Source organism: Clostridium sp. cel8 (assembly GCF_014050525.1).
GTDB lineage: Bacteria > Bacillota > Clostridia > Clostridiales > Clostridiaceae > Clostridium_B.
On record NZ_JACGAG010000005.1, the window covers coordinates 115,344 to 157,671 of the forward strand.

45 protein-coding genes, 1 tRNA gene and 1 riboswitch (1 of these 47 running past the window's edge) are annotated in these 42,328 nt (G+C 27.6%); of the genes, 34 read left to right on the plus strand and 12 right to left on the minus strand.

From position 1 onward, the window contains the following. The 3 genes from H2684_RS06655 to H2684_RS06665 all read left to right on the plus strand — a co-directional run. Positions 1–207 carry the end of a kinase gene (locus H2684_RS06655; protein WP_182088614.1) on the plus strand. 669 nt of this gene lie to the left of the window's left edge, so the window shows 207 of its 876 coding nt (coding positions 670–876); the start codon falls outside the window, past its left edge; its stop codon occupies positions 205–207. Further along, positions 194–715, plus strand: a complete 522-nt coding sequence (locus H2684_RS06660) for a cob(I)yrinic acid a,c-diamide adenosyltransferase (RefSeq protein ID WP_182088661.1) — start codon at positions 194–196, stop codon at positions 713–715. The genes H2684_RS06655 and H2684_RS06660 overlap by 14 nt, the downstream gene beginning before the upstream one ends. A gap of 478 nt (positions 716–1,193) precedes the next feature. Beyond that, entirely contained in the window at positions 1,194–2,060 is an 867-nt protein-coding gene (locus H2684_RS06665) for a YitT family protein (RefSeq protein ID WP_182088615.1), read from the plus strand. A gap of 54 nt (positions 2,061–2,114) precedes the next feature. Here the strand turns inward: H2684_RS06665 and H2684_RS06670 are convergent, their stop codons facing one another. Continuing rightward, positions 2,115–2,912 carry a metal ABC transporter permease gene (locus tag H2684_RS06670; RefSeq protein WP_182088616.1) on the minus strand — a complete coding sequence of 266 codons (798 nt, stop codon included), beginning with the start codon at positions 2,910–2,912 and terminating at the stop codon, positions 2,115–2,117. Continuing rightward, positions 2,905–3,567, minus strand: coding sequence for a metal ABC transporter ATP-binding protein (locus H2684_RS06675; protein ID WP_182088617.1), 663 nt, complete (start codon positions 3,565–3,567; stop codon positions 2,905–2,907). The genes H2684_RS06670 and H2684_RS06675 overlap by 8 nt, the downstream gene beginning before the upstream one ends. A 172-nt stretch (positions 3,568–3,739) precedes the next feature. Here H2684_RS06675 and H2684_RS06680 point away from each other — a divergent pair. Continuing rightward, positions 3,740–3,814, plus strand: a tRNA-Glu gene (locus tag H2684_RS06680). Positions 3,815–3,917: 103 nt separating this feature from the next. Here H2684_RS06680 and H2684_RS06685 read toward each other — a convergent pair. Beyond that, positions 3,918–4,100, minus strand: a complete 183-nt coding sequence (locus tag H2684_RS06685) for a tyrosine-type recombinase/integrase (RefSeq protein ID WP_347707532.1) — start codon at positions 4,098–4,100, stop codon at positions 3,918–3,920. 1,170 nt (positions 4,101–5,270) lie between these two features. Between H2684_RS06685 and H2684_RS06690 the strand changes: the two genes are divergently transcribed. From H2684_RS06690 to H2684_RS06715, 6 genes are all read left to right on the plus strand, one after another. After that, positions 5,271–5,831 carry a ferritin family protein gene (locus H2684_RS06690; protein WP_182088618.1) on the plus strand — a complete coding sequence of 187 codons (561 nt, stop codon included), beginning with the start codon at positions 5,271–5,273 and terminating at the stop codon, positions 5,829–5,831. A gap of 166 nt (positions 5,832–5,997) precedes the next feature. Next, positions 5,998–6,195 carry a helix-turn-helix transcriptional regulator gene (locus H2684_RS06695; RefSeq protein WP_182088619.1) on the plus strand — a complete coding sequence of 66 codons (198 nt, stop codon included), beginning with the start codon at positions 5,998–6,000 and terminating at the stop codon, positions 6,193–6,195. A gap of 5 nt (positions 6,196–6,200) precedes the next feature. After that, entirely contained in the window at positions 6,201–6,626 is a 426-nt protein-coding gene (locus H2684_RS06700; RefSeq protein WP_182088620.1) for a DUF2178 domain-containing protein, read from the plus strand. A gap of 192 nt (positions 6,627–6,818) precedes the next feature. Then, positions 6,819–7,349 carry a hypothetical protein gene (locus H2684_RS06705; protein WP_182088621.1) on the plus strand — a complete coding sequence of 177 codons (531 nt, stop codon included), beginning with the start codon at positions 6,819–6,821 and terminating at the stop codon, positions 7,347–7,349. A gap of 58 nt (positions 7,350–7,407) precedes the next feature. Continuing rightward, the gene (locus H2684_RS06710; protein WP_347707529.1) at positions 7,408–7,656 is read left to right on the plus strand and encodes a hypothetical protein; all 249 of its coding nucleotides are present in this window, start codon (positions 7,408–7,410) and stop codon (positions 7,654–7,656) included. Positions 7,657–7,733: 77 nt separating this feature from the next. Further along, positions 7,734–8,309 carry a GNAT family N-acetyltransferase gene (locus tag H2684_RS06715; protein WP_182088622.1) on the plus strand — a complete coding sequence of 192 codons (576 nt, stop codon included), beginning with the start codon at positions 7,734–7,736 and terminating at the stop codon, positions 8,307–8,309. Between the two features lie 26 nt (positions 8,310–8,335). On the opposite strand, the gene H2684_RS06720 is transcribed toward H2684_RS06715, so the two are convergent. After that, complete coding sequence (locus tag H2684_RS06720) at positions 8,336–8,950, minus strand: manganese efflux pump (RefSeq protein ID WP_182088623.1); 615 nt, start codon at positions 8,948–8,950, stop codon at positions 8,336–8,338. Positions 8,951–9,115: 165 nt separating this feature from the next. Between H2684_RS06720 and H2684_RS06725 the strand changes: the two genes are divergently transcribed. Then, the gene (locus H2684_RS06725; RefSeq protein WP_182088624.1) at positions 9,116–9,292 is read left to right on the plus strand and encodes a DUF6440 family protein; all 177 of its coding nucleotides are present in this window, start codon (positions 9,116–9,118) and stop codon (positions 9,290–9,292) included. A 77-nt stretch (positions 9,293–9,369) separates the two neighbouring features. Here the strand turns inward: H2684_RS06725 and H2684_RS06730 are convergent, their stop codons facing one another. Both H2684_RS06730 and bioB read right to left on the minus strand, forming a co-directional pair. Further along, positions 9,370–9,918: a biotin transporter BioY gene (locus H2684_RS06730; RefSeq protein ID WP_182088625.1), complete on the minus strand. Its 549-nt coding sequence runs from the start codon at positions 9,916–9,918 to the stop codon at positions 9,370–9,372. A gap of 33 nt (positions 9,919–9,951) precedes the next feature. After that, a complete protein-coding gene (gene bioB / locus H2684_RS06735; RefSeq protein ID WP_182088626.1) occupies positions 9,952–10,902 on the minus strand; it encodes a biotin synthase BioB in 951 nt (316 codons plus the stop codon). Between the two features lie 404 nt (positions 10,903–11,306). Between bioB and H2684_RS06740 the strand changes: the two genes are divergently transcribed. Both H2684_RS06740 and H2684_RS06745 read left to right on the plus strand, forming a co-directional pair. Beyond that, positions 11,307–12,923, plus strand: coding sequence for an HD domain-containing phosphohydrolase (locus H2684_RS06740; RefSeq protein WP_182088627.1), 1,617 nt, complete (start codon positions 11,307–11,309; stop codon positions 12,921–12,923). A gap of 174 nt (positions 12,924–13,097) precedes the next feature. Then, on the plus strand, positions 13,098–14,018 hold the full coding sequence (locus H2684_RS06745) for a metal ABC transporter substrate-binding protein (protein ID WP_182088628.1): 921 nt from the start codon (positions 13,098–13,100) through the stop codon (positions 14,016–14,018). A gap of 290 nt (positions 14,019–14,308) precedes the next feature. Here H2684_RS06745 and H2684_RS06750 read toward each other — a convergent pair whose 3' ends face one another. After that, positions 14,309–14,605 (minus strand): hypothetical protein, encoded by a 297-nt coding sequence (locus H2684_RS06750; RefSeq protein ID WP_182088629.1) that lies wholly within the window; start codon positions 14,603–14,605, stop codon positions 14,309–14,311. A 154-nt stretch (positions 14,606–14,759) separates the two neighbouring features. Here H2684_RS06750 and H2684_RS06755 point away from each other — a divergent pair, with 154 nt between their 5' ends. The 5 genes from H2684_RS06755 (at position 14,760) to trmB (ending at position 19,846) form a co-directional block, all read left to right on the plus strand. After that, complete coding sequence (locus tag H2684_RS06755; protein WP_182088630.1) at positions 14,760–16,136, plus strand: PhoH family protein; 1,377 nt, start codon at positions 14,760–14,762, stop codon at positions 16,134–16,136. 242 nt (positions 16,137–16,378) lie between these two features. After that, positions 16,379–17,389 carry a phosphodiester glycosidase family protein gene (locus H2684_RS06760; RefSeq protein WP_182088631.1) on the plus strand — a complete coding sequence of 337 codons (1,011 nt, stop codon included), beginning with the start codon at positions 16,379–16,381 and terminating at the stop codon, positions 17,387–17,389. Positions 17,390–17,418: 29 nt separating this feature from the next. After that, a complete protein-coding gene (locus H2684_RS06765) occupies positions 17,419–18,444 on the plus strand; it encodes a hypothetical protein (protein ID WP_182088632.1) in 1,026 nt (341 codons plus the stop codon). 60 nt (positions 18,445–18,504) lie between these two features. Next, positions 18,505–19,152 (plus strand): site-2 protease family protein, encoded by a 648-nt coding sequence (locus H2684_RS06770; protein ID WP_182088633.1) that lies wholly within the window; start codon positions 18,505–18,507, stop codon positions 19,150–19,152. 58 nt (positions 19,153–19,210) lie between these two features. Then, positions 19,211–19,846, plus strand: coding sequence for a tRNA (guanosine(46)-N7)-methyltransferase TrmB (gene trmB / locus H2684_RS06775; RefSeq protein WP_182088634.1), 636 nt, complete (start codon positions 19,211–19,213; stop codon positions 19,844–19,846). A 107-nt stretch (positions 19,847–19,953) separates the two neighbouring features. Here the strand turns inward: trmB and H2684_RS06780 are convergent, their stop codons facing one another. The 4 genes from H2684_RS06780 to tpx all read right to left on the minus strand — a co-directional run bounded on the left by H2684_RS06780 (position 19,954) and on the right by tpx (position 23,756). Next, positions 19,954–21,012 carry an HD-GYP domain-containing protein gene (locus H2684_RS06780; RefSeq protein ID WP_182088635.1) on the minus strand — a complete coding sequence of 353 codons (1,059 nt, stop codon included), beginning with the start codon at positions 21,010–21,012 and terminating at the stop codon, positions 19,954–19,956. Between the two features lie 221 nt (positions 21,013–21,233). Further along, positions 21,234–22,592, minus strand: coding sequence for a PFL family protein (locus H2684_RS06785; protein WP_182088636.1), 1,359 nt, complete (start codon positions 22,590–22,592; stop codon positions 21,234–21,236). A 37-nt stretch (positions 22,593–22,629) separates the two neighbouring features. Next, the gene (locus H2684_RS06790; RefSeq protein WP_182088637.1) at positions 22,630–22,899 is read right to left on the minus strand and encodes an ACT domain-containing protein; all 270 of its coding nucleotides are present in this window, start codon (positions 22,897–22,899) and stop codon (positions 22,630–22,632) included. Positions 22,900–23,023: 124 nt separating this feature from the next. Beyond that, positions 23,024–23,118, minus strand: a riboswitch (glycine riboswitch). A 143-nt stretch (positions 23,119–23,261) separates the two neighbouring features. Next, positions 23,262–23,756 (minus strand): thiol peroxidase, encoded by a 495-nt coding sequence (gene tpx / locus H2684_RS06795; RefSeq protein WP_182088638.1) that lies wholly within the window; start codon positions 23,754–23,756, stop codon positions 23,262–23,264. Between the two features lie 253 nt (positions 23,757–24,009). On the opposite strand from tpx, the gene H2684_RS06800 reads away from it, so the two are divergent. Beyond that, positions 24,010–24,753, plus strand: coding sequence for an SDR family oxidoreductase (locus tag H2684_RS06800; RefSeq protein ID WP_182088639.1), 744 nt, complete (start codon positions 24,010–24,012; stop codon positions 24,751–24,753). A gap of 114 nt (positions 24,754–24,867) precedes the next feature. Beyond that, entirely contained in the window at positions 24,868–25,701 is an 834-nt protein-coding gene (locus H2684_RS06805) for a response regulator (protein ID WP_182088640.1), read from the plus strand. 115 nt (positions 25,702–25,816) lie between these two features. On the opposite strand, the gene H2684_RS06810 is transcribed toward H2684_RS06805, so the two are convergent. Further along, positions 25,817–27,067 carry an SH3 domain-containing protein gene (locus H2684_RS06810; RefSeq protein WP_182088641.1) on the minus strand — a complete coding sequence of 417 codons (1,251 nt, stop codon included), beginning with the start codon at positions 27,065–27,067 and terminating at the stop codon, positions 25,817–25,819. A 278-nt stretch (positions 27,068–27,345) separates the two neighbouring features. Here H2684_RS06810 and H2684_RS06815 point away from each other — a divergent pair, with 278 nt between their 5' ends. The 14 genes from H2684_RS06815 to H2684_RS06880 all read left to right on the plus strand — a co-directional run bounded on the left by H2684_RS06815 (position 27,346) and on the right by H2684_RS06880 (position 42,246). Next, positions 27,346–29,763, plus strand: a complete 2,418-nt coding sequence (locus H2684_RS06815) for an ATP-dependent DNA helicase (RefSeq protein WP_182088642.1) — start codon at positions 27,346–27,348, stop codon at positions 29,761–29,763. 18 nt (positions 29,764–29,781) lie between these two features. Continuing rightward, positions 29,782–30,600, plus strand: a complete 819-nt coding sequence (aroE, locus tag H2684_RS06820) for a shikimate dehydrogenase (protein ID WP_182088643.1) — start codon at positions 29,782–29,784, stop codon at positions 30,598–30,600. Beyond that, a complete protein-coding gene (locus tag H2684_RS06825) occupies positions 30,600–31,124 on the plus strand; it encodes a shikimate kinase (RefSeq protein ID WP_182088644.1) in 525 nt (174 codons plus the stop codon). The genes aroE and H2684_RS06825 overlap by 1 nt, the downstream gene beginning before the upstream one ends. Next, a complete protein-coding gene (gene aroD, locus H2684_RS06830; protein WP_182088645.1) occupies positions 31,105–31,872 on the plus strand; it encodes a type I 3-dehydroquinate dehydratase in 768 nt (255 codons plus the stop codon). Before H2684_RS06825 ends, aroD begins: the two co-directional genes overlap by 20 nt. Before the next feature lie 111 nt (positions 31,873–31,983). Further along, on the plus strand, positions 31,984–32,412 hold the full coding sequence (locus H2684_RS06835) for a hypothetical protein (protein ID WP_182088646.1): 429 nt from the start codon (positions 31,984–31,986) through the stop codon (positions 32,410–32,412). A 20-nt stretch (positions 32,413–32,432) separates the two neighbouring features. Continuing rightward, entirely contained in the window at positions 32,433–33,080 is a 648-nt protein-coding gene (locus H2684_RS06840) for a L,D-transpeptidase family protein (RefSeq protein WP_182088647.1), read from the plus strand. 156 nt (positions 33,081–33,236) lie between these two features. After that, a complete protein-coding gene (locus H2684_RS06845) occupies positions 33,237–33,500 on the plus strand; it encodes a metal-sensing transcriptional repressor (RefSeq protein WP_182088664.1) in 264 nt (87 codons plus the stop codon). A 76-nt stretch (positions 33,501–33,576) separates the two neighbouring features. After that, on the plus strand, positions 33,577–35,787 hold the full coding sequence (locus H2684_RS06850) for a heavy metal translocating P-type ATPase (protein WP_182088663.1): 2,211 nt from the start codon (positions 33,577–33,579) through the stop codon (positions 35,785–35,787). A gap of 52 nt (positions 35,788–35,839) precedes the next feature. Then, on the plus strand, positions 35,840–36,067 hold the full coding sequence (locus tag H2684_RS06855; RefSeq protein WP_182088648.1) for a heavy metal-associated domain-containing protein: 228 nt from the start codon (positions 35,840–35,842) through the stop codon (positions 36,065–36,067). 177 nt (positions 36,068–36,244) lie between these two features. Next, complete coding sequence (locus H2684_RS06860; protein WP_347707530.1) at positions 36,245–38,410, plus strand: heavy metal translocating P-type ATPase; 2,166 nt, start codon at positions 36,245–36,247, stop codon at positions 38,408–38,410. A 376-nt stretch (positions 38,411–38,786) separates the two neighbouring features. Continuing rightward, the gene (locus H2684_RS06865; RefSeq protein WP_182088649.1) at positions 38,787–40,775 is read left to right on the plus strand and encodes a fructose-1,6-bisphosphatase; all 1,989 of its coding nucleotides are present in this window, start codon (positions 38,787–38,789) and stop codon (positions 40,773–40,775) included. 178 nt (positions 40,776–40,953) lie between these two features. After that, a complete protein-coding gene (locus H2684_RS06870; protein ID WP_182088650.1) occupies positions 40,954–41,349 on the plus strand; it encodes an HNH endonuclease in 396 nt (131 codons plus the stop codon). Between the two features lie 135 nt (positions 41,350–41,484). Beyond that, complete coding sequence (locus H2684_RS06875) at positions 41,485–41,664, plus strand: hypothetical protein (RefSeq protein ID WP_182088651.1); 180 nt, start codon at positions 41,485–41,487, stop codon at positions 41,662–41,664. A gap of 147 nt (positions 41,665–41,811) precedes the next feature. After that, positions 41,812–42,246 carry a CBS domain-containing protein gene (locus tag H2684_RS06880; protein WP_182088652.1) on the plus strand — a complete coding sequence of 145 codons (435 nt, stop codon included), beginning with the start codon at positions 41,812–41,814 and terminating at the stop codon, positions 42,244–42,246. Positions 42,247–42,328: the final 82 nt, after the last annotated feature.

Consider the following 42,328-nt stretch of genomic DNA (forward strand, 5'->3'; position numbering starts at 1 on the left):
ATAGTTATGAGAATATGTGAAAAATTTGGAGGCCTTGGAATAATAGGAGCTCATAGTGGAAATGTACTAGGTATCGTATTTGATGATAGTGAAAAGATTGATTTTTTGAGTAAGAGCATACATATTAATAAATTGAAAGTATATAATATGTGTGCATTAGATAAATTAAAAAAATACACATGTAAAGGTGGAGATACTTTTGAGTAAAGGATATATTCAAGTTTATACTGGAAATGGGAAGGGAAAGACTACAGCGGCTTTAGGGCTTAGCCTAAGAGCTATTTGTGCAGGAAAGAAAGTATATTTTGGACAATTTGCAAAGGGAATGGACTATAGCGAGTTGAAAGTACCAGAGATGTTACCTAATTTCACTATGGAGCAGTTTGGTAGAGATGCATTTATAAAAGGGAAACCTACAGATGAGGATAGGGAAAAAGCACATAAGGGGCTGAATAAAATTGAAAATATATTGACTTCAAATGAATATGACATAGTTGTTCTTGACGAACTCAATATAGCAACATACTACAAATTAATTTCAGTTGATGAAATATTGGAAATTTTACATAAGAGAAATCCGGAAATAGAAGTAATAATAACAGGAAGGTATGCAGATCCTAAAATAATAGAGATAGCTGACTTAGTAACTGAAATGAAGCTAGTAAAGCATTATTATAATAATGGAGTAAAAGCTAGAGTTGGTATTGAAAATTAATATTTAAAATTTCTAAAATTATTTTATATTTATTTTTTGTAAGATTTAATTTAATAATTTAAAGTTATGATTTATTTAAAATAAATATGTCATTATTTTAAATTGTGTTTTGATTGTATATTCATAGAAGTGGCATTAAATAAGGGTTTTAGTGCCACTTCTTTTAATTGTAAAAAATGAATAATGAATTTTTATAATTTAAGAATTAAATTTACTTAATGTACATAATTATTAGAATATTTAAAAATATGCTATGAGAGCATTCATGAGGTTAACAAAGCTAGCAAGATTATAATAGATGCTAACTTATAACTTTAACTAAAATGGTTAAAGACAGCTGTTAATTGGTAATTATGTCAATTGACCTGTCATGGTATATATTATAGAATTTATTTGCAAATAAGGGATTTGAAACAATCCTTGTAATAAGTAAAATCTTGTAATAAGTAAAATACAGATGGTTTTTAGGAGGTTTAATATGAAAAGTAAATGTGTAGACAATATTAAAAATAACTTAATAAAATTAATTATGGTTATAGCAGGTAGTATCATTTATGGAATTGGAGTCAATATATTTATTATACCTCATAGATTTTTAAGTGGTGGAGTAGCAGGAGTAGCAATTATATCTCAATACCTCACTAGTATACCATCTGGATATTTTATAATAGCTATAAATATACCGATTTTTATAATGGGTTTTAAATTTGTAGATAAGAGCTTTGGAATATATAGTTTTATTGGAATGATGGCTATGTCTTCTTCGTTAATATTAACTAGAGGTCTTTCAAATATGTACTATATTCAAGACCCTCTTATATCAGCACTTTGTAGTGGAATTCTAACAGGAATTGGTGCTGGGATTATATTTAAGTGTAGAGCATCACAGGGAGGAACGGATATAATAGCAGTACTTTTAAAGAAAAAGTATGGTGTTTCAATAGGGAGAATAAACTTTGCAATAAATGCTGTAATAGTATCTATTGGTATGATTATTGGAAGTTTAGAAATTGCAATGTACACTTTAATATCAATGTATATGTACTCTGTAGTAGTTGATAAAGCAATTGAAGGATTTGATAAGGAAAAGATATTGTTTATTGTAACAGGTGACAGTGATGCAGTTGAAGATATTATAGCTCACAAGCTTGGAAGAGGCGTTACTTATCTCTATGGAGAGGGAGCTTATACTGGACAACAGAAGAAAGTAATATATTCTATAATGAATTCAAGACAAGCTGCAGAAGCTAAAGAGTTTATATCAGATATAGATTCCCATGCTGTAATGTCAATAATGGATGCAAGTGAAGTTAGAGGAAAGGGATTTAAACCAGCAGTTTTTTAAAGTTTAGATAAAAAAGATGAGCCACTAGAGCTTATCTTTTTTTATCTAAAGAGTTCACTTAGTTATAAAGACATTTTTAAATATAATAACTAGAAGAAGTAGAGCTACAGAAGTTAATGAAATTGTTCCGCCTGGAGCACTATTTACATAATATGATAGAAGCAATCCCATCATAATGTCTATAAATCCAAATATTATGGAAAAGATCAAAGTTGTTTTAAATCCTTTTTTGAGTTGAAGGGCAGCAGCAGATGGCATTGCTATCATAGAGGAAATTACAAGTATACCAAGTATTCTAATAGATACAGATATAGTAGCACCTACAAGTAATGCAAATATGTAATTTATAAACTTTACATTTATGCCAGAAACTTTTGCACCAACTTCATCAAAAGTTATATATAGAAGTTTATTATAAAGTAATCCTAAAGTTATTATTGAAATTACACTTAATACAAATACAGTATAAATCTCAGTTTTTGAGATTGTAAGTATACTTCCAAAGAGATAGGAATTTACATTGGCATTTGCCATTCCTGTGCTTATAAGTACTATTGCAACTCCAGCAGAAAAGGTTAGCACTATTACAAGTATTAATTCGGCATACTTCTTATAATAATTTCTTAAAAATTCTATTATTAAACCTGCAATAGTAGTAAATATAAAAGCTGTTACTATAGGGTTGTAGCCAAATACAATTCCAAGAGCTACACCTGCAAAAGATGAATGGGATAAGGAGTCACCCATCATAGAATATCTTCTTAAAACAAGGAACATACCGACTGTTGGGCATAGTATAGATATAAATATGCCGGCAATTATAGCATTTTGCATAAATCCGTATTCAAGCATTTTTATCCTCCAATATCAATTGTTTATATTTATCAATGTCATATATTTTGCAGTTTCCATTTTTTAAAGTACATATATGGGTTGAGTTTTCAATAGCAGCATGTAGATTGTGTTCTACAGTAACTACTGTTATAGAATGAACTCTATTTAGATGTTTTATTAGGCCATATATTTCTTTTTGACTTTGAATATCTATTCCAGTGGAAGGTTCGTCTAGTATTAGTAATTTAGGAGAACCCATGAGAGCTCTTGCAATAAATATTTTCTGCATCTGACCTCCAGATAAATTTCCTATTAAACTTTTCTTATATTTAGCCATTCCAACAGAATCCAGGCATTCATTTATAATATTTGAATCTTTTATCTTTAAAACTTTCATATGACTTTTAAGTATTTCATATACTGTAATGGGAAATTGAGAGTTAAAGCTTTCAAGTCTTTGAGGAACGTATCCTATTTTGTTTGTATTTAATTCTATTTTTCCTTTTACAGGTGTTAAAAGCTTTAATATAAGTTTTATTAATGTAGTTTTTGCACTCCCATTCTCTCCTAGTATAGAGGTATAACTTCCGTCTTCTATGTTTAAATTCAAATTATTTATAAGATATGGTTTTGACCCATTATATGAAAAAGTTAAGTCTGTTATTTTGATCATATGAAATTTCCTCCATACATAATATTTTCTTGCATTCTTTATGAAGCACAGTAATATTATATATCTATATGCAAATCATTTGCAACAATAAATAAAAATTATATAAAATCAAAAAAAGTATTGACGAGCAGAGAAAGCCGATATATAATAATATATGTCATGTTTGACATGAGGTCCCTTGGTCAAGTGGTTAAGACGTCACCCTCTCACGGTGAAATCAGGAGTTCGATCCTCCTAGGGACTACCAAGTTAGTAATACGAGTGTTTTGAATTATTTCAATGCACTCGTATTTTTTAGTTTTCCACATTTTTCCCACACAAGTTTTAGATGGCTATAGAAAAATATATATTTATATAATACTATTTAATTTTTCAACGGCATCAATTTTTTGTTTTGACATTACATGAGTATAAATATCAGCTGTAGTTTTTATATTGCTGTGTCCTAATAAAGTTTGAACCGTTTTTAAAGGAGTTCCTGCTTCAAATAATTTTGTGACATAAGTGTGCCTTAAAGCATGAAATTTTTTTATTCATCATAAGATAGTAACTGCTATATTATCAATTATAATAATATTCGGAATAGCATCTGCATAAATAAAGCGTTTAGTTAAAATTTTTCCAGTTGTTTTAAAATTCTTCAAGTATTAAATTATAATCAGCTGAATCTATTGATTTTACAGGAGTTGAAGTGGATTTACATTTAAAAGAGATTGGAAAAGTTTAAATTTAGGCAGTAAAAAAAGTGACTTATCTAATAATTTTAAGGAAATTTTAATATTACACATGTAACATAATAAACATCCTAAGGAAATACCTTAGAAAAAATAAAAAAATAATAGTCCCCCTATTATTAATGTAAAAAATAAGTATCTGTTATTTAGGATACTTATTTTTTTGATTTTGCTTTAGAGAAAAGGTAGATATTAAATAAAACACCTAAAATACTAATAGATCCAGATATAATAAAAATCAAATCATGTGTCTTTTCCCATGCAATAATAGAAATTATTCCTATACATATTATTATAATTAATGAGATAAAAATAATTATATTAATAAGCTTGCTATTAAAATCTTTATTACTCATAAGAGTATCCTTTCATTTACTTAGGAGAAAATATACTTTAATTATCGAAACAAATATCTAAAGCTATAGTTGCAGCTATAAATAATTAATCTTGTCTAAGAATCCTAAATAACTGCTATCCATAACTTTTAAAATTGGTTCTTCATCAAAAAAGTCACTTATCTGCATTATATAATCCTAATTTTAAGGAAATTTTAATATTACACATGTAATATAATAAACATCCTAAGGAAATACCTTAGAAAAAATAAAAAAATAATAGTTCCCCCTATTATTAATGTAAAAAATAAGTATCTGTTATTTAGGATACTTATTTTTTTATGAAATACATAACAAGCGTAGATATTCCATTTTAATTACAATATGTAATAATATATTGTAATTAAACGATATAAGTGTATCTATATACTTTAATTAGAATTACATAATAAAGCATTTAACAAGATATATCCTTTTTTAAAAATACTTTTTACTGGATTATTATTTATAATTATGTTTGTTTATATATATATAGTTTTCAAAGTAATTAATCCAGGATTTTCATTTATAATTAAAGTCTAATATAATTATAGTATACTAAAGCTAAAAAGTTATTTAGAAGGGAATGTTTACTATGGTCAAAATAGTTTGTACTGTTTGTGGTATGCAAATAAATGAAAAAAATTATAATTTTAATAAAGAAGCATTTATAAATTCAAATAGTAAAGAAAAAATCATGTACTGTCCATTTTGTGGAGCTCCAATTGAATACTTAATAGAAGATGGACAAGAGATAAAATATAATAGAAATAAATTAGATGAGAATAGCTCTAAAATAATAGATCATGCAGTGAAATTGGAAATTTTCAATGGAGATTTTTATAAGAAAGCTTGGAACATGGCAAAAGATGAAAATGTAAAAAGTATGTTTAAGGCCTTATCAAACATAGAATATATGCATGCTAGAATTCATAAAAAAATAGCTGGTATTAAAGAGATGCCAGTACTTAAAGAGTTGGATTATTCAAAATATAACACGGATAAAGCGTTACTTGATTTAGCTTGCAAAAGAGAAAAACATGCTGTAAATTTTTATAAAAAATATGGAAAAGAAATTAATGAAGAAAATGTTGCAAATATATTTAATATACTTTCTCAAGTTGAAAAAGAACATGTAGAACTTACAGAGAAATAATACAGTCTAGCACCTGTTATTTAGGTGCTTATTTTTGTATAAAGTATATTAACTTAGCTAAATATAAAAATATTTTTATGTTATGTAAAGTTAACTTGACATAACACGTTTATAATAATATTATATATGTAAAGTAAACTTTCCATAAAGAAAGGAGTTATAACTTTTGAAAAATAGATTAGAGGAAATACGAAATCAGAGAGGTATTAAGCAAGAAGAACTTGCTTCTGCGTTAAAAGTTTCAAGGCAAACTATAAGCTCTCTTGAAAATGGAAGATATAATCCATCAATAATATTAGCATTTAAAATAGCTAGATATTTTAATATGTCAATTGAAGAAATTTTTATTTATGAGGAGGAATAAATAAAATGAAACAAAAAAGATTCTTATTTTTACTTTTATCAATATCAGGAATAATATTATTGCTTTTAGCAAATTTTGTATTCACATCAGATAAATTAAAGGTATTTAATGGTTTGAGTAATGGTTTTGGATCTGCAATGCTAGTACTAGGAATTGGAAATTTAATTAACTCTTTTATAGTACCAAAATTAGAAAATGAAAAATTGAAACAATTAAAATCAATTGAGGTAAAGGATGAACGTAATATAAGAATCAAAGAAAAATCAAGCTATATGACAATGAAAGTAATGAACTATATAATTTTTGTTTTAACATTTGTATTAATATTTATGAAGGTAGATAAAATATTTTTATTTATTTGGATTTTGTTGCTATTAACAGAGTTTATATTGATTATATTATTTTCAAATTATTATTCAAAAAAGATGTAAAAAGAAAAATGTTCTTCTTATGTTTAAATATGTTACAGAATTTTAAATGAAATATATATAGTTTTTAAGGAAATTTTAATGATAGGTAGATAACATAATAGATGTAGTAAGTTATTCACTAAAATATAGTCAAAATGTAATATTAAATGATATGTAAATTACTGTATCAGTACATAAGGAGGATGTATTAAAATGAAAAAACACAAATTTTTAGGGAAAATAATAACATGTGTAATTGCAATGAGTCTATCTATGATGGTATTGGCTGGATGTGGAAATAGTAGTACAAGTACTGATGAAACCACTAGTGAAACGACAACTGAGTCTAGTAGTACTACTGAAAATAGTAGTGATTCAAATACTACTGATGCAAGTACTACTGATGAAAATACTAGTGAAGTATCTGAAAGTGAAAGGAAGGAAAAAATAGAAGAAGGTATTCAAGAGTTGGTAGATGATGGAACTATAACAGAAGAACAAGGCAAAAAGATTATTATAGCATATTCATCAGGTAATAAACCTAATCCTAAGAATAATCCTGAAAACGGCGAAGATAGTCAGTCAGGAGATGCACAGCCCAAAGATGGTGAAGGAAAAAATGGTGGAGCAAAAGGTGGTGCAAATAAAAATCCTTTAAGTAAATTAGTAGAAGATGGAACTATAACACAAGATCAAGCAGATGCAGTTATGGAAAAATTAGCACCAGATAATGCAAATGAATAAATATAAAAGAAGCTCTGGAAAAGTACAGAGCTTCTTTTACATCTAGGAGGAGTTTACTTTGAAATATAGAATATTATATTTAGAGGTGAATTACATGAAAATGGGTATAAGAAAGCCAAGTATTAAGAAAAGTATAAAGGCCAGGACAACAGGAAGAGCTAAAAGGGCAATTAAGAGAAGTGTAAATCCATTGTACGGTAAGAAAGGTATGGGATGGATCAACAATCCAAAGAAGGCTGCTTATAATAAAGTTTACAGAAAGACAAGTATCGGAATATTTGATTTAATAAAAAAATTACTTAAATAAGAGCTTAAAAAGGCTCTTTTTTTATAAAAAATAGTGTAATATAATACATAAATATAAAGATAAAAGGGGGCAGATAAATGAATAGTGATATTGTAATACGCATGGCAACTACAGAAGATGCAAAAGAAATTTTAGATATATATTCACCATATATAACGGATACTGCAATAACTTTTGAATATGATGTTCCATCTGTTAAAGAATTTCAAGAGAGAATTAAGAATACCTTAAAGAAGTATCCATACATAGTGGCAATAGAAAATAATAGTATTATTGGGTATTCATATGTATCACCATTTAATAAAAGAGCAGCATACGATTGGGCTGTGGAAGTTACAATATATCTAAGACAAGATTCAAAAGGCAGAGGAGTAGGTAAGAAGTTGTATTTAGCTTTGGAGAAAATATTGAAAAAACAAAATATTCTTAACCTAAATGCCTGTATTGCACATACAAGTAAAGAAGATATTCATCTTAGTAATGCAAGTGAACACTTTCATAAGCATCTAGGATATAAGAAAGTAGGTCATTTTACAAAGTGCGGATATAAGTTTGGTACTTGGTACGATATGATTTGGATGGAGAAAATTATTGGTGAGCACTCTATTAATCCAAAGCCAATAATTCCAATTACAGATTTGTACAAACTATAAAAATATTATATTCAAAAGAATAAGTATTAATTAAAAAATTGAATAATACCAAGTATTATTAAAAGTATGCCTGAAGATAATGGAGCATACTTACCAAAAAAATTGCCAAACATATGATTTCCTATGGATTGACCAAATATAATTGTGAGTACACTTAATATAAATGTAAATATAACTGTAAACTCAATACTAATACCAGCTATACTTGCAGCTACTCCAGTTCCTAAATTGTTAAAGGTCAATCCAAATGCTACAAAAAGAGATTCTTTTATACTTATATCGCCAGATCTATCTAAGTCTGACTCCTCTGCATATTTTATTACGTCATTGAGATTTTTTAAAGCAAGTTTTTTTGATTTCGTATTATTTATAAGTTTTAATATGCTTTGAATTACAAAATACAAACCTAAAATAATGATAACTGCAGAACCTAAAATATTAGCTATATATTCAGATAAAAAAGCTGATATATATGATCCAAGTGACATAGCTAAAAAAGTGCCTGTAGATGTAATAATTGCTATTATAAGATTTGCAAGTAGTTTCATATTTATTTTCTTTATTCCATAGGCTATTCCCACAACTAAATTGTCTAGATTAGAAGATAGGCTAAATAGTAATGCAGATAAAAATGTTGACATATAAATTCTCTCTTTCTATTATTCACAGTATAATATATGGATTGTAAATTTATATGGTGATTGAGAATTTGTGAAAATATTTATTGTAATAGTTTTTATTTTCACAAATTTGATGTTATGGTGTATTATTTAGTTAAGATATCCATTTAGAAAGGAAGTGGAGATATGAAAAATAAACGTTTTGAAACTGTATTTACTGAAGGAGTTATGGAAGGCTATAGAATAATAGTTGATAGAGAAACTGGAGTAAACTATTTATATGTAACTAATGGAAGTTCTGGGGGATTAACTGTATTGTTGGATTCAGATGGAAAACCTGTTATAACAAAAAAGACAATTTGAATAGAATAAATGTGTAAACTCCATAATTTAAATATGTTAATTTTTATTATGGAGTTTACACATATTATATCTTTAATTTAAAATTCAAGTAAGTTAGTTTTAATTAACCTTTTTCGTATTTTAGGTCCTATAAAAGTGGCAATTAAGATTTTTATAATATCTCCAGGTATAAATGGAAGTACACCTACAGCAAGTGCTGCACTTAGTGATATATGGGTTTGATAGGATAGCCAAATTGTGCCTAAAACATAACATATAGCTGTACCAAGTATCATTCCTATAAAGCATAAATACCATTTATCAGAGAAAGTATCAATGAAAAATCCTGAAATTAGTGCCATGAGAATAAATCCTATGAGATATCCTCCAGTTGGTCCGAATAATTTAGGTGCTCCACCTGTAAAATTAGAAAACACTGGAAGACCAGCAAAACCTATTAACATGTATATTATGTAACTTATAGTGCCTTTTTTTGCGCCAAGTATATAAAGAGAAAAATAGATTGCTAAATTTGTTAATGTAATTGGTACTACACCAATAGGAATTGATAATGGTCCCAAAATGCACATAACCGCAGACATTATTCCGATAATTGACATTTCATAAGTAGTAGATTTTCTTTTCATAATTTCATCTCCAATTCAATTAAATATTATTTCTTAAATATCAAAACCTAAATTAGTTAGCATTTTTTTATCTTGTGTAGTATTATTGCCTACAGTAGTTAACATATCACCTGTGATTGTAGCATTGCAGCCAGACATAAAAAGGCTTGTACCACCATCTTCAAAATAATTTCTGCCAGCTGCCATGCGTATATATGCAGTAGGATTTATATAGCGGAATATAGCAATTGTTCTTAAAATATCATCTTTAGATAGTGGTTTTAAATTTTCATATGGAGTTCCTTTAATAGGTTTAAGTGCATTTATAGGAATAGAGTCTACTTGCAATTCTGATAGGCTTAGAGCCATGTCAATACGATCTTCCCAAGTTTCACCTATACCGATGATACCACCAGAGCAAACTTTAAGACCTGCTTTTTTTATCAATTTAATATTGTTTATCTTATCTTCATATGTGTGAGTAGTGCAGATATTTGGGAAATTGCGCTTTGAAGTTTCTATATTTGAATGACACATTGAAACTCCAGCTTCTTTTAATTTAATAAATTGATCTTCAGTTAAAAGACCAAAAGATGCACAAAGATTTATATCATATTCTTTATGTATTTTTTTATAAGATTCAATAGCCTTATCGAAATCTTTTCCAGTTACAGATCTTCCAGCAGTTACAATACAAAAACGAGGAATTTTGTTTACTTGAATTTTTTTTAAATGTTCTAAAATTATATCAGGATCTAAAAAGCCATATTTTTTTATTCCAGTGTGATAATGAGTAGATTGAGCACAGAATTTACAGTTTTCACTGCAGCCACCACTTCTTCCATTTATAATAGTACAGAGGTCAACTTTATTACCGCAAAGTTCTTTTCTGATCATGTTAGCACCTTTAAATAATTCTTTTGAGTCTTTGCTTAAAAAAAAGCTAAGATCTTCACCTCTTTTTAGACGTCTTCCATTAATAATTTCTTTTGCTAAATTAATCATTTTTAAAAACCTCCAGAAAAATATATTAAAATTATAAAAAATATCTATTGCTATAAATAAATTATTAAGAATAATTATTGGGTTATTTTGAAGTATATATGAAAAGAAAGATATTGTCAACCATATATATAAAAATAGTTAACAATATTTTAAATAAAGTATTACTTGAAAATAGAATAAAATGATGTACAGAGTTATAAGCAGATGTACGATAAATAACATAAGAATAAAATTATTTCAATAAAGTTTTAATTAACATTATAATAATACTAGAATATACTACATTGCTGATATAAAAATTTACTAAAATGATAAAAATATAGACATATGTCATATTTTATGATATAACTATAGTAAAATGATTTATTAAAATGTACCGTTACATTTATAAGGAGCCGATCAAAATGAGCAAATCTTATGAGTTTACATCTAATAAAAATAATATTTATACTTTATTAAAAGATATGGCACATAACTTTAATTGTGATATAGCGTCAATTTTAAATTTTAATATACATGAAAGCTTTGTCATGTTAGATAAAATTTTAACTTTAAAAGATAACTATTCAAAAACTGTATCTAAACTATCAAAAATAACTATAAATAATTTTTATAAAAAACAGTTAAAGCTGTTATATGAAAATGGAAAGATAGTTTTATTGAAAAAGGATGAAAATAAATACTCTTCTATGTTCTTAGATGATGTACAAGAGGAATTGTTCATACCTATAGAAAGTAAAAATAGTTCAATGACATTTATATATTTATGTTCATTAAATAATAAGAGTATAAATATTGATTTTGTTGGCAAAGATTCATTTATATATATTATACATTCTATTATGGATATATATAAAATAAGATATGTTGATAAGAAAAATGATACTATGTTTGAATTTATTAACATGATGACAAGAATGTTTAAGCAAAAAGGAGATTTAGTAGTACTTCATCCATATAATGTAGCTGATATTTCAAAGAAAATAGCTATACAATTAAAATTAAATTATGATTCAATAAATAAAGTATATTTTGCAGCTATTTTACATGATATAGGTAAGTTGTATATAAATAAAGATGTATTTGATAAACAAAATAAACAACATAAACTAACGGAAAATGAATATGAGATATTTAAACAACATAGTATGTACGGGTATAATTTATTAAAAAATATATATCCTGATGTAGCTATATTCATTAAGCATCATCATGAAAGAGTCGATGGTACAGGCTATCCAGATAATTTAAAAGATAATCAAATTCCATTGGAAAGTAAAATAATTTCTGTTGCCAATGAAATAGATAGAATGTATTCGTTTAGGAAAAATAGTAATTCTAAAGATTCAGAAGAGTTAATTGTAGAACTTATACATTCAATTGATAAGAAATTTGATAGTAGAGTTGTAGATGAAGCTATAAAAATAATATTAAATTCTAAACATGGTAATATATATAAATTAAATAATGAATTTGAATGGAGTACCCTTATAATAAAAACACATGAAGGATTATATTCAATAAATGGGATATTGAGAAATATAAATTACAATTATATATTTAAATCTGATGATCTTAACTTTTTGAATAACATAAATGTGGATGATATAAAATTTGTGAATTTATATATATATAAAAATATGATTGATATACATAAATACAACATTTATTTTGACTTTTACAAAGAAAATACCCTACTCATAAGAGAAATCAATGAGTTCGTATTTGATGATTCATTTAATTTAGAATGGATATTACAAGCAGAATTAGCATTTAATAGTTTAAGTATAGGGAAAATTACAATATGTAAAATTGGACATAAATCTTTGATATTCTATGTTCCTATTAATATAAATAGTTCATTTAATAAAAATGTTTTTAATGTAAATATAAATTTTAAAAATAAGGATAAATTAACTGTTTCAGGTGTAATAATTAAATTATTTAAATTAGGAGTAAATTATTATTATGAATTAGAATATGTAAATATACCTGAAATTATAAGGAAAAAATTATTTTAGAAATTTAAAAAAATAAGTTAAGAGTATCTTTAGATATTAATAAAATTAGTATTGTAAATTACGAATAATTAATATTAATTGTAAAAAAAGCTCTTTGACAGATATTTCTCCATAAGGTATTATATATGTAAATGCAATTAAGTTGCATTTACATATCAATGGGGAGGAAGTAAAATGTTAAAAAAAAATAAGTTATTTTCTGTAATTATAATATTTAGTTGTATTATGTTTATGTTTTCAGGATGCAATAATAAAAAAACAGCTACAGATAATAAAAGTAAATCTAAATTAGATGTAGTTGTATCATTTAATGTTATGAGGGAATTTGCTTCAGCTATTGGAAAAGATAAGATAAATATTACAACAATTATACCTAATGGTACAGAACCACATGACTTTGAACCAACAGTAAAGGATCTTAAGATACTTAGTAATGCAGATATATTTATATACAATGGACTTGGAATGGAATCTTGGAAAGATAAAGTATTGGATTCTGTAGATAATAAAAATTTGATTGTAGTAAATACATCGGATGGGACTAATGCAATTAAAAATACTGATTCAGGTGAAATAAAGGAACATGGACAATATGATCCTCATGTGTGGTTAGGATTAAAAGAAGCAAAAGTTCAAATAAAAAATATAAAAGATGCCTTAATAAAAGCAGATCCTTCTAATAAGACGTTTTATGAAAAAAATTACACTGATTTTTCAAAACAGATTGATGATCTTTATAATGAGTATAGTGAAAAATTTAATTCAGTAAAAAATAAGAATTTTGTAACAGGACATGCAGCTTTTGCATATTTATGCAGGGATTATGGATTAAAACAAAATAGTGTAGAAGATGTTTTTGCAGAAGGAGAACCATCTCCTAAGAAATTAGAAAGCTTAGTAGAATATTGTAAAGAAAATAAAATTAAAACAATATTTGTAGAAAGTATGATTAGCCCAAAGGTGTCTAACACTCTTGCAAAAGAGGTAGGAGCTAAAGTGCAAAAAATATATACTATGGAAAGTAAGGAAGACAATAAAAATTATATTGAGAGTATGAGATATAACCTCCAGGCTATTTATGATAGTTTAAAATAATTTTAAAGTAAGTAGGATAAAATGACTACAGGTATAAAAAGAATAGTAATGTGCAAAATTAATTATATAATGAGAAAATAGAGGAAGATGGTTAAAATGTATGAAAATATTGAAAGATACTTGCGTATGATAATGGGAATTGTATCTGTAGTTATGCCTATTATTTTTGTATATTTTCTACTGCACATTGGAAAAAATGATAGAAATTCATAGAATCATTTAAAATATAAAAAAACTAGAACAAATTAAGTGTTCTAGTTTTTTTAAGTAAAAATTTAAAATTAGTTCTATTAGTTATTATTAATATCTACTTTAAGAGATTCCTCTACATATACTGTATCTAGATCTACTTCATCATTTTTTACCTTAAATTCAGCTAATCTATGTATTGTAGTATCACCATACATAGGAACATTTTCTTCACTTTCTAGAATATATTTTATATTTTTAGTAGTTGGATTTATAAATTTATGAATTGACCAAATTCTGCAGTAATTTTTAGTGTTTTTAGTTTGTACTATGTTTGCATCCTTAGTTTTGCTATCATAAGTAAAATTATGTTCATTATCCCATATCTTAATTTCCATAGTTATTCTCCTCTCTAAATTTCATATTAATATATATATTATGGCATAATAAATTATATGTAAAGTCATATATAGATATAATTTAATACATTTTCTCATTTTATTTATTTTTTAATAATAATTTCATATAATAGTATTAAGGGGGGGGATGGACTTGAAAAAAACCTATGTTTTGGATACAAATGTTATTTTATATTCGCCTGGAGCAATATTGTCTTTTGGTGACTCTGATGTAGTTATACCTGAAGTGGTATTTGAAGAGCTAGATAAATTTAAAAAACATAAAGATGATCTAGGCGTAAATGCAAGGCATGCAGCAAGACTTATAGATGATTTCAGAAAAATTGGAAAGCTAAGTAAAGGAGTAGAACTTCCAGGTGGAGGTAAACTAAGAGTAGAGATGAATCACTATGATACCAAAATACCACCATCTTGGGATAAAAATAAGCCAGACAATAGGATAATTCAAGTATGCATGGGACTCAAAGAGCAAGGAGAGAATGTTTGCCTAATAACAAAGGATATATTTGAAAGAATTAAAGCTGATACTGTTGAAATAAATGTGGAGGATTTCTACGAAAAAATAGTACCTGAAGATGAAAGTCAGTATACTGGAAGAACTGACCTATATATATCTGAAAGTGATATGTCTAAGTTTTATAAGAATGGATTTATAGATATGAAAGATGTGAAATTTTATTCAGAATCAAAAAATGGCTATGAAATACCTACTTTGTATACAAATGAATTTATTATATTACATTGTATGGATAATTTAAAACAAACTGCACTTGCTAGATTTGATGGGGAAAAGATTGTAGAGCTTAATTTTAAAGAAAATAGCATAATAGGAATAACTCCTAAAAATGTAGGGCAAAAGTTTATGCTTGAAGCTCTTCTTACAGATGCTAATTCAGCTCCACTTGTAATAATTAAGGGACCTGCAGGTACGGCAAAAACTTTATTTTCACTTGCTGCAGGACTTCATAGCATATTAGAAGATAATAAGAGTAACTATAGAAGAATATTAGTTTGTAGGCCAAATATAACTATGGATGATGACATTGGATTTTTGCCAGGAACAGAACAGGAAAAAATATCTCCATTTATGAGACCTATACTTGACAATTTGGAAATACTAGTTGATTCTGATGAAAAGGAAAGATATAAAAATGAAAAGGAACTGGCAGATAAAATAAAAGAATTGTTTGATAGGCGTATAATAGTTACTGAAGCTGTAGGATATTTAAGAGGTCGTTCTATAGTAAAAAATTGGCTCATAATAGACGAAGCTCAAAATCTTACACCAAAGCAGGTAAAAGCTATTATAACTCGTGTAGGCATTGGAACAAAACTTGTACTTGAAGGAGATCCTGAGCAAATAGATCAGCCATTTTTAGATTCTAGATCAAATGGACTTAGCTATGCATCTGAAAAGATGAAAGGAAGTAAGCTTTGTTATCAAATTACTTTAAAACACAATGAATGTGAGAGATCCCCACTTGCATATGAGGCTTCAAAGCAATTATAGGCACTATTTTATATAAATTTGTGATTAAACTTTTGAAATTGTAGAAAAAAAGCTCCCGATTAATTTATCAGGAGCTCTTATATTTTTAAAATTTAATGATTTAGGGCAATATATTAATAATACTTTTTTTAAAAACTTATTATTTATTGAATTTTTATTTAATTTATTAATATCTCTATTTAAAAAATGAGATATTTATTGTACAATATTGAAAGATATAATTGTAGAAAGGAAAAATAATAATGAAAAAAAAGGGACCAAAAGGTAAAAGTAAGAAACACATATTGAGAAATATATTAATGTTTTTTGCCTTTGAATTCGTATTTACTGCAATTACAGCTCCTTTTATTGTATTTCGAGGACCATTTGAAAATGTTAAAAGAACAGTAGTTGGTGCAGCAATGACAACTTTAAAACATCAATATATTGCAAAGGCATTTTTATCTGATTCTGAAATAAAAGAAATACTTGGTAAAAGTGAAATAGATAGTACAAGACAACAAAATGTGAATAGTCTATCTAGTTTTGCTAATAATCATGATGACAGCATAGAAAGAGAAGATATAAGTGACGGGACTAAGTTTAAAGGATATATGCTTATAGTTCATGATCCTACAAGAGTTAAGGTAGGATACAGTAAAAAGTTAGGGGTAGCAGGGGAACTAACAAGTAATATAGCAAAGGATAATAATGCTGTAGCGGCAATAAATGGTGGTGGATTTACAGATAGTTCATCTAAGGATAGTGAATGGACAGGCACAGGAGGCGAGCCGGTAGGATTACTTATGAGTAATGGAAAAATTCTACACAATGATGAAAAGGATAATAATAAAAAGCAACAAGTAATGGCAATAACAAAAGAAGGACAATTGCTTGTAGGCTATCATTCTTTAAATGAATTAAAAGAGCTTGACGTTACAGAAGCTATATCTTTTGGACCTGCATTAGTTATAAATGGAGAAGGAACAATAAAATCTGGTGATGGAAATTGGGGTATAGCTCCTAGAACAGCTATAGGACAAAGAAAAGATGGAGCAATATTAATGCTTGTTATAGATGGTAGACAGACAACAAGTGTAGGAGCTTCACTTAGAGATGTGCAAAATATAATGATAAAATACGGTGCTGTAAACGCCACAAATTTAGATGGAGGATCATCATCTACCATGTATTATAAAGGGAAAGTAATCAACAATCCATGTGATCCTTTAGGAGAAAGATCGGTACCATCTGCTATTTATGTTGCCCAATAGTCAAAAGATAGCCAAAAGGAGAGTGTTACATGAAAATTTTTAAAACAATTATAGTTTGGGCACTTATATCTCTTGTAGTACAGTTTTTGGGAATGTATTATGTTAATAATTATTTTTTATCTTCTAGTACTAATATAAAAACAGAGAAAGTAGTTGAGGAAGTTCCAGAAGAGGAAGATGTTGATATTAATATACCAGATGATGCTGAAAATATAAAGTTGTCTTTTGATGGTATGTATGTTGCATATTATTATGATGGTTTCCTTAAAGTAGTAGATACAAAAACTGGAGATATAGAGAAAATAAGTTTTGATAATGGAGCTAAGCTTTCTTTTTACAAATGGCTTCCTGATAGAGATAGAATGCTTATAGCTGAGAAAGAAATATCTAACAATAGAGCTAATTTTAAATTAAAATACTTTGATGTTGATAAAAATATAAAAGAGGACATCAAAGAACTTTCAGATTTTAGTGAAGGGACTGAAATTAAAGATATTGAAGAGTCACCTCTTACAAATGTTGCATATATAAAAATGCAGGATAAAGGAAATAGAACAACTATTTATAGACTTAATATAATGAGTGAAATTCAAAGAATAAGCACAAATTCCTATATGGTAGGTGATATTGGTATACTATCTTTAAAAGATAAACTCATATATGAAGATAAAGTATATAATAAGATTTATATATCAGGAGAAGATAGACCACTTTACATAGATGGAGTTGAAAATCTTGCCTGGATAGGCGTTGATAGTGAAGATAATATATATGTTGGAGATTTGGAAAATGAGAAAATAAGGAGTATATATTATGGAAGTATAGATAAAGATACATCTAGTTATGAAAAGGTAGATATTGGTGAATATGTTGACAAAAGTGATATATACATATCTAACTCTGGACGAATATATGTAAATGATAATTTAAAGGGTATAGTTAGAGATGTTTTAAATGGAAAGGAATATATATATCAGGGGAAATTTATTCAAATCAACGAAGGAGAAATAGCATCTGTAAGTGATGGAAAATTATTAAAAACTCTGATAAACTAGTATATGTATTGTCTAAGGCATACAGTGAAATAAAATATTTAAAATGAAAGAAGTGATTACTTGAATACAGTGATATTAAGCAAAGTGCTTGTTATACCAGGAATACTTATAGGACTTACGATTCACGAGTATGCCCATGCCTTTGTTGCAGATAGATTAGGTGATAAGACACCAAAGTTTCAAGGAAGGCTTACATTAAATCCACTTGTACACATAGATATAGTTGGATTTATAATGATACTCTTAGTTGGCTTTGGATGGGCAAAGCCAGTGGAAACAAATCCTAGTGCATATAGGAATGGATACAAAGATGACTTAAAGGTGTCAATTGCAGGACCTATGGCAAATTTAATAGTGGCGTTTATATTTACATTTATTACTGTATTTTTTTATAAGTTTACAATTGGAAATAATTTAATTTTATATACAATTGTCAATATAATTATAAAAATGCTTTTACAAGTGGTAAGTATAAATTGTATGCTTTTTGTATTTAATTTAATACCAATACCGGGATTAGATGGATTTCATATACTTAGAGATTTATTTCCATCAACATATTATAATATATCAGATAAGCTTTATAGATACCAACTTATAATACTTATAGTATTTGTAGCAACGCCAGTTGCATATTATATAGTTGGAATACCATCAGGACTTATATACAGCAAGTTTATAAAAATAGCTACTTCACTAATAGGTTAGTGAAATAGCTATTTTTAAAGCTCGTTTACATAAAACTTTAATTTAGAGGAGAATCGATATGAGGCTTAGAAAAAAATGGTGGGCTAGACCTGAAATGGAAGCTAGTAATTTAGTTAAAATAAATGCTGGAGAATATAAAGGAAAGTGGAAGGAAGAATTTAAAAATGAAAATCCAATATATCTTGAACTTGGATGTGGAAGAGGAAGATTTTTGTGCTCTCAGGCTAAAAATAATAAAGACAAGAATTATATAGGAATTGATTTAAAAGATGAGGTTCTTGTTTACACACTTAGAAAAATCAAGGAGATGGAGTTGGAAAATGTAAGAATAATACCTATGAATATAGCAGGTATTGAAGACATATTTGAAGAGAATGAAATAAGTAAAATATACATAAACTTTTGTAATCCATGGCCTAAAAAGAGGCATAATAAAAGAAGACTTACTCACACTAGATTTTTAGCAATGTATAAGAAATTTTTAAAGCCTAAAAGTGAAATATGGTTTAAAACTGATGATGTTGAACTCTTTGAAGATTCACAAGAATATTTTAAAGAAAGTAATTTCAGTATAGAATATTTGACATATGATTTACATAATAGTGATTTTACTGAAAATGTAGTTACAGAATATGAAGAAAAATTCACAGCACTTGGCATGAAAACCATGTTTTTAATAGCAAAGATGATATAATATAATTTATTTTTTAATTTATAGTTAAAAATGACAAAGAATGAAGATGAATAGGTGTTTACATTCTTTGTCATAATTATTTTTACTACATATTATTATTTATCATATCATATAACAAGTTTTTCAACATATAAATCTTTTTCTTTTTTTAAATCTAAGAATCCATCTTCATCTAAAAGCAGAGGTTGTGTTAAATTATTGATGTTTATTTGGATCACTTTGCATGATTTTTTATTATTTAGTAAAACATTTTCGCCAATAAAATAATTTATTACATGATTTAAAAATGTATTACAATATTCACAATCTAGCTTTCCAAGGCTTTGTTCTTGAATAACTTTTAAAGCTTCAAAAGGACCACTTATATTTTGGGAGTATTTATTTGAATTTACTTCATCAAATAAATCTGCAATAGCTATTATTTTTGCAAATTTATGAATTTTATCTCCAGTAATTCCAAGAGGGTATCCAGAACCATCCATTTTTTCATGATGCATCAACACTCCATAGAATATAGACTTGTTGATATAAGGAATTTTTTTGACAAAGTTATACCCTATAACAGGATGAGTTTTAAAAATTTTAAATTCTTCTTCACTAAGGTTTTGTTCATCTTGAACTATAGAAGCAGGTATTTTCGTTTTTCCAAAATCATGAAGTATAGCAGAATATGTAAGTAAATTTAAGTCTGTATTACTCAGATTTAACCACTTTCCAAGTATAAAACTCATTGCTGCTACGTTTATACTGTGCCTATAGATATTGTCATTACCACTTCCATAAAAAACTATATTTTTAATAACAGCACCTGTAGAGTCAAATTCTAGTTGTATTTTTTCGGAAAAAGTTCTTATTTCTTTAATTTCAGGAACTTTAAGGTTTGATATTTTGTTGAATATTTCTTTCAAATTTGAAGAAAATTTATCAAATGTAGCTTGTACAGTGCTTATTGTTTTATTTTTTAATATGAATGGTTCCTTAGAGTCATCTTCTAGATATATTTCTACTTTATCTATAATATAATTTTCCTTTAAATTTTTGATAATTGACTCTGTAACTGGTATGTCTTTAGTTAAAAGTTCTTTATTTTCAATAATCACGTCATTTGCTAATATCATCCCTGGTTTTAATTCATTTATTGGCACCAGTTTTGTACTTAATTGCATATTGCTCACCTCGTATTATTAATTAAATTAGCAATATATAACATCTATACATATTATCGTTTGATTTTTGAATTACTAAATAGATTTTTAACAAAAATAACTTAAAAATCCACTGATTTTTATTTGTATTTTATTTATATAAAAATTTATATTAAAAAGCAGAGAAATGTATAAATTCTCTGCAATATTTTGCTAATATATCAATTATATAAAATAAATTACTAATTTTTAAAACTATGAATTGGAGCAGGAATCCTTCCGCCTCTGTCTATAAAAGTTTCACTTGAAAATTTGCTTATAGGCATTATAGGTGCCATGCCAAGAAGACCTCCAAAATTTACTTTATCGCCTACTTTTTTACCGTATACAGGAATTACCCTTACAGCAGTTGTTTTGTTATTTACCATTCCAATAGCTGCTTCATCTGCAATTATTCCAGATATGGTAGATGCTGGTGTATCTCCAGGTATACCTATCATATCAAGACCTACTGAACATACACAAGTCATTGCCTCCAATTTTTCAATATTTAGAGAACCTACATTTACTGCATTTATCATGCCTTCATCTTCACTTACAGGTATAAATGCTCCGCTTAACCCTCCAACTTGGGATGCTGCCATTATACCGCCTTTTTTTACAGCATCATTTAACATTGCAAGAGCTGCAGTGGTTCCTGGACATCCACAGCTTTCAATTCCTATTTCTTCTAAGACTCTAGCAACGCTGTCACCTACAGCAGGAGTAGGAGCAAGAGATAGATCAACTATTCCAAAAGGAACATTTAATCTTTTTGAAGCTTCACAAGCTACTAGTTGCCCCATTCTTGTTATTTTAAAAGCAGTCTTTTTTATTGTTTCGGCAACTGTATTAAAATCTTCACCACGAACTTCTTCTAAGGCACATTTTACAACACCAGGTCCACTTACTCCAACATTTATAATACTTTCTGCTTCTCCTACTCCATGGAAGGCACCTGCCATGAAAGGATTATCTTCAACTGCATTTGCAAATACTACAAGCTTTGCACATCCTATACTCTCATTATCTCTAGATAGATAAGCAGTCTTTTTAACTATTTCTCCCATGTGCTTTACTGCATCCATATTTATACCGGATCGTGTGCTTCCAACATTAACAGAAGAACATACTTTTTCTGTTACAGATAGAGCTTCAGGAATTGAGTCTATTAGTATTCTGTCGCCTTTTGTATAACCTTTGTGTACAAGAGCTGAAAATCCACCTATAAAGTCAATTCCAAGAGTTTTTGTAGCTTTATCCAGTACTTTTGCAAATTCTACATAGCTTAAATCTGAAGTAGCTTGAGCTATTAATGATATAGGGGTAACAGATACTCTTTTATGTATTATAGGTATTCCATATTCTGTTTCTATGTCATTGGCTACTTTTACAAGATGTTCTGCCTGCTTAGTTATTTTATCATATATTTTATTACGGCATTTTTGACTATCACTATCTATGCAGTCAAGAAGTGATATACCCATTGTAATTGTCCTTATATCAAGATTTTCTTTTTCTATCATATTTATTGTTTCCATTATATTTTTAAAATTAATCATTGGAGCTCCTCCTATATTTTTAACAGTGAAAAATATATTAAATCTCATGCATTGAAGTAAATATATCTTCTCTTTGAATTTTAATTGAAACGTGTATTTTATTCGCCATATCTTTAAGTATGTTTTTTAGTAAATTGAAATCAACTTTCATTTTTGATATATCTACTAACATTACCATTGTAAAATAACCATTTATAAGTGTTTGATTTATGTCTAGAATATTTATGTTGTTTTTTGAAAGTACAGACGTTACTTGGTGAATTATTCCAACTTTATCCTTACCTAATACGGTTATTATTGCCTTCATTTTTACATCTCCTCATTATATTAATATTTTGTCTTTAATTTTATAAATTTATAAAATTAAAAGAGGCTAGAAAAATAGCCTCTGAGAAATTAACTTTAGTGTAAAATATATATTTTACATATTATACAAAATCTCTGTCCTTTTACCTGAGAGTTTCGCTATTAATTTTATATAGCTTTCCCCTTCGGCGCTCAATAGAGTCTCTCCAGAGGTTCGTCAGATAATAGTCTATTAAAATTCAATTATCTTCATCCGATATTTAGCGATATTTAGATAAATTATAAAAGAATTATAGCACATAGTTGTGCTTAAATCAAATAAAAAAACTTACAGAAAATATACTGTAAGCTTTTATCTAACATTTATTTTGCTTGTTTTGCAGCTTCCAAAATTTCATCATAATTTGGATAGTCAGTAACTTCAGGAAGATAGTTTGCATATGTAACTTTGTTATTACTGTCAACTACAAAAGCAGTTCTTGCAAGAAGTCCAAGATCTGTTATATAAGTTCCAAAATTTTTTCCAAAGCTTCTGTCTTTATAATCAGATGCTGTAACTACATTTTTAACTCCTTTTGCTGCACACCATCTACTTTGTGCAAAAGGGAGATCCATAGATATTGTATAGACTGTAACTCCTGGTATTTCAGAAGTTTTTTCGTTAAATGTTCTAGTTTCTGTATCACATACAGGTGTATCTAAAGAAGGAACTGTTAAAAAAATTCTTACTCCCTTAGTATCTTTAAGAGATATTGGATTAAGATTGTTATCTATTACGGTAAAGTCAGGTGCAGTATCACCTACTTTTACAGTATTTCCACATAATTTTACAGGTTTTCCTTGAAATTTTAATTCCACTTAAATCCCTCCAAATAAATTATATTCTTAAATAACTATTATTTTTTAATATAATTTAATTATATCACAATAAAATATAATATGCAATCAAATTAGAACCTATTTATTGGATATAATGTATTTGATATGAAAAGTAATTTGCGCAATATCTAAGAATTCATATAGATTAACAATAATTTAGTATATAGTGTATAATATAAAATGTAAAAATACTCATCTGTGAGATATTGAAGATAAGGAGTGTATAGTTGGATTGGAAGATTTGGGAGGAAAAATAGCAGTTGTCACTGGTGCATCTAGTGGTATAGGTAAAGCTATAGCACTTGATTTGGCAAAGTGTGGTGCAAATGTAGTTATAAATTATAAAAATAATAAAATTGGAGCAGAGGAAACATTACTTGAAGTAAGAAAATGTGGCTCCACAGGAATTATAGTTTCCGGTGACGTAAGCATATATGAAGAAGCAAAAAAGTTAATAGATAGTGCAGTGAAAAATATGGGGAAAATCGACATATTAGTGAATAATGCAGGAATTTCAGAAATAGGTCTTTTTATGGATATGAAAGAAGAAGAGTGGAATAGAATAATAGATGTTGATCTTAAAGGAGTGCTTAATTGTACTCATTGTTCGCTAAAATATATGGCTGAAAAAAAGTCAGGAAATATAGTAAATATATCTTCTATGTGGGGAAATGTAGGAGCATCCTGCGAGGCAGTTTATTCTTCAGTTAAAGGTGCAGTTAATTCATTTACAAAAGCCATTGCAAAGGAAATGGCACCTTCAAATATAAGGATAAACGCAGTAGCACCAGGGGTTATTGATACTAAAATGAATAAATGGCTTACAAAAGAGGAAAAAGATGCTTTGATAAATGAAATACCATTAGGAAGATTTGCACAAGCAGATGAAATAAGTAAAGTGGTAACTTTCTTATGTAGTGAATCTTCTAAATATATAACAGGTCAGGTTTTGACAGTAGATGGTGGCATGTTGTAATTTTTTTGAAATAATAATTTTTATTAAAAATATATTAAAAAGCCTAATAAATGTCCGATAAATAATTGGATGATGTAAAAATCTATAAAAATTTATAAAATAGGATGAATTGATATGAATAAAGTTATAATATTGGATGATATGGCATATATGAGGTATAGAGTTAAAGACACCATAGAAGATATGGGATTGGAAGTCTGTGAATCTAGTAATTCATTTGATTTTTTCAATAAACTTTCTGATAATATGAATGATATTGTACTCATAATATTAGAAGTTGGACTTAGTAATGAAGATGGATTTGAAATACTAAAAAAAGTTAAAGCTAAAGAATTCAATATACCTGTAATGGTTCTTACAAAACTTAATACGAGAGATGCATTTATAAAGTGTATAAAGGAAGGGACATCTGAATATATTTTAAAACCATTTAATACTAAGATGTTTATTGAAAGAGTAAAAAAGCTTATTAAACTATATAAGGATGAAAATATTAGCGGAGAAATAAAATATTTGAACTTTGAAGAGTATATTAATAAACAAATAGAAAAATCAAGACAGAAAAATACTGAGTTATCAATTATAATGTCTAGTATTATAAAGGTAAATGCAAAAAAAACCGATGAGAAGATAGAGGTTAATGATAGCTATCTTGTTTTCTTGGATGTAGTTTATGAAAATATCAAAAAGATTTTTAAGGTTCCAGATTTATTTGAAAAATATGGAATATCTGCTTTTATATCTGTTATTCCTAATTGTAGTGAAAATTTATCAAAATACAAAATAAGTCAGATGAATCATATATACAATAGTGTAAGAAATGAAGATTCAAAACACACGGAGTATGAACTTGTGAGTTCATCTGTTACATTTCCAAAGGATGGATTTAATAAAAGTGAGCTTTTAGATAAATTGGCTTTAAAAATGAAGCGTAAAATAAATGCATAATAATACAAAAATAATCCTATAGAATAGACATTATAAATATGTCAATCTATAGGATTATTTATTAAATAAAATAATCTATATAGAAATTGAAATTAAGTATTATTTATAATTAAAACTATAAATTTATATAGCTGGAATGAACATATCCAACTTGTCCACCTACATTGACTTTATACCAGAGGCCGCTAGTTCCTATGATTGAAACTTTAGTGCCATTTGCTAGAGATGCAATTACACGACCTGTCCATGGACTTAGACGTAAATTCAAAGCAGATGAAGGATTCTTTAAGGTTACGATTCCATATTTTGATGAACTTTTAGGCGATACAGTAGTTGATGATGTAGTTTGTGTAGAAGTAGATATGTAGCTTGCAAAAACATATCCAATTTTTCCACCTACATTAACTTTGTACCATCCATTGCTTGTACCTAGTATATCTACTGCTGTTCCATTTGAAAGGATACCTATTATATTGCCATTTGGAACATTTCTTAAATTTAAAGCAGAAAATTTATTCTTTAATTTAACAAATCCTTTTTTAGATGTATTTGATACAGATGTATTAATAGCTTTTGCAGTTGAAGAACTAAGAAGGTTACCTGTTTTTATATAATTTGAACTTACATATCCATAAGTTGAGTTATATTTTATTTTATACCAATTTCCAGAAACACCTACTATATTAACTGATTGGCCATTTTTTAAACTTCCAATTATATTAGAAGAAATGTTAGCACCATTTCTTACGTTTAATGAAGTTGATACATTAACAATTCCAGTTTTTATACTTGTGCTAGTTACTTGTGTACTAGTAGATACAGTATTAGGTTGTGATTGCTTTGGAACTGGTGATTCTAAATATATGTATCCCTTCAGAAATAGATTTCCTCTATCTTGCATTTGTGATTTTGTCAATTTTTTTACGCTTCCATCATAGGATCCTCTGATATTAAAGTTACCTTCATTTAGATATACAATATCACCAGATACATCTTCTACAAATCCTACATGACCATAGCCTTTTGATCCTCCACTCCAGACTGCAATTGAGTTTGCTCTAGGTTCACTTCCGTATGAATATATAGAATCTCTAGCATTTGCATACCACCAGTCTATAGCATTTCCATAAAATTCGGATGGAAGGGAAATTCCTAATTTTTCAATAACTCTTCCATATGTAAACCAGGTGCACTCACCTGAGTAACCACATCTTGCAAATATATTTCCAGTGCTTGTATATGCAGCACTGCCAATATTCGGTGTAAATCCAGAAGCATGGACATTATTTTTGTATATAAGAGGATCTGCAGCCATTAAGGATGCCGATATGAAAAAAGAAAACACTAATTTTTTAGATTTATTCATGCTTTACCTCCTAATATATCCTAATAAAATACAATTATAAACTATAAATAATTACATATTTTTTATCGAATGTTTTAAAGAAAAATTTACCTTGTAATTATTAATTTAATTATACTATATTTGTAATTAGATTTCATTTAATTTAATAAATATAAATTTTTATAGTACAATAGTGTAAAAGAAAGGATTCTATCGGCGAAAAATTATAAAAATGTTAGAATTTATGTGAAGGGTATAGTAAAATAATATATTATTACAACTTTGAAAGAGTTGATATTGTGAATTGCGATAAGGTTGAAGTAAAATTATCTGTACGCAAGCTCATTGAATTTATATTGAGAAGCGGAGACTTAAATAATAAATTTAAAAGTAGTGTTAGAGCAGTTGAAGGTACAAAAGTACATCAAAAGCTTCAAAGGCAGTACAAGTTACAAGCTGAGAAGAAAAAAGATATAGAAAAATACGAATCTGAGGTATTTTTAAATTATGAAATTGAGTATAAAGAATTTAAATTTGTTATAGATGGAAGAATAGATGGTGTAATTACAAAGAAAAATTTTACCATAATAGATGAAATAAAAACAGTTGCAGTTCCTCTTGAATTTATTTCTGAAAATTATAATCCGCTCCATTTTAAGCAAGCTGAATGTTATGGATATATATATGCGATGGAGAATAATTTAAAATATATAATTATTCAGTTGACCTATTACAATATAAATGATCACAGTACTAAATTTATAAAAAGAGAATTTGAACTTGAAGATCTTGAAAAAATATTTATGGATGTGCTGAAAAAATACTATAAATGGGTTAAATTTAAAGTGGAGTGGTATGTAAAGAGAAATCTTTCAATTAAGAATATGAAATTTCCATTTAAAAATTATAGAAAAGGTCAGAGAAATATAGCTGTTGCAGTATATAATACAATAAGAAATGGGAAAAGATTATTTATACAGGCACCAACAGGTATAGGAAAGACAATATCCACAATATTTCCGTCACTTAAGGCAATTAGTCAGGGTCTAACTTCAAAAATATTTTATTTAACTGCGAAAACAATAACATCATCTGCTGCTGAAGATACTATAAAAACCATGTTAAGGTTAGGACTTAGATTAAAGGTTATGGTATTAACTGCAAAAGAAAAATTGTGTTTTAAAGAAAATGTTAATTGTAATCCAGAAGAATGTGAATTTGCAAAAGGTCATTCTGATAGAGTAAATGAAGCAATATTTAGTATAATAAATGATAATGATTTTATTACAAGAGATATAATCTTGAAATATTCACATGAGTTTAAAGTATGTCCATTTGAATTTTCTCTTGATATTGCATTGATTTGTGATTTAGTAATTTGCGATTATAATTATGCTTTTGATCCACTTGTCTATCTTAGAAGATTTTTCGATGAAGGAGCAAAAGACTATGTATTTCTCATTGATGAAGCTCATAATCTTGTAGATAGGTCTAGAGATATGTTTTCAGCTGAAATATATAAAAAAGACTTTTTAAATGTGAAAAGCTGTTTTAATCAGGATAAAAAATTGTTGAAAAATTTAAATAAGATAAATACTTATATGCTTAAATTGAAAAGAGAATTTAAAAATAGTTTTTCTAATGTACCTAGTGAAGACTTAATCTATTCAAAGGGAAATATATGTGTTAGAAAAGAAAAATTTATAAAATTATGTGGAATGATGAGAAGTCTTTCTCTTAATTTAGAGGAATGGATAATTAAAAATAATAGCCATAAAGATTATGAAGATGTAGTTGATTTATACTTCAAAATTAATTCATTTATAAAAATAGCTGAATTTTATGATGAAAACTTTGTAACTTATATTGAAAATATAGAAAAAGATATTAAGATAAAAATATTGTGTCTTGATTCATCTCATCTTTTAGATAAAAGTATGAAGAGAGCTAAAGCATCTATATTATTTTCAGCTACCTTATCTCCAATGAAATATTATAAGGAAGTACTTGGTGGAAGCAAAGAAGATTATAATATAACAATGCAATCACCTTTTGAAAGTAAAAACAGGGAACTTTTAATAGCAAGAAATATTAGTACAATTTATAAAGATAGAGAGAAAAGTATTATACCTATTATAAAGTACATAAATGAAGTTGTGAATTGTAAAAAAGGAAACTATATAGTGTTTTTCCCGTCTTATCAGTATATGAATAAAGTATATGAGATATTTACAAAGCTTTATCCTAATGTAAGAACTACTATTCAAAAATTAGGTATGGATGAGGAAGAAAAACAAGAGTTTATGTCTAATTTTAAAGAAAATATAAAAGATGTATTTGTTGCCTTTGCTGTGCTTGGAGGAATGTTTTCAGAAGGAATAGATTTAAAGGGAAAGAAACTTATTGGAACAATAATTGTAGGCGTTGGAATTCCTGGAATATGTGTCGAGAGAGATGTAATGAAAAATCATTTTAAAAAAAAGAATAGCTTTGGATATGAGTATGCTTATATGTATCCTGGAATGAATAAGATACTACAGGCTGCAGGAAGAGTTATAAGGACAGAAAATGACAGAGGAGTTATACTATTAATAGACAGGAGATTTGTAACACAAAGTTATAAAAAATTATTTCCTAGAGAGTGGTATCCAAATCATATAGTGGATTCTACGAAAGATGTTAAAAATATATTATATAAATTTTGGAATGAATTATAAAACAAGGGAGGATTATAAATGAGTAATTTTTATGGGCTTTTAGGAGAAAAGCTCGGGCACAGTTTTTCTCCTATAATAAACAGTCTTGTATTGAAAAGAATAGGATTAAGCGGTACTTATAATTTATTTGAAGTTAAAAAAGACAATTTACAGCAATCATTAAATGCACTTAAAATATTGGAGTGCAAAGGGTTGAACGTAACAATACCCTATAAAATTGAAATTATGAAATACTTAGACGATGTATCAAAAGAAGCTAAAAATATAGGAGCTGTAAATACTATTAAATTTTCACAAGATAGATTAAAAGGATATAATACGGATTATTATGGCTTTGGAATGACTCTGGAAAAGTACAATATAGAAGTAAAAAATAAACATATAGTAATACTTGGAACAGGAGGGGCTTCAAGAGCTGTTGAAAGATATGTTGTAGATAATGGAGTAGGAAACATAACCTATGTTAGCAGAAATCCAAAAGAAAATTTTAGAAATGATTTTAATGTAATATCCTATGAAGAATTGAATGAATTGAAAGATGTAGACATTATAATAAATTGTACTCCTTGTGGTATGTATCCAAATGTTGATAAAAGTCCTGTGAAGAAAGAAATTCTGAATAAGTTTAATGCAGCAGTTGACCTTATATACAATCCAGAGAATACTCTATTTTTAAAAATGGGAAAAGAGCTTGGCTTAAAAACTGTAAATGGTATGTACATGCTTATAGCTCAAAATCTTGCATCACAGAAAATATGGCATGATATGGATATAGATATAAAAGTAGTAGATGATGTGTATGATGAAATTTTGAAAAGTATAAGGAGTAAAATGTAATGAAGAGATTTGAAAAAAATTTAGTACTCATAGGTATGCCAGGATGTGGTAAAACTACTATTGGGAAAATTCTATCATCTAGACTTAATATGAATTTTATAGATTTAGATGAATATATTGAAAAAAGTTCAAGTAGTACAATACCCGAAATATTTAAAAAGGGGGAAGAATATTTTAGAGATTTGGAGTCTAAAGCTGTAGAAGAAGTTGCAAAAGAGAAAAGCAGTATTATATCTACTGGAGGTGGAGTTATAAAGAGAAAGTCTAATATGTCTATTCTTAAAGAAAATGGAATAATAGTTTTTATAGATAGATCTTTGGAGGATATAATAAATGATATAAATACAGAAACAAGACCTCTTTTAAAAAACAATGAAGAAGAGATAAACAGGTTATTTAATGAACGCTATGATATTTATAGAAAATACTGCGATTTTATAGTTAATAATAGAGATATAGATACTGTAGTAAATGATATTATAAATCTAATTGGGGGATTAAAAATTGGAGAAAAAATTGATTAAAGTGAAAAATATTACAATAGGTGAGGGAATTCCAAAAGTATGTGTTCCTATAGTAGGAGAAACTGAAGATGAATTAATTCATGAATTAGATCTAATTAAAAATGTTGATTGTGATATTGTAGAATGGAGAGTAGATTTTTTTAAATATGTAAAAAATATAGATATAGTTATAAATACATTACATAAAATAAAAAATATATTAGAAAATAGGCCTATGATTTTTACATTTAGAAGTATAAAAGAAGGTGGAAATGTAGAAGTTTCTACAGAATTTTATGAAAATCTCAATCGTATTATATTAGGTACAGGACTTTTAGATATAATTGATGTTGAATTATCTAATGATGAAAATTATATAAAAGAAGTAATAAATATAGCACATGAAAATTCTACAAAAGTTATAATTTCAAATCATGACTTTTATAAAACTCCTGAAAGAGAGGAGATACTTAATCGTCTTTGCCGGGAACAAAGCCTAGGTGCTGATATTTGCAAAGTTGCAGTAATGCCTAAGAGCCGTCATGATGTACTTACTTTACTTGAAGCTACTTGCCAAATGAAAGAAGAATATGCAAAGGTTCCTGTTGTTACAATGTCAATGGGAGGATTTGGTGTTGTGAGTAGACTATGTGGTGAAGTTTTTGGGTCTGACATTACATTTGGATCAGTAGAGAAAGCTTCTGCGCCAGGTCAGATACCTGCAGATAAATTACATGAAATTCTTGAAGAACTCCATAGAAATTTATAAAATTTGTTGTACTGAATTTATTATAGTGATATAAAATAATCTTTCCTTTAATATATTAAATATATAATAATTATATCCAAAGTATATTTGTGTATTGAAGAAAGGTCACTTATGGAAAAAATAAAAAGTATTATAACAGAACTAATAGTTATAGTTGTTGCTTTTTCTATTGTTTTTCTTGCTGACTTAGTGGATATTCAGACAAAAGATTCATATCTAGAATCAACTGATGTAGAAACTATGGAAATAAAATTGAAGCAACATGAAAGAGAATTATATGAATTGGGAAATAATATAATAGAAATAAAAAATAATATGGAAGTATTGAAGAAAAATATTTATAAATCAAAAAATAATAAAGACAAGTATAATAAAATGGTGATAGAATATAATAGAGAAGTAAGAAAGTATAATAAGTATATGAAGATTTATAATAAAAAAATAGATGAAAGCTTTAAAGAAAATCATAAATATGAATCAAAATCAATAATTATAAATTGGATAGAAGAGGTTTTAGGAATAGATCTTGTAGTGGTTTAATATGAAAAATAGGTGATAATATGAAAAATAAAAATGAGATGTATCCTATTGTATTTTTGATATTTGGAATAATTTTAATGATGTTAGTTTCTGGACTTTCTATTAGAAGATATATTAAAAATATGAAGGCTCAGAGAGTATCCAAAGCTTCAAGTGAACAAAAAGAAGATAGTAAGATATTTTTTAATAAACCTGAAATTCATCCCGAAAATACTTCTCTAAAAATATATAAATCAAAAAGGGTATTGGAGTTGTATGGAGATAATAAATTGATTGGAAGATTTAAAATTGGACTTGGAACACAAGAAAAAGGGGCTAAAGAGAAAGAAGGAGATAATAAAACCCCTGAAGGAAGTTACTATGTATGTTATATAAATGCAAACAGCAAGTATAAATATTTTTTTGGAATAAGTTATCCTAATATAAAAGATGCTAAAAATGGATTGGAAAAGAATATTATAGATAAAACTACTTATAATAGTATAAAAATTGCCATAGAGGAAGGAAGGACACCGCCTTGGCATACAGCTCTTGGTGGAGAGATAGGAATTCATGGAGGTGGTACAGAATCTAATTGGACATATGGATGTATAGCATTAGATGATAAAGATATAGATATACTAAAGAACTATATAAATATAAAGAGTCCAGTTTACATATATAAATAAAAAGCATATTGAAATTAATAAAAGTAATGGTATAATGTAATTATAAATGAGAATCATTTATAATTAAAATTAATTTAAACATTTGAAATGTTTAAATTATATATTTTAAAAAAATAGACACCATACATTGGTGGGGAGGTAACTGTGGACTGCTATATAAATGAAGATAAAAAGAAGGCAATTCAATCATTAAAAACTTCAAAGGGTCAAATTGATGGTATAATAAAAATGATAGAAAATGGAAGATATTGTATGGATATATCAAATCAGATAGTTGCAGCTCAGGCACTTTTAAAAAGAGCGAATTTAATGATATTAAGACAGCACTTGGATAATTGTGTGAAAGATGCGTTTTTGAATAATAAAGGTGAAGAGAAAGTAGATGAAATAATGAATTTGCTAAAAAAGCTTTTAGATTAGTAATTTAAAAATTAATTTAGGAGGAATACAATTGGAAGATGATAGGCTACAAGATAAAACTTTAAAAATAGAAGGTATGACTTGTGCTGCATGTGCAAGAGCAGTGGAAAAAGCAGCACTAAAAGTTGATGGTGTAAGTGAAGCAAATGTAAATTTTGCTACTGAAAATTTAAAAATAAATTTTGATCCTGATAAAGTTAAAATTAGTGATGTTAAAAAGTCAATAGAAAAATCAGGATACAAGGCATTTGAAGAGTCTGAAAAGGGAGCTAACGATGCAAAAAGAAAGGAAAAGGAGATTCAAGGATTAAAGAATAGATTTATATTTTCCGCTATATTTTCAGTTCCGCTTTTAATTGTAGCTATGGGACCTATGATAACTGACAAAATGGGAATTGTACTTCCAAATATGATAAATCCTATGGATCATGCAAGAATTTATGCATTGATACAGCTTTTACTTGTAGTTCCAGTAATGATTATAGGAAGAAAATATTTTACAGTTGGTTTTAAATCTCTATTTAGGAAAAGTCCCAATATGGATTCTTTAATAGCTATAGGAACTTCTGCAGCTTTTATATACAGTTTTGTTTCTGTTATAAAAACATTTTTAGATGGGATTCAGTACCATATGTATTTTGAGTCAGCAGGAGTTATACTTACACTTATAACTTTAGGAAAATATTTTGAATTCCTTGCAAAAGGTAAAACTTCAGAGGCTATAAGAAAACTTATGGAGCTTGCTCCTAAAACTGCTAAGGTATTTAAAAATGGTAAGGAAGTTGAAATATCAATAGATGAGGTAAAAGTTGGGGACATAGTAATAGTTAGACCAGGAGAAAAAATACCTGTAGATGGTGAAGTTACAGAAGGGGTAACTTCAGTTGATGAGTCAATGCTTACAGGTGAAAGTATACCTGTAGAGAAGACAGTAGGAAGCAAAGTAATTGGTGCAAGTATAAATAAAAATGGATTTATAAAGTATAAGGCTACTAAAGTTGGAAAGGATACTGTACTTGCACAGATAATAAAACTTGTTGAACAAGCACAGGAATCAAAAGCTCCAATAGAAAAACTTGCAGATGTAATAGCAGGATATTTTGTACCAGTAGTTATAGGTCTGGCATTTATTTCATCTCTTGCTTGGTTTTTATATGGAGAATCATTTGTATTTTCTGTGACAATATTTATATCAGTACTTGTAATTGCCTGTCCTTGTGCTCTTGGATTGGCAACACCTACTGCAATAATGGTTGGTACAGGTAAAGGTGCTGAGTATGGAGTGCTTATAAAAAGCGGCGTGGCACTTGAGTCTGCTCATAAAATAGATACAGTTGTATTAGACAAAACAGGTACTATAACAGAAGGTAAGCCTAGAGTTACTGATATATTTACAGCTGATGGTATAGAAAAGGATTATCTTTTGAGCCTAGCAGCATCATGTGAAATAGGTTCTGAGCATCCTTTAGGTGATGCAATTGTAAAAGAAGCGAAAGATAAAAAGTATGAAATTCAAAATGTAGATTCTTTTAAAGCTATTTCAGGTCATGGTATTGAGGCTTTAATACAAGGGAAAAAGGTGCTTTTGGGAAATAAAAAATTAATGACAGAAAACAATGTAGCTCTTAATGATATGGAAGATAAGGCAAATGAACTTGCATCTCTTGGGAAAACACCTATGTATGTAGCTTTAGATAACAAACTTATTGGAATAATAGCAGTAGCTGATATTGTAAAAGAGAACAGTAAAAAAGCTATAGATAAACTTCATTCATTGGGAATTGAAGTTGCTATGATAACTGGAGATAATAAAAAAACGGCCTATGCAATAGCAAAGCAGGTAGGTGTAGATAGAACTCTTGCAGAAGTACTTCCAAGGGACAAAGCTAATGAAGTTAAAAAGTTGCAAAATGAAAACAAAAAAGTTGCAATGGTAGGTGATGGTATAAACGATGCACCTGCACTTGCACAGGCAGATATAGGTATGGCAATAGGTTCAGGAACAGATGTTGCAATTGAATCTGCTGATATAGTACTTATGAAAAGTGATTTAGTTGATGTTGTTACTGCTATAGATCTAAGTAAAAAAACTATAAGAAATATAAAAGAAAATCTTTTTTGGGCATTTGGATACAATACACTTGGAATACCTGTTGCAATGGGAGTGCTTTTCATATTTGGAGGGCCACTTTTAAATCCAATGATAGCTGCACTTGCAATGAGCTTTAGCTCAGTTTCAGTACTTTTAAATGCACTTAGATTAAAAAAATTTAAGCCTAGTATTTAAGGAGCACAATATGCAATTAAATAAATATTATTAAAATGAGAGGAGAATAGATATGTTTTTTAAAAATAAAATAAAAAAGACCGTACATGTGGAGGGAATGAGCTGTCAACACTGCGTAAATCATGTTAAAACTGCTCTAGAGGCAATAGATGGAGTTTCAAGTGCAAAAGTTGATTTAGGCAGCAAGACAGCAGTTATAAAATCTTCATCTGAAATTAAAAATTCAGATATAGAGGCAGCTATTAAAGAAGCTGGTTATGAAGTATCTTCTATAGAATAGAGTAGCCATAAGACAGTTATATGCTGAAAGTTATTTTCGGTATATAGCTGTCTTTTTTCTATTGACAATAAAATTTCATTAATCTATAATAACAGTATAAACATATGTTCATATATTCATATGTTATAAATGTTATAAAGTAAAATTTATGATTTTATTTAACAGAGGAGGGTGACTGTGTATAATTCTAGTAAGGTTAAGCTTAGCAGCTCAAATAAAATTAAAACAAATATTGATAGTGAAAATATTGTAATTATTGAAGGATTGGATTGCTCTAATTGTGCATCAAAAATAGAAGATAAAGTTAAGAATATGCCTAAGATTAAAGCTGCGTCCTTAGATTTTTTGTCAAAAAAACTTAAATTTCAAGTTTATAACGAAACTGAAATTAGTGATATTATAGAAGATATAAAAAATATAGTTAATAAAATAGAGCCAGACGCACAGGTTATATATAAAGAAGATGATGAAAAGCACATAGAAGGAACTTCTATAATTCATAATAAAAAATTACAAAATTTTATATTGATTTTTGGAGTGCTGATTTATATAGCATGTATTATATTTCGATTTTCTTATTGGACAGAATTTACACTGTATTTAATAAGTTATCTTATAATAGGTTGGAATGTACTTTTCAAGGCATTTAAGAACATTTTAAATGGACAAGTATTTGATGAAAATTTTTTAATGTCAATTGCAAGTATAGGAGCTTTTACAATTGGACAGTATCCTGAATCTATTGCAGTAATGTTATTTTATAGAATAGGAGATCATTTTCAAGATAAAGCTGTAGACCGATCAAGAAGGTCAATAGCAAGTCTTATGGATATAAAACCTGACTTTGCCAATGTAGAAACAAAAGAAGGATTCAAAAAGATAAAACCTGAATATGTAAATATAGGAGATATTATTTTAATAAAACCCGGTGAAAAAATTCCTCTAGATGGAGAAGTTATTGAGGGAAATTCTATGGCTGATACATCTGCACTTACAGGAGAATCTCTTCCAAAAGAAATAAATGTTGGAGATAGTGTTTTAAGTGGATATATAAATGAATCTGCAGTTTTAAAAGTGAAAGTGAGTAAAAATTTTAGTGAATCAACTGTATCTAAAATATTAGATATGGTGGAAAATGCCAGCAGCAAAAAGGCGCCTACTGAAAAGTTTATTACAAAATTTGCTAGGTATTATACTCCTGCTGTAGTCATATTAGCATTGGTAATAGCTATATTTTTACCTGTTATAACAGGAGATGATTTTTCAAAATGGCTTTATAGATCTCTTGAGTTTTTAGTAGTTTCATGTCCATGTGCAATAGTAATATCCGTACCTCTTGGATTCTTTGGTGGTATAGGAGCAGCTTCTAAAAATGGAATTCTAGTAAAAGGTGGAAATTATCTTGAGGCCTTGAATGATGTAGATACTATAGTATTTGATAAAACGGGAACACTTACAAAGGGAATATTTAAAGTTACAGACATTGTGCCCAAAAATGGATTAAAAAGAGATGAACTTTTAAGATATGCAGCTTTTGCAGAATCTTATACAAATCATCCAATAGGAAGGTCAATAGTAAAAGAATATAATAAAAATATAGATAAGAAATTAATAGAAAATTACAGAGAAATATCTGGTAAAGGAATTTCGGCTACTATAGATGGCAAACAGATTTTAGTTGGTAATGGAAGTTTTATGGAAAGTAATAATCTAGCCTATAGTAAAGTAGATAGCATTGGAACAATAGTACATGTAGCAGTTGATAGCAATTACATTGGGTATATTGTTATAGCAGATGAGGTGAAGAAGGATTCAAAGTTTGCTATTGAAAAACTTAAAGAAGCTGGAATTAAAAAAACTGTTATGCTAACTGGAGATAATAAAAAAATAGGTAAATTTGTTGGAAACAAGTTAAAGTTAGATGAGGTGTATACAGATCTTCTACCTAATGACAAGTTAGAAAAACTTGATTATATATATGATAAAAAGCATAATTCCAAAAAAGTAGCTTTTGTTGGAGATGGAATAAATGATTCACCAGTACTTGCAAGAGCAGATGTTGGAATTGCAATGGGAGGAATAGGATCTGATGCAGCTATTGAGGCAGCAGACATAGTTATTATGACAGATGAACCTTCTAAAATAGTTACTGCAATGAAAATATCAAATAAGACTAAAATTATAGTAAGTGAAAATATTGTGTTCTCACTAGGTGTAAAACTTGCAATTATTGTTTTAGCTGCATTTGGTATGGTAAGTATGTGGGTTGCAGTTTTTGGAGATGTAGGAGTAGCACTTATAGCAGTGTTTAATTCAATGAGAACTTTAAAAATAGTGAAATAATTAAAATATACTCCAAAATAAATTAGTACAGTATTCTTATACTGTACTAATTTATTTTTAAAAAACTTATAAAATAATAGGAAAACATATTGATACAGATAATTAAATATAGTATAATAGTCTAATAAGAAAAGCTTTTAGTTTTGATTAATCCTAGAAGTTAACCGCCCACAATCTTATAATTAAATATATTAATTGCGATTATGCCTATTGAATTATTCAATAGGTATTTTTTTTGAATAATTTTGCTGATTGAATACTAATTTTAAAAGCAAATATAGTATACTAATTATATAAATTTGCTATACAATAGATGAATTATATATTATAATTATTTTAATAAATACTAAAATTAATTATATGGGGAGAAATAATCATGTTATATAATAGCTTAAACGATGAATCTATTGAAAAAGATTTAAGATATTTGAAACTTCTTTCTAAAGAATATCCTACAATATCAAGTGCTAGTACAGAAATTATAAACCTTCAAGCTATATTAAATTTACCAAAAGCTACTGAACACTTTATAAGTGATATACATGGAGAATATGAATCTTTTACGCATGTTCTTAGAAATGCATCTGGAGTAATTAAAAGAAAAATAGATGATGTATTTTTAGATGGACTCACACAAGAAGAAAAAGCACAACTAGCAACAATTGTATATTATCCTAAAGAAAAATTAAAGATTGTTAAAAAACAATGCCAAAATATGGATGAATGGTATTATTCAACTTTATATCAACTTATAGAATTGTGTAAAAATGTGTGCTCAAAATATACACGCTCAAAAGTAAGGAAGGCATTGCCTAGTGATTTTGCCTATATAATAGAAGAATTGCTACATGAGCAGGGAGATAAAATAGATAAGAAGGCATATTATAGGGAAATAATACGTACTATAGTAAACATAGGGAGAGCTGATCAAATTATTATAGCTATTTCAAAAGTAATACAAGATTTAGTAGTAGATAGGCTCCATATTGTAGGAGATATATATGATAGAGGGCCTGGAGCTGAAATAATAATGGACGCACTTATGAAGCATCACTCTGTAGATATTCAATGGGGAAATCATGACGTGCTTTGGATGGGGGCAGCTGCTGGATGTGAAGCTTGTGTTGCAAATGTTCTTAGAATATCTCTTAGATATGCAAATTTGAATACAATTGAAGATGGATATGGAATAAATATGCTTCCTCTTGCTACTTTTGCAATGGAATTTTACGGTGATGATCCATGTAAAAGTTTTATACCTAAAACAATAGATAAAAATATAAATAAAAATGATTTAGATTTATTTGCTAAAATGCATAAAGCAATATCAATAATACAGTTTAAATTAGAAGGAAATATAATAAAAAAGCATCCTGAATTCAAAATGGAACATAGACTTCTTATGGATAAAATAGATGTAAAAAACCATGAAATAAAAATAGGTGACAGAATATTTAAAATGAATGACGTGAATTTTCCAACAGTAGATTGGAAAGACCCATATAAGTTAAGTGAAAGGGAAAAATATATTATAAAAAAACTTACTAGATCTTTTGTAAATAGTGAAAAACTTCAGAAACATATTAAATTTTTATATAACAAGGGAGGAATGTATTTAATATATAATTCTAATCTAATGTATCATGGTTGTATACCTTTAAATGAGGATGGAAGTTTTAAAAAAATAAATATTGACAATTCCACATATAGTGGACGTAAATTTTTAGATAAGTGCGATGATATAATAAGAAAAGCATACTTCGAAAAAAATGATCTTAGAAAAAAACAATATAATATGGATATGTTATGGTATATGTGGTGTGGAGAAAATTCACCTCTATTTGGAAAGAAAAAGATGACTACTTTTGAAAGATATTTCATAGACGACAAAGATTCTCACTATGAAGAGAAAATTCCATACTATAAATATAGAGATAATGAAGCCATTTGTAGAAAAATACTTAAGGAGTTTAATCTTTCTCCAGAAAAATCCCACATTATAAATGGACATGTTCCTGTAAAGACTAAAGATGGAGAAAGTCCAATTAAAGCAAATGGAAAATTACTTGTAATAGATGGTGGATTCTGTAAGGCATATCAACCTCAAACTGGTATAGCTGGTTATACTCTAATTTATAATTCTTATGGATTTTTGCTTACTTCTCATGAACCCTTTACATCTATTAAAGATGCAGTTGAAAATGACAATGATATTATATCCTCAACTGTAATTTTGGAACATGTTGTGAAAAGAAAGATGGTTGCAGATACAGATATAGGGCGAGAACTAAAAAAACAGGTTGAAGATTTGGAAAGACTTTTAGCAGCTTATAGAAAAGGATATATAAAAGAACATAAAAATTAAAATAATATTATATAATAGTTAATATTATGTGAAATATATGTAATAGATTTAAAAATGTAATAATTATAAGTGAAATTAGACTTAACCTATGTTATAATATATATAAATTAAGTATTTATATTTTAAATTTGAATTTTTAATATCTCTATATAATTTAAAAAATTTAGGAGGCAACCTATTGCTTAAATGTGAAATTTGTGGTAAGCCAGCAGATAAACATCATATAGTTTATAGAAGCCAAGGAGGAGTTGATTTTCCTCTAAATTTTAGATATCTGTGTTCAGAACATCATAGAGGTAAAAATGGCCCGCATAAAAATAGAAAAGTTGATTTAGAGTACAAGCTTGAAATGCAAGATAATCTTGAAAAATTATTAAATAAAGAGTTTTATACTTTAGATCAATTGGTAAAATTACTTGGAATAAATAAAGGTATGCTAAAAAAGCTTCTAAAAGAATATAAATTATATAAAGAAGGTTACAGGAGTTCAGACGTAATATTTAGACTTATGGGAAGAAAAAAGTACACAAAATATATGTTAGAAGAATATTATGATTTTATAGCAAAGATATAGCGATGTTTTGAAAATATAATATTGATTTATATTGGATTAGCTAAGATGACAAGTGAGGTAGACAAAACACTTGTCATTTATTAAAAATCAATATATTTTATTAAAATATTAAATTAGGTAAGGGGGCTGTTAATTATGAAAGAAAACATACTTATGTTGTTAACACTAGAAGAAATAAGCAGTATTACGAAGGGATTGAAAATTGCAGTTGACTCTATATCAGAAGGAAATACAAAAGCAGATGATAAAGTGAAAAATAATATAGAAGATGTATTAAATAAATTGATTCAAGTTGAGGCAGAGTGCTCAAGATAATACTATGCAATGTCAAATCTCAAGCTTTTAATTTAGGGGAGTCTAGGCTTCCCTAAATTTAAAATAGCATTTATATATGCTTTTTATTTTTGAACTTTTTAAGGCACAAATGACATTTAAAATAGGAAATGAGGAGAATGGTACACTATGAATATAGCATTTTTTATAACTCCAAAAAAAGATGTTGTTTATGAAAGTCCGGATTCAACTATGAAACAGATATTGGAGAGAATGGAATCTCACAGATACACTGCTATCCCTCTTATAGATAAATTTGGAAAATATGTAGGTACAGTTACAGAAGGAGATCTTTTATGGAAATTAAAGAATACTCCTGATTTAAATTTTAAAAATACTAATAAAGTGTATTTAAAAAATGTACCTAGACATATGAATAATAAACCAGTTCATATAAATGCAGATATGAAGGATTTAATATCACTTGCCATAAATCAAAATTTTGTTCCTGTTGTAGATGATAATGAGATATTTATAGGAATTATAAAGAGAAGTGATATAATAAACTATTGTTATAAAAAAGTGTTCCATGAAAATGATAAAGTTATTAATTTGGAAAACTAATTAGATGTCAACCGTTTTTGAAAATGTCCCAAAAAACTTTTAACATTAGCACCAGTTTTCTGGTGCTTTATTTCTATGCTGT

What these genes read in the sequence shown, in the direction of transcription:
- H2684_RS06875 (WP_182088651.1), top strand. Translation starts at nt 41,485, where the DNA reads ATGAAAGAAAACATACTTATGTTGTTAACACTAGAAGAAATAAGCAGT.
- H2684_RS06790 (WP_182088637.1), bottom strand. Translation starts at nt 22,899, where the DNA reads ATGAAGGCAATAATAACCGTATTAGGTAAGGATAAAGTTGGAATAATT.
- H2684_RS06850 (WP_182088663.1), top strand. Translation starts at nt 33,577, where the DNA reads ATGACTTGTGCTGCATGTGCAAGAGCAGTGGAAAAAGCAGCACTAAAA.
- H2684_RS06810 (WP_182088641.1), bottom strand. Translation starts at nt 27,067, where the DNA reads ATGAATAAATCTAAAAAATTAGTGTTTTCTTTTTTCATATCGGCATCC.
- H2684_RS06855 (WP_182088648.1), top strand. Translation starts at nt 35,840, where the DNA reads ATGTTTTTTAAAAATAAAATAAAAAAGACCGTACATGTGGAGGGAATG.
- H2684_RS06675 (WP_182088617.1), bottom strand. Translation starts at nt 3,567, where the DNA reads ATGATCAAAATAACAGACTTAACTTTTTCATATAATGGGTCAAAACCA.
- H2684_RS06725 (WP_182088624.1), top strand. Translation starts at nt 9,116, where the DNA reads ATGAAAAATAAACGTTTTGAAACTGTATTTACTGAAGGAGTTATGGAA.
- trmB (WP_182088634.1), top strand. Translation starts at nt 19,211, where the DNA reads ATGAGGCTTAGAAAAAAATGGTGGGCTAGACCTGAAATGGAAGCTAGT.
- H2684_RS06780 (WP_182088635.1), bottom strand. Translation starts at nt 21,012, where the DNA reads ATGCAATTAAGTACAAAACTGGTGCCAATAAATGAATTAAAACCAGGG.
- H2684_RS06670 (WP_182088616.1), bottom strand. Translation starts at nt 2,912, where the DNA reads ATGCTTGAATACGGATTTATGCAAAATGCTATAATTGCCGGCATATTT.
- H2684_RS06765 (WP_182088632.1), top strand. Translation starts at nt 17,419, where the DNA reads ATGAAAATTTTTAAAACAATTATAGTTTGGGCACTTATATCTCTTGTA.
- H2684_RS06665 (WP_182088615.1), top strand. Translation starts at nt 1,194, where the DNA reads ATGAAAAGTAAATGTGTAGACAATATTAAAAATAACTTAATAAAATTA.
- H2684_RS06825 (WP_182088644.1), top strand. Translation starts at nt 30,600, where the DNA reads ATGAAGAGATTTGAAAAAAATTTAGTACTCATAGGTATGCCAGGATGT.
- H2684_RS06805 (WP_182088640.1), top strand. Translation starts at nt 24,868, where the DNA reads ATGAATAAAGTTATAATATTGGATGATATGGCATATATGAGGTATAGA.
- H2684_RS06835 (WP_182088646.1), top strand. Translation starts at nt 31,984, where the DNA reads ATGGAAAAAATAAAAAGTATTATAACAGAACTAATAGTTATAGTTGTT.
- H2684_RS06720 (WP_182088623.1), bottom strand. Translation starts at nt 8,950, where the DNA reads ATGTCAACATTTTTATCTGCATTACTATTTAGCCTATCTTCTAATCTA.
- H2684_RS06730 (WP_182088625.1), bottom strand. Translation starts at nt 9,918, where the DNA reads ATGAAAAGAAAATCTACTACTTATGAAATGTCAATTATCGGAATAATG.
- H2684_RS06760 (WP_182088631.1), top strand. Translation starts at nt 16,379, where the DNA reads ATGAAAAAAAAGGGACCAAAAGGTAAAAGTAAGAAACACATATTGAGA.
- aroE (WP_182088643.1), top strand. Translation starts at nt 29,782, where the DNA reads ATGAGTAATTTTTATGGGCTTTTAGGAGAAAAGCTCGGGCACAGTTTT.
- H2684_RS06700 (WP_182088620.1), top strand. Translation starts at nt 6,201, where the DNA reads ATGAAACAAAAAAGATTCTTATTTTTACTTTTATCAATATCAGGAATA.
- H2684_RS06745 (WP_182088628.1), top strand. Translation starts at nt 13,098, where the DNA reads ATGTTAAAAAAAAATAAGTTATTTTCTGTAATTATAATATTTAGTTGT.
- H2684_RS06785 (WP_182088636.1), bottom strand. Translation starts at nt 22,592, where the DNA reads ATGATTAATTTTAAAAATATAATGGAAACAATAAATATGATAGAAAAA.
- H2684_RS06740 (WP_182088627.1), top strand. Translation starts at nt 11,307, where the DNA reads ATGAGCAAATCTTATGAGTTTACATCTAATAAAAATAATATTTATACT.
- H2684_RS06880 (WP_182088652.1), top strand. Translation starts at nt 41,812, where the DNA reads ATGAATATAGCATTTTTTATAACTCCAAAAAAAGATGTTGTTTATGAA.
- H2684_RS06715 (WP_182088622.1), top strand. Translation starts at nt 7,734, where the DNA reads ATGAATAGTGATATTGTAATACGCATGGCAACTACAGAAGATGCAAAA.
- H2684_RS06690 (WP_182088618.1), top strand. Translation starts at nt 5,271, where the DNA reads ATGGTCAAAATAGTTTGTACTGTTTGTGGTATGCAAATAAATGAAAAA.
- H2684_RS06865 (WP_182088649.1), top strand. Translation starts at nt 38,787, where the DNA reads ATGTTATATAATAGCTTAAACGATGAATCTATTGAAAAAGATTTAAGA.
- bioB (WP_182088626.1), bottom strand. Translation starts at nt 10,902, where the DNA reads ATGATTAATTTAGCAAAAGAAATTATTAATGGAAGACGTCTAAAAAGA.
- H2684_RS06705 (WP_182088621.1), top strand. Translation starts at nt 6,819, where the DNA reads ATGAAAAAACACAAATTTTTAGGGAAAATAATAACATGTGTAATTGCA.
- H2684_RS06750 (WP_182088629.1), bottom strand. Translation starts at nt 14,605, where the DNA reads ATGGAAATTAAGATATGGGATAATGAACATAATTTTACTTATGATAGC.
- H2684_RS06840 (WP_182088647.1), top strand. Translation starts at nt 32,433, where the DNA reads ATGAAAAATAAAAATGAGATGTATCCTATTGTATTTTTGATATTTGGA.